53 protein-coding genes, 4 tRNA genes and 1 riboswitch (2 of these 58 only partly in view) are annotated in these 55,807 nt (G+C 71.8%); of the genes, 35 read left to right on the top strand and 22 right to left on the bottom strand.

Translation table 11 applies throughout. The annotated features are described in order from the left end of the window. The 9 genes in view from nuoF to nuoN are tightly spaced (at most 14 nt apart) and all read left to right on the top strand, a layout consistent with a single transcriptional unit that may run on beyond the window. Positions 1 to 1,124, top strand: partial view of an NADH-quinone oxidoreductase subunit NuoF gene (gene nuoF, locus A6035_RS02310; RefSeq protein ID WP_108846447.1) — the 3' portion only. 277 nt of this gene lie to the left of the window's left edge; the window shows 1,124 of its 1,401 coding nt (coding positions 278-1,401); the start codon falls outside the window, past its left edge; it ends in the stop codon at positions 1,122 to 1,124. After that, positions 1,121 to 3,805 carry an NADH-quinone oxidoreductase subunit G gene (locus A6035_RS02305; protein WP_108846446.1) on the top strand — a complete coding sequence of 895 codons (2,685 nt, stop codon included), beginning with the start codon at positions 1,121 to 1,123 and terminating at the stop codon, positions 3,803 to 3,805. The genes nuoF and A6035_RS02305 overlap by 4 nt, the downstream gene beginning before the upstream one ends. Further along, positions 3,802 to 5,151, top strand: a complete 1,350-nt coding sequence (nuoH, locus tag A6035_RS02300; protein ID WP_108846445.1) for an NADH-quinone oxidoreductase subunit NuoH — start codon at positions 3,802 to 3,804, stop codon at positions 5,149 to 5,151. The genes A6035_RS02305 and nuoH overlap by 4 nt, the downstream gene beginning before the upstream one ends. Next, positions 5,144 to 5,704, top strand: coding sequence for an NADH-quinone oxidoreductase subunit NuoI (gene nuoI, locus A6035_RS02295; protein ID WP_108846444.1), 561 nt, complete (start codon positions 5,144 to 5,146; stop codon positions 5,702 to 5,704). The genes nuoH and nuoI overlap by 8 nt, the downstream gene beginning before the upstream one ends. Beyond that, positions 5,701 to 6,513: an NADH-quinone oxidoreductase subunit J gene (locus A6035_RS02290; protein ID WP_108846443.1), complete on the top strand. Its 813-nt coding sequence runs from the start codon at positions 5,701 to 5,703 to the stop codon at positions 6,511 to 6,513. The genes nuoI and A6035_RS02290 overlap by 4 nt, the downstream gene beginning before the upstream one ends. Next, positions 6,510 to 6,809 (top strand): NADH-quinone oxidoreductase subunit NuoK, encoded by a 300-nt coding sequence (nuoK, locus tag A6035_RS02285; protein ID WP_108846442.1) that lies wholly within the window; start codon positions 6,510 to 6,512, stop codon positions 6,807 to 6,809. Before A6035_RS02290 ends, nuoK begins: the two co-directional genes overlap by 4 nt. Positions 6,810 to 6,823: 14 nt before the next feature. After that, positions 6,824 to 8,821, top strand: a complete 1,998-nt coding sequence (nuoL, locus tag A6035_RS02280) for an NADH-quinone oxidoreductase subunit L (RefSeq protein WP_108846441.1) — start codon at positions 6,824 to 6,826, stop codon at positions 8,819 to 8,821. Further along, a complete protein-coding gene (locus A6035_RS02275) occupies positions 8,818 to 10,380 on the top strand; it encodes an NADH-quinone oxidoreductase subunit M (RefSeq protein WP_108846440.1) in 1,563 nt (520 codons plus the stop codon). The genes nuoL and A6035_RS02275 overlap by 4 nt, the downstream gene beginning before the upstream one ends. Beyond that, entirely contained in the window at positions 10,377 to 12,113 is a 1,737-nt protein-coding gene (nuoN, locus tag A6035_RS02270) for an NADH-quinone oxidoreductase subunit NuoN (protein WP_108846439.1), read from the top strand. The genes A6035_RS02275 and nuoN overlap by 4 nt, the downstream gene beginning before the upstream one ends. A 126-nt stretch (positions 12,114 to 12,239) precedes the next feature. Here nuoN and A6035_RS02265 read toward each other — a convergent pair whose 3' ends face one another. Further along, positions 12,240 to 12,596 carry a 4a-hydroxytetrahydrobiopterin dehydratase gene (locus tag A6035_RS02265; protein WP_108846438.1) on the bottom strand — a complete coding sequence of 119 codons (357 nt, stop codon included), beginning with the start codon at positions 12,594 to 12,596 and terminating at the stop codon, positions 12,240 to 12,242. Between the two features lie 131 nt (positions 12,597 to 12,727). Between A6035_RS02265 and gluQRS the strand changes: the two genes are divergently transcribed. From gluQRS to A6035_RS02250, 3 genes are read left to right on the top strand one after another with little or no spacing between them, the layout of a single operon-like run. Then, positions 12,728 to 13,651, top strand: coding sequence for a tRNA glutamyl-Q(34) synthetase GluQRS (gluQRS, locus tag A6035_RS02260; RefSeq protein WP_108846437.1), 924 nt, complete (start codon positions 12,728 to 12,730; stop codon positions 13,649 to 13,651). A 53-nt stretch (positions 13,652 to 13,704) separates the two neighbouring features. After that, a complete protein-coding gene (locus A6035_RS02255; protein WP_108846436.1) occupies positions 13,705 to 14,568 on the top strand; it encodes a queuosine precursor transporter in 864 nt (287 codons plus the stop codon). Then, on the top strand, positions 14,565 to 14,930 hold the full coding sequence (locus tag A6035_RS02250; protein WP_108846435.1) for a CHY zinc finger protein: 366 nt from the start codon (positions 14,565 to 14,567) through the stop codon (positions 14,928 to 14,930). The genes A6035_RS02255 and A6035_RS02250 overlap by 4 nt, the downstream gene beginning before the upstream one ends. Here A6035_RS02250 and A6035_RS02245 read toward each other — a convergent pair. The 3 genes from A6035_RS02245 to A6035_RS18160 all read right to left on the bottom strand — a co-directional run bounded on the left by A6035_RS02245 (position 14,918) and on the right by A6035_RS18160 (position 17,023). Beyond that, positions 14,918 to 15,454, bottom strand: a complete 537-nt coding sequence (locus tag A6035_RS02245; RefSeq protein WP_108846434.1) for a hypothetical protein — start codon at positions 15,452 to 15,454, stop codon at positions 14,918 to 14,920. The two genes, A6035_RS02250 and A6035_RS02245, sit on opposite strands and share 13 nt — an antisense overlap. 148 nt (positions 15,455 to 15,602) lie before the next feature. Continuing rightward, entirely contained in the window at positions 15,603 to 16,886 is a 1,284-nt protein-coding gene (gene tgt, locus A6035_RS02240) for a tRNA guanosine(34) transglycosylase Tgt (RefSeq protein WP_200836339.1), read from the bottom strand. Then, positions 16,886 to 17,023: a hypothetical protein gene (locus tag A6035_RS18160; RefSeq protein ID WP_159149399.1), complete on the bottom strand. Its 138-nt coding sequence runs from the start codon at positions 17,021 to 17,023 to the stop codon at positions 16,886 to 16,888. Before A6035_RS18160 ends, tgt begins: the two co-directional genes overlap by 1 nt. Between A6035_RS18160 and A6035_RS02235 the strand changes: the two genes are divergently transcribed. Beyond that, a complete protein-coding gene (locus A6035_RS02235; protein ID WP_108846433.1) occupies positions 17,022 to 17,651 on the top strand; it encodes a TetR/AcrR family transcriptional regulator in 630 nt (209 codons plus the stop codon). The genes A6035_RS18160 and A6035_RS02235 overlap by 2 nt on opposite strands. Before the next feature lie 383 nt (positions 17,652 to 18,034). On the opposite strand, the gene A6035_RS02230 is transcribed toward A6035_RS02235, so the two are convergent. From A6035_RS02230 to A6035_RS02215, 4 genes are all read right to left on the bottom strand, one after another. Then, positions 18,035 to 18,125 (bottom strand) — tRNA-Ser (locus A6035_RS02230). Positions 18,126 to 18,227: 102 nt separating this feature from the next. Further along, positions 18,228 to 18,431 carry a CsbD family protein gene (locus tag A6035_RS02225; protein ID WP_108846432.1) on the bottom strand — a complete coding sequence of 68 codons (204 nt, stop codon included), beginning with the start codon at positions 18,429 to 18,431 and terminating at the stop codon, positions 18,228 to 18,230. A gap of 149 nt (positions 18,432 to 18,580) precedes the next feature. Next, entirely contained in the window at positions 18,581 to 19,042 is a 462-nt protein-coding gene (locus A6035_RS02220; RefSeq protein ID WP_108846431.1) for a nucleoside deaminase, read from the bottom strand. Then, the gene (locus A6035_RS02215) at positions 19,039 to 19,566 is read right to left on the bottom strand and encodes a tRNA adenosine deaminase-associated protein (RefSeq protein ID WP_108846430.1); all 528 of its coding nucleotides are present in this window, start codon (positions 19,564 to 19,566) and stop codon (positions 19,039 to 19,041) included. Before A6035_RS02215 ends, A6035_RS02220 begins: the two co-directional genes overlap by 4 nt. A gap of 36 nt (positions 19,567 to 19,602) precedes the next feature. Here A6035_RS02215 and A6035_RS02210 point away from each other — a divergent pair, with 36 nt between their 5' ends. Continuing rightward, positions 19,603 to 20,589 carry a prephenate dehydrogenase gene (locus A6035_RS02210; RefSeq protein WP_108846429.1) on the top strand — a complete coding sequence of 329 codons (987 nt, stop codon included), beginning with the start codon at positions 19,603 to 19,605 and terminating at the stop codon, positions 20,587 to 20,589. A 4-nt stretch (positions 20,590 to 20,593) separates the two neighbouring features. Here the strand turns inward: A6035_RS02210 and A6035_RS02205 are convergent, their stop codons facing one another. Continuing rightward, positions 20,594 to 21,145: a putative glycolipid-binding domain-containing protein gene (locus A6035_RS02205; protein WP_108846428.1), complete on the bottom strand. Its 552-nt coding sequence runs from the start codon at positions 21,143 to 21,145 to the stop codon at positions 20,594 to 20,596. A 115-nt stretch (positions 21,146 to 21,260) separates the two neighbouring features. Further along, entirely contained in the window at positions 21,261 to 22,571 is a 1,311-nt protein-coding gene (locus A6035_RS02200; RefSeq protein ID WP_208635555.1) for a cytochrome P450, read from the bottom strand. A 148-nt stretch (positions 22,572 to 22,719) separates the two neighbouring features. Between A6035_RS02200 and A6035_RS02195 the strand changes: the two genes are divergently transcribed. Both A6035_RS02195 and A6035_RS02190 read left to right on the top strand, forming a co-directional pair. Further along, the gene (locus A6035_RS02195) at positions 22,720 to 23,349 is read left to right on the top strand and encodes a hypothetical protein (RefSeq protein ID WP_108846426.1); all 630 of its coding nucleotides are present in this window, start codon (positions 22,720 to 22,722) and stop codon (positions 23,347 to 23,349) included. A 46-nt stretch (positions 23,350 to 23,395) separates the two neighbouring features. Then, positions 23,396 to 23,935 (top strand): PGPGW domain-containing protein, encoded by a 540-nt coding sequence (locus A6035_RS02190; RefSeq protein ID WP_108846425.1) that lies wholly within the window; start codon positions 23,396 to 23,398, stop codon positions 23,933 to 23,935. 10 nt (positions 23,936 to 23,945) lie between these two features. Here A6035_RS02190 and A6035_RS02185 read toward each other — a convergent pair whose 3' ends face one another. Beyond that, complete coding sequence (locus A6035_RS02185) at positions 23,946 to 26,399, bottom strand: glycoside hydrolase family 65 protein (protein WP_108846424.1); 2,454 nt, start codon at positions 26,397 to 26,399, stop codon at positions 23,946 to 23,948. A 183-nt stretch (positions 26,400 to 26,582) separates the two neighbouring features. Between A6035_RS02185 and A6035_RS02180 the strand changes: the two genes are divergently transcribed. Continuing rightward, positions 26,583 to 27,044: a hypothetical protein gene (locus A6035_RS02180; RefSeq protein ID WP_108846423.1), complete on the top strand. Its 462-nt coding sequence runs from the start codon at positions 26,583 to 26,585 to the stop codon at positions 27,042 to 27,044. Here the strand turns inward: A6035_RS02180 and A6035_RS02175 are convergent. The 3 genes from A6035_RS02175 to A6035_RS02165 all read right to left on the bottom strand — a co-directional run bounded on the left by A6035_RS02175 (position 26,999) and on the right by A6035_RS02165 (position 31,596). Next, a complete protein-coding gene (locus tag A6035_RS02175) occupies positions 26,999 to 28,927 on the bottom strand; it encodes a DUF2339 domain-containing protein (RefSeq protein ID WP_108846422.1) in 1,929 nt (642 codons plus the stop codon). The genes A6035_RS02180 and A6035_RS02175 overlap by 46 nt on opposite strands. A gap of 58 nt (positions 28,928 to 28,985) precedes the next feature. Then, entirely contained in the window at positions 28,986 to 29,906 is a 921-nt protein-coding gene (locus A6035_RS02170; RefSeq protein ID WP_108849024.1) for a DMT family transporter, read from the bottom strand. A gap of 136 nt (positions 29,907 to 30,042) precedes the next feature. Further along, positions 30,043 to 31,596, bottom strand: a complete 1,554-nt coding sequence (locus A6035_RS02165; RefSeq protein WP_244192510.1) for an HNH endonuclease signature motif containing protein — start codon at positions 31,594 to 31,596, stop codon at positions 30,043 to 30,045. Positions 31,597 to 31,871: 275 nt separating this feature from the next. Here A6035_RS02165 and A6035_RS02160 point away from each other — a divergent pair, with 275 nt between their 5' ends. Together A6035_RS02160 and A6035_RS02155 are read left to right on the top strand one after the other, a co-directional pair. After that, the gene (locus A6035_RS02160) at positions 31,872 to 32,216 is read left to right on the top strand and encodes a PadR family transcriptional regulator (protein ID WP_108846421.1); all 345 of its coding nucleotides are present in this window, start codon (positions 31,872 to 31,874) and stop codon (positions 32,214 to 32,216) included. Beyond that, positions 32,216 to 33,202 (top strand): HAAS signaling domain-containing protein, encoded by a 987-nt coding sequence (locus A6035_RS02155; protein WP_108849022.1) that lies wholly within the window; start codon positions 32,216 to 32,218, stop codon positions 33,200 to 33,202. Before A6035_RS02160 ends, A6035_RS02155 begins: the two co-directional genes overlap by 1 nt. Positions 33,203 to 33,268: 66 nt before the next feature. Here A6035_RS02155 and A6035_RS02150 read toward each other — a convergent pair whose 3' ends face one another. The 3 genes from A6035_RS02150 to A6035_RS02140 form a co-directional block, all read right to left on the bottom strand. Beyond that, positions 33,269 to 34,045, bottom strand: a complete 777-nt coding sequence (locus A6035_RS02150; RefSeq protein ID WP_108846420.1) for a hypothetical protein — start codon at positions 34,043 to 34,045, stop codon at positions 33,269 to 33,271. A 281-nt stretch (positions 34,046 to 34,326) separates the two neighbouring features. Further along, positions 34,327 to 34,399: transfer RNA gene (locus tag A6035_RS02145), tRNA-Arg, on the bottom strand. Between the two features lie 52 nt (positions 34,400 to 34,451). Continuing rightward, positions 34,452 to 34,543 (bottom strand) — tRNA-Ser (locus A6035_RS02140). Between the two features lie 104 nt (positions 34,544 to 34,647). Here A6035_RS02140 and A6035_RS02135 point away from each other — a divergent pair. The 13 genes from A6035_RS02135 (at position 34,648) to A6035_RS02075 (ending at position 48,114) form a co-directional block, all read left to right on the top strand. Next, on the top strand, positions 34,648 to 35,706 hold the full coding sequence (locus A6035_RS02135) for a pyridoxal phosphate-dependent aminotransferase (RefSeq protein WP_108846419.1): 1,059 nt from the start codon (positions 34,648 to 34,650) through the stop codon (positions 35,704 to 35,706). A 117-nt stretch (positions 35,707 to 35,823) separates the two neighbouring features. Continuing rightward, positions 35,824 to 37,569: a bifunctional metallophosphatase/5'-nucleotidase gene (locus A6035_RS02130; protein ID WP_235026605.1), complete on the top strand. Its 1,746-nt coding sequence runs from the start codon at positions 35,824 to 35,826 to the stop codon at positions 37,567 to 37,569. A gap of 151 nt (positions 37,570 to 37,720) precedes the next feature. After that, the gene (locus A6035_RS02125; protein WP_108846418.1) at positions 37,721 to 38,350 is read left to right on the top strand and encodes a TetR/AcrR family transcriptional regulator; all 630 of its coding nucleotides are present in this window, start codon (positions 37,721 to 37,723) and stop codon (positions 38,348 to 38,350) included. Continuing rightward, entirely contained in the window at positions 38,347 to 39,180 is an 834-nt protein-coding gene (locus tag A6035_RS02120; protein ID WP_108846417.1) for an ABC transporter permease, read from the top strand. Before A6035_RS02125 ends, A6035_RS02120 begins: the two co-directional genes overlap by 4 nt. Further along, a complete protein-coding gene (locus A6035_RS02115) occupies positions 39,180 to 40,097 on the top strand; it encodes an ABC transporter permease (RefSeq protein WP_108846416.1) in 918 nt (305 codons plus the stop codon). The genes A6035_RS02120 and A6035_RS02115 overlap by 1 nt, the downstream gene beginning before the upstream one ends. 10 nt (positions 40,098 to 40,107) lie before the next feature. Further along, positions 40,108 to 41,130 carry an MlaD family protein gene (locus A6035_RS02110; protein WP_108846415.1) on the top strand — a complete coding sequence of 341 codons (1,023 nt, stop codon included), beginning with the start codon at positions 40,108 to 40,110 and terminating at the stop codon, positions 41,128 to 41,130. Next, entirely contained in the window at positions 41,127 to 42,143 is a 1,017-nt protein-coding gene (locus A6035_RS02105) for an MlaD family protein (protein ID WP_108846414.1), read from the top strand. The genes A6035_RS02110 and A6035_RS02105 overlap by 4 nt, the downstream gene beginning before the upstream one ends. Beyond that, entirely contained in the window at positions 42,143 to 43,159 is a 1,017-nt protein-coding gene (locus tag A6035_RS02100; RefSeq protein ID WP_108846413.1) for an MlaD family protein, read from the top strand. Before A6035_RS02105 ends, A6035_RS02100 begins: the two co-directional genes overlap by 1 nt. A 2-nt stretch (positions 43,160 to 43,161) precedes the next feature. Then, entirely contained in the window at positions 43,162 to 44,262 is a 1,101-nt protein-coding gene (locus A6035_RS02095; protein ID WP_108846412.1) for an MlaD family protein, read from the top strand. Further along, positions 44,259 to 45,284 (top strand): MlaD family protein, encoded by a 1,026-nt coding sequence (locus A6035_RS02090; protein WP_108846411.1) that lies wholly within the window; start codon positions 44,259 to 44,261, stop codon positions 45,282 to 45,284. Before A6035_RS02095 ends, A6035_RS02090 begins: the two co-directional genes overlap by 4 nt. Then, entirely contained in the window at positions 45,281 to 46,231 is a 951-nt protein-coding gene (locus tag A6035_RS02085; RefSeq protein ID WP_108846410.1) for an MlaD family protein, read from the top strand. The genes A6035_RS02090 and A6035_RS02085 overlap by 4 nt, the downstream gene beginning before the upstream one ends. A 71-nt stretch (positions 46,232 to 46,302) precedes the next feature. After that, on the top strand, positions 46,303 to 46,971 hold the full coding sequence (locus tag A6035_RS02080) for a hypothetical protein (RefSeq protein ID WP_108846409.1): 669 nt from the start codon (positions 46,303 to 46,305) through the stop codon (positions 46,969 to 46,971). Positions 46,972 to 47,148: 177 nt separating this feature from the next. Further along, on the top strand, positions 47,149 to 48,114 hold the full coding sequence (locus A6035_RS02075) for an alpha/beta hydrolase family protein (RefSeq protein WP_412523610.1): 966 nt from the start codon (positions 47,149 to 47,151) through the stop codon (positions 48,112 to 48,114). 27 nt (positions 48,115 to 48,141) lie between these two features. Here A6035_RS02075 and A6035_RS02070 read toward each other — a convergent pair. Then, positions 48,142 to 48,227, bottom strand: a tRNA-Ser gene (locus A6035_RS02070). A 117-nt stretch (positions 48,228 to 48,344) separates the two neighbouring features. Between A6035_RS02070 and A6035_RS02065 the strand changes: the two genes are divergently transcribed. Then, positions 48,345 to 49,391, top strand: coding sequence for an NAD(P)H-quinone oxidoreductase (locus A6035_RS02065; RefSeq protein ID WP_108846407.1), 1,047 nt, complete (start codon positions 48,345 to 48,347; stop codon positions 49,389 to 49,391). 6 nt (positions 49,392 to 49,397) lie between these two features. Then, positions 49,398 to 49,496, top strand: a riboswitch (TPP riboswitch). Continuing rightward, on the top strand, positions 49,487 to 50,764 hold the full coding sequence (locus A6035_RS02060; protein WP_108846406.1) for an LLM class flavin-dependent oxidoreductase: 1,278 nt from the start codon (positions 49,487 to 49,489) through the stop codon (positions 50,762 to 50,764). Its footprint overlaps the riboswitch before it by 10 nt. 46 nt (positions 50,765 to 50,810) lie before the next feature. Here the strand turns inward: A6035_RS02060 and A6035_RS02055 are convergent, their stop codons facing one another. The 4 genes from A6035_RS02055 to A6035_RS02040 all read right to left on the bottom strand — a co-directional run bounded on the left by A6035_RS02055 (position 50,811) and on the right by A6035_RS02040 (position 54,878). Continuing rightward, a complete protein-coding gene (locus A6035_RS02055) occupies positions 50,811 to 51,362 on the bottom strand; it encodes a PadR family transcriptional regulator (RefSeq protein ID WP_108846405.1) in 552 nt (183 codons plus the stop codon). Positions 51,363 to 51,366: 4 nt separating this feature from the next. Continuing rightward, entirely contained in the window at positions 51,367 to 52,347 is a 981-nt protein-coding gene (locus A6035_RS02050) for an NAD(P)H-dependent flavin oxidoreductase (protein ID WP_108846404.1), read from the bottom strand. Between the two features lie 104 nt (positions 52,348 to 52,451). Then, complete coding sequence (locus tag A6035_RS02045; protein WP_108846403.1) at positions 52,452 to 53,810, bottom strand: polysaccharide pyruvyl transferase family protein; 1,359 nt, start codon at positions 53,808 to 53,810, stop codon at positions 52,452 to 52,454. A gap of 51 nt (positions 53,811 to 53,861) precedes the next feature. Next, positions 53,862 to 54,878 (bottom strand): NADP-dependent oxidoreductase, encoded by a 1,017-nt coding sequence (locus A6035_RS02040; protein WP_108846402.1) that lies wholly within the window; start codon positions 54,876 to 54,878, stop codon positions 53,862 to 53,864. Between the two features lie 66 nt (positions 54,879 to 54,944). Between A6035_RS02040 and wzm the strand changes: the two genes are divergently transcribed. Beyond that, on the top strand, positions 54,945 to 55,807 hold the 5' portion of the coding sequence (gene wzm, locus A6035_RS02035) for a galactan export ABC transporter permease subunit Wzm/RfbD (protein WP_108846401.1). Its footprint extends 25 nt past the window's final position; only the first 863 of its 888 coding nucleotides appear in the window; its start codon is at positions 54,945 to 54,947; the stop codon falls past the right edge of the window.

Below are 55,807 nucleotides of genomic sequence, written 5' to 3'. Positions count from 1 at the left end.
ACGAGTCCGAGCCCGGCACGTGCAAGGACATGCCGCTCATGCTGGCCACGCCGCACGTGCTGATCGAGGGCGTCATCATCGCCGCCTACGCGATCCGCGCCTCGCACGCGTTCATCTACCTTCGCGGCGAGGTCGTGCCCGTCCTGCGGCGCCTGCAGACCGCGGTCGCCGAGGCGTACGAGGCCGGATACCTCGGCCGCGACATCCTCGGCAGCGGGTTCGACCTCGAGCTGGTCGTCCACGCCGGCGCCGGGGCGTACATCTGCGGCGAGGAGACCGCCCTGCTCGACTCCCTCGAGGGCCGCCGCGGCCAGCCCCGGCTGCGGCCGCCGTTCCCCGCCGTCGCCGGGCTCTACGCCTGTCCGACGGTGGTGAACAACGTCGAGTCCCTCGCGAGCGTGCCGTCGATCCTGCAGCACGGACCCGAGTGGTTCCGCTCGATGGGCTCGGAGAAATCGCCCGGGTTCACCCTCTACTCGCTGTCCGGGCACGTCACCCGGCCCGGCCAGTACGAGGCCCCGCTCGGGGTCACCCTGCGTGAGCTGCTCGAGCTCGCCGGCGGGATCCGCGAAGGCCACACGCTCAAGTTCTGGACCCCCGGCGGCTCGTCGACACCACTGCTCACCGACGCCCAGCTCGACATGCCACTGGACTACGAGGGCTGCGCGGCCGAGGGCACGATGCTCGGCACCAAGGCGCTGCAGATCTTCGACGACACGACCTGCGTGGTGCGGGCGGTGCTGCGGTGGACCGAGTTCTACGCCCACGAGTCGTGCGGCAAGTGCACGCCGTGCCGCGAGGGCACGTTCTGGCTGCGGCAGATCATGACCCGGCTCGAGGACGGCACCGCCACCGCCGACGACCTGGACCGGCTGCTCGACATCTCGGACAACATCGTCGGCAAGTCATTCTGCGCCCTCGGTGACGCCGCCGCGGCCCCGATCGTGTCGTCGATCCGGCTCTTCCGCGACGAGTACCTCGCCCACAGCCCGGACGGGTGCCCCTTCGACCACAGCCGCTCCACCATCTTCGCGCGGACCGACCGCGCGGGTGCCGGCTCCCGGCGTCCGCCCGTACGACCCGCCGGCGGACCCTCATCGCGATCCGAGGAGGTGGCCCGATGACCTCGGCCACGTCAGGAGCCCCCCGCGACGCCCGCGGCCCGGCTCAGGACCCCGCCCACGACCGTGCCGATTCCGAGCGCGCGGACGACCTCGTCACCCTCACCGTCGACGGCCGCGAGGTCTCGGTGCCGCCGGACACGCTCATCATCCGCGCCGCCGAACGGATCGGCGTGCAGATCCCGCGCTTCTGCGATCACCCGCTGCTCGACCCGGCCGGCGCGTGCCGTCAGTGCATCGTCGAGGTCGAGGGCGCGCCCAAGCCGGTCACCTCGTGCACGACGCCGGTCACCCAGGACATGGCCGTGCGCACGCAGTTCACCTCGCCGGTCGCCGACAAGGCGCAGCGCGGCGTCATGGAGCTACTGCTCATCAACCACCCGCTCGACTGCCCGGTCTGCGACAAGGGCGGCGAGTGTCCGCTGCAGAACCAGGCCCTGATGAGCGGGCACGGCCGCTCTCGGTTCACCGAGGTCAAGCGCACGTTCCCCAAGCCGATCGCCATCTCCTCGCAGGTCCTGCTCGACCGCGAGCGCTGCGTCATGTGCGCCCGCTGCACGCGGTTCTCCGAGCAGATCGCCGGCGACCCGTTCATCGACCTGTTCGAGCGCGGCGCCCAGCAGCAGGTCGGCGTGTACGGCGACGAGCCGTTCGAGTCGTACTTCTCCGGCAACACCATGCAGATCTGTCCGGTCGGCGCGCTGACCGGGGCGCAGTACCGCTTCCGGGCGCGCCCGTTCGACCTCGTGTCCAGCCCCGCGGTGTGCGAGCACTGCGCGAGCGGTTGCGGTCAGCGCACCGACCACCGACGCGGAAAGGTCCTGCGGCGCCTCGCCGGCGACGACCCGCAGGTCAACGAGGAGTGGAACTGCGACAAGGGCCGCTGGGCGTTCACCTACGCCACCCAGCGGGACCGCATCACCACGCCGATGGTGCGCGGCGAGGGCGGTGGGCTCGTCCCCGTTCCGTGGTCCACCGCGCTGCGGGTGGCCGCGGAGCGGTTGGCGGCCGCGCGTGGGCGCACCGGGGTGCTCACCGGTGGGCGCCTGACCGCCGAGGACGCATATGCCTACGCCAAGTTCGCGCGCACGGTGCTGGGCACGAACGACGTCGACTTCCGCGCCCGCCACCACTCCGAGGAGGAGGCCGCGTTCCTCGCCGAACGGGTCGTGCGCCGTGGCCCGGGCGACTCCGCCGTCACCTACTCCGACCTCGAGACCGCGCCGGCGGTGCTGCTCGTGGGATTCGACCCGGAGGAGGAGTCGCCCATCGTCTTCCTCCGCCTGCGCCGGGCCGCCCGCGATCACGGGCTGAAGGTGTTCTCGATCGCGCCGTTCGCCTCGCCCGCCGTCCGCAAGACCCGCGCCGCACTGCTGCCGACCGTGCCCGGCGACGAGCCGGCGGTGCTGGAAGCCCTGGCCGGTGGATCGCGGGACGAGGCCGCCGATCCGACCTCCGGCGCCCTGCCCACCCTGCTGCGCGAGCCCGGGGCGGTGATCCTCGTGGGCGAACGCCTCGGCGCGATCCCCGGAGGTCTGTCGGCCGCCGCGGAACTCGCCGACGCCACCGGGGCGCGCCTGGCCTGGATCCCGCGGCGTGCGGGTGAGCGCGGGGCACTCGAGACCGGATGCCTTCCGGGGCTGCTGCCCGGCGGCTCGCCCGTTACCGACGACGCAGCCCGCCGCGCTCTCGCCGACCTCTGGCGCTGCGACGAACTGCCGACCGCCCCCGGCCGCTCCACCACTGAACAGCTGGCCGCGGCCGCCTCCGGGGAGCTCGCCGCCCTGCTCGTCGGCGGGGTCGAGGCCGCGGACCTGCCCGATCCGCGGGCGGCGCTCGACGCGATCGACGCTGCCGGCTTCGTCGTGAGTCTCGAGATGCGCCGCAGCGAGATCACCGACCGCGCCGACGTCGTCCTGCCCGTCGCGCCCGTCGCCGAGAAGGCCGGGATGTTCGTGAACTGGGAGGGTCGGACCCGCCCCTTCGCCGCGGCCCTGACCGGCACCGACTCGATGCCCGACCACCGCGTCCTCAACGCGCTGGCGGAGGAGACCGGGGCGTGGTTCGGGCTGCCGGACGTCGAGACCGTCCGCCGTGAGATGCAGGCCGTGGGTGAGACCCTCGTCCCGCAGACGCCGCCACAGACCCAGCCGCACGCCGAGATGGCGTCTCGCCCCCGCCCGCGTACGCATCCCAGCCCACAGCCGCACGCCGGGATGGCGTCTCGCACCCCCCGAAGTGCGCGCGAGACGCCATCGGGAGGAGCGGCTACAGAGGGAACGGCTGCAGAGGGAACGGCTGCGGCGGCGGGGCGGGCGCCCGAACCCGGCGTGGGGCAGGCCGTCCTGGCGACCTGGCGGATGCTGCTCGACGCCGGCCGCATGCAGGACGGGGAGCCGCACCTGGCCGGCACGGCCCGCCGCCCGGTCGCCCGGTTGTCGCCGACGACCGCCCGCGACCTCGGCGCGGGCGAGGGCGACCCGGTGACCGTCTCCACCGACCGCGGGGCGATCGCCCTGCCACTGGCGATCACCGAGATGCCCGACCGCGTGGTGTGGGTGCCGCAGAACTCACCGGGCTCGGCCGTCAACGCCACCCTCGGCGCGGCTGCAGGTGACCTCGTGTCCATCGCCGCCGGGGGGACCGCCGCCGGGAACACCGCCGCCGGGGAGGTGTCGCCATGACCGACCTCTCGGCCTTCGGCGCGGACCCGTGGTGGCTGGTGCTCGCCAAGGTCCTCGCGGTGTTCGTGTTCCTCGTGGTGACCGTGCTCGCGGCGATCTACCTCGAGCGCAAGATCCTCGCGTGGATGCAGATGCGCATCGGCCCCAACCGCGTCGGTCCGGGCGGCATCCTCCAGAGCCTGGCCGACGGCGTGAAGATCGCCCTCAAGGAGGGCCTCATCCCGGCGGGGGTCGACAAGCCGATCTACCTGCTCGCCCCGGTCATCGCGGTGATCCCGGCGTTCATGGCGTTCGCGGTGATCCCCTTCGGCCCCGTGGTCTCGGTGTTCGGCCACTCCACGCCGCTGCAGCTCACGGACCTGCACGTGGGGATCCTCTACGTCCTCGCGGTCACCTCGATCGGCGTGTACGGCATCGTCCTGGCCGGCTGGTCCTCCGGCTCGACGTACCCGCTGCTCGGCGGCCTGCGGTCCACGGCCCAGGTGATCAGCTACGAGATCGCCATGGCGCTGTCCTTCGTCGGCGTGTTCCTCTTCGCCGGCACCATGTCCACCTCGGGCATCGTGGCCGCGCAGTCGCAGGTCTGGTTCGTGTTCCTGTTGGCGCCGTCGTTCGTCATCTACGTCATCTCGATGGTCGGCGAGACCAACCGCGCCCCCTTCGACCTGCCCGAGGCCGAGGGCGAGCTCGTGGGTGGCTTCCACACCGAGTACTCGTCCCTACGCTTCGCGATGTTCATGCTGGCCGAGTACGTCAACATGACCACCGTCTCCGCGCTCGCGGCCACGCTGTTCCTCGGCGGCTGGCAGGCGCCGCTACCGTTCTCGCTCATCCCCGGCGCCGACTCCGGGTGGTGGGCGCTGCTGTGGTTCGTCGCCAAGGTATGGACGTTCATGTTCCTGTTCATCTGGCTGCGGGCCACCCTCCCGCGACTGCGCTACGACCAGTTCATGGCGTTCGGCTGGAAGGTGCTCATCCCCGTCTCCCTGGCCTGGGTCATGGCCGTGGCCACGATCCGGGTGGTCGTGGGTCCCGAGTCGGGCCTCCTCACGCCGGCCATGGTGATCGCGGGCCTGGTCGCGGTCGCGGTCATCGTCGTCGTCCACCGGATCCGCACCCGACGCGCCGGCCGCGCCACGCCCGCCAACGCCGGCCCCCACGGCGTGTCCGGCGCCAAGCCTTCCGGCGCCGCGCCCTTCGACCCCACCGCCGGCGGGTTCCCCGTCCCGCCGCTCCCGCACCAGCGCGCCGCGCTCGGCCGCGCCGGCACCCCCGCCGCACTCGGAGCCGCCGACGCCGAGCCGACCACCGACACCGCCCCGAGTCAGGAGGCCCGCCATGCCTAGGGTTCCCAGGTTCCTCGAGCCGCTCGCCGGGTTCGGGGTGACGTTCGCGACGATGTTCCGCAAGAAGCACACCGAGCAGTACCCGGAGGAGAAGGTCCCGACCGCGCCGCGCTACCACGGGCGTCACCAGCTCAACCGGTACGCCGACGGCCTGGAGAAGTGCATCGGCTGCGAGCTGTGCGCGTGGGCGTGCCCGGCCGACGCGATCTACGTCGAGGGCGCCGACAACACCGCCGAGGAGCGCTACTCCCCCGGCGAGCGGTACGGACGGATCTACCAGATCAATTACCTGCGCTGCATCGGCTGCGCCCTGTGCGTCGAGGCGTGCCCGACCCGCGCGCTGACCATGACAGGCGACTACGAGATGGCCGACGACAACCGCGCAGACCTCATCTACGAGAAGCAGGACCTGCTCGCGCCGATGCTCGCCGGGATGGTCCCCGCCCCGCACGACATGTTCCCCGGCGCCGACCACGCCGACTACTACCGCGGCGAGATCACCCACGCGGCGCCCGAGCAGGGCGAGCCGTACGACCCGGCGACGGGCTCATGATGGCCGCCGGGGAGTCGGTCCTGTTCTGGGTGCTGGCGACCGTCGCGGTGGCCGGGGCGCTGGGAGTGGTCGCGGCGACCCGGGCCGTCTACTCGGCGCTGTGCCTGGCGGCGACCATGGTCTCGCTGGCCGTGCTGTACATGGCGCAGGGCGCGGTGTTCCTCGGCGTCGGGCAGATCGTCGTCTACACCGGCGCCGTGATGATGCTGTTCCTGTTCGTGGTGATGCTCATCGGCGTGGAGTCCTCGGACTCGCTGGTCGAGCGGATCCGCGGGCACCGGGTGGCGGCGATACTCGCGGGCCTGGGGTTCGGAATCCTCCTCGCCACCGGCCTCGCGCGCGCCGAGCTGCCGCCGTTTGCGGGGTTCGCGGACGGCGCGTCCGAGGTGCCGGCGCTCGCCGAGCTGCTGTTCTCCCGGCATGTGTGGGCGTTCGAGCTCACCGGGGTGCTGCTCATCATCGCCACGCTCGGCGCGATGGTCCTGGCCCACCGCGAGCGCTTCACCGGCCACCGCACCCAGCGCCAACTCTCGGAGCAGCGGTTCCTCGACTGGCAGCGCGACGACTCCGCGCGCGTGACGCCACTGCCGAGCTCGGGCGTGTACGCGCGCCGCAACTCCGCCGACGTGCCCGCCCGGCTGCCCGACGGCTCCGACGCGCCGGACTCGGTGAGCGAGGTGCTGCGCCGCCACGCCCACGACGCCGCGGCGGCGGACGAGCTCGAGGCCGGGGACCGACGCGTGGGCGAGGCCGGGGACCGACGCGTGGCCGGCGAGGCGCGCGGCGCGGACGGGGGTGCGCGGCCGTGACCCCTGAGTACTACCTGTACCTCTCGGCCGTGCTGTTCACGATCGGCGCGGCCGGGTTCCTGCTGCGACGCAACGCGATCGTCGTGTTCATGTGCATCGAGCTCATGCTCAACGCCACCAACCTCGCGCTCGTGGCGTTCGCGCGAATGCACGGCGACGTCACGGGCCAGGTCTTCGCGTTCTTCATCATGGTCGTGGCCGCCGCGGAGGTCGTGATCGGCCTCGCGATCATCATGGCCATCTACCGCTCCCGCCGATCGGCGTCCGTAGATGACGCCAGCCTGCTCAGGTATTAGGGGGGACGACGACGATGACGACGACAGCAACCGCGGCCACCCTCGCCCCCGCCGCCACCGGGTCCGCGCTGTGGCTCATCCCCGCTCTTCCCCTGCTCGGGGCGGTGGTCCTGCTGGTGCTCGGTCGGCGGGCGGACGGTTGGGGCCACCTGCTCGGCTCGGCGACCGCGCTGGGCTCGTTCGCCGTGGCCGTGTGGCAGCTCGTCGAGATGGTGGGCCGTGGCCCCGGTGGCCGGGCGGCCGCGCAGACGCTGTTCACGTGGCTCTCGGTCGGCGACCTGCAGGTCGACTTCGGCCTGCGGCTGGACGAGCTGTCGATGGTGTTCGTCCTGCTCGTCACCGGCGTCGGCCTGCTCATCCACGTGTACTCGATCGGCTACATGGCCACCGACCCCGCGCGGCGCAAGTTCTTCGCCTACCTCAACCTGTTCCTCGCGGCGATGCTGCTGCTGGTGCTGGCCGACAACTTCCTCGGCCTCTACCTGGGCTGGGAGGGCGTGGGCCTGGTCTCGTACCTGCTCATCGGGTTCTGGCAGCGCAAGCCGTCCGCCGCGACCGCGGCCAAGAAGGCGTTCGTGGTCAACCGCGTCGGCGACATCGGGCTGGGCGTCGCGCTGATGGTCATGGTCACCCAGCTGGGGACCCTGTCGTACGAGGGCGTGTTCGCTGCGATCGAGGGCGAGGGCGGGGCTGGCCCGGCCGCGGCCGGCTCCGCCGGCGTCAGCTCCGGGCTGGTCACCGCGCTCGGGTTGCTGTTGCTGCTGGGCGCGTGCGCCAAGTCCGCGCAGGTGCCGTTGCAGTCCTGGCTCGGCGACGCCATGGAGGGCCCGACCCCGGTGTCGGCGCTCATCCACGCCGCGACCATGGTCACCGCGGGCGTTTACCTCATCACCCGCACGAACCCGGTCTTCGACGCCGCCCCCGCCGCCCGCGCAGCGGTCATCGCCGTCGGCGCGGTCACGCTCCTGTACGGCGCGGTGATCGGCTGCGCGAAGGACGACATCAAGAAGGTCCTCGCCGCCTCCACCATGAGCCAGGTCGGCTACATGGTGCTCGCCGCCGGGCTCGGGCCCGCCGGGTACGCGCTGGCGATCATGCACCTGCTCACCCACGGCTTCTTCAAGGCCGGGCTCTTCCTGGGCGCCGGCTCGGTGATGCACGGGATGGGCGACGAGGTGAACATGCGCCGCTACGGCGGACTGCGGGCGGTCATGCCGATCACCTTCGTCACCTTCGGCCTGGGCTATCTCGCGATCATCGGGGTCCCGCCGTTCGCCGGCTTCTACTCCAAGGAGGGCATCATCTCCGCGGCCTTCGACGCGGGCGCCGGTACCGCGGGCGCGGGGTCGGGCGCGACGGGATCGGTGCTCGGCTACCTGCTCGGCGGCATCGCGCTGCTCGGCGCGGCCCTGACCGCCTTCTACATGACCCGCGTGATGATCCTGACTTTCTTCGGCCCCCGCCGCTGGGCCGCGGACGCGCACCCGCACGAATCCCCGGCGACGATGACCGGACCCATGATCGCGATCGCCGTGGGCTCGGTGGCCGCGGGCGGACTGCTCGCGATCGGCGGCCGCCTGCAGGTGTGGCTCGCCCCGGTCGTCGGCGAACACTACCCCGAGCACGTCCTGCCGGTGTGGCTCGTCACCGCCGCATCCCTGGTCGCGGTCGCGGCGGGCGTGGCCGTCGCGGTCCGCCTCTACGCCCGTGCGGACGTGCCCGCCACCGCACCGGAGGGCTCGCCGCTCACCCGCGCCGCACGCCGCGACCTCTACGCCGACGCGCTCAACGAGGCCGTGTTCATGCGCCCCGGCCAAGCGCTGGTCGCCGGCACAGCGGTCGTCGACCGCCGGGTCGTGGCCGGCGCGGCGACGGGCCTCGCCGCCGCCATCGGGGAACTGTCCGCCCGGACGCGACTCCTGCAGTCCGGACTCACCCGGTCCTACGCGCTGTACATGCTGGTCGGCGCGGTCCTGGTGATCGCGGCCATGCTGGGCGGGGGCGTGCTGTGACCGGCCCCGGACTGCTCACCGCGCTGTGGCTCACGCCCCTGGTCGGCGCCCTCCTCGTCGTCGTCCTCCCCACAGGCGCGCGCCGCGCGGCGAGGCCCCTCGCACTGGCCACGTCCGTCGTCGTCCTGGCCGTGACCGTCGTGCTGGCGGTGCGGTTCGAGCCCGGCGGCGCGGCCCACCAGTTCGTCGAGTCTCGGCCGTGGATCCCCGCGTTCGGCGCGACGTACACGCTCGGCCTCGACGGCGTCGCGCTCGTGATGGTCCTACTCACCGCCGCGCTCATGCCGCTGCTGTTCCTCGCCGCGTGGCGGGACAACGACGGTGCGGGCGGGCGCCGCGGGCAGGCGTACCCCGCGCTGCTGCTCGCGACGCAGGGGCTCGCGCTGGTCGCGTTCACGAGCCTCGACGTGCTGCTGTTCTACGTCGCGTTCGAGGCGATGCTCATCCCGCTGTACTTCCTCATCGGCGGATTCGGCGGCACTGACTCCGGCGGCACGGACGCCGGCCGCACCGACCGGGCCCGCGCGGCCGTGCGGTTCCTCCTCTACAACCTTCTCGGCGGTCTGGTCATGCTCGCCGCGGTGATCACCCTTTACATCTACACAGACCGGGCCGGGCTCGGCCCGGACGGCCGCGGCACGTTCGACTACCGCCTCATCTCCGACGCCGTCGCCGACGGTCGCCTGCAGCTCCCGACCGGCGCGGCGCTGCTGATGTTCGCCGGGTTCACCCTCGCGTTCGCGATCAAGGCGCCCCTGTGGCCGTTCCACACGTGGCTGCCCGGCGCGGCCGTCGCCGCGACGCCCGCCTCCGCCGTGCTCATGATGGCGGTGGTCGACAAGGTCGGCACCTTCGCGATGCTGCGGTACAGCCTGCCGCTGTTCCCCGGAGCCGCCGACACCGCGACGCCCGTGATGGTGACGTTCGCGGTGATCAGCATCATCTACGGCGGGCTCATGGCGATCGCGCAGACCGACCTGCTGCGTCTCATCGCGTACGCGTCGATCTCGCACTTCGGGTTCATCGTGCTGGGAGTGTTCGCCGCGACGACCCAGTCGGCCGCCGGCGCCACGCTCTACATGGTCAATCACGGCCTCGCCACGGCCGCCCTGTTCCTCGTGGCCGGGTTCCTCGTGCGTCGGCACCGGATCCGCGAGATCGGCTACTACGGCGGCGTCCAACAGGTGGCGCCCGTGCTGGCCGGGGTGTTCCTCGTGGCCGGGCTCGCGACACTCTCCCTGCCGGGGCTCGCGCCGTTCATCAGCGAGTTCCTGGTGTTCGTCGGCACGTTCGAGGTGTATCCCGTCGCGGCGGTCCTGGCGACGGCGACGTTCGTGCTGGCCGCGATCTACATCCTGTGGACCTACCAGCGCGTCATGGGCGGGCCCGTCGCGACCGGGCTCGAGACCACGCCCGACCTGACGGTCCGCGAGCGCGTGGTCCTGGCCCCGCTCGTCGTGGCGCTGGTCGCGCTGGGCTTCTACCCGCAGCCGGCGCTGGACGTGATCGACCCGGCGGTCGCCCAGATCGTCACCCACGTGGACGGAGCCCCCCGATGACCCCGGACATCGCCTACTCCTCGCTCCTGCCGTTGCTCGTGGTGTTCGGCGCGGCGATCGTCTCCGTGCTGGTCGAGGCGTTCGCGCCCGCCCGGCACCGCTACCGCGTGCAGGTGGTGCTGTACCTCGGCGGGCTCGCCGCGGCACTGGTCTCGGTGGTCGCGCTCGCCGGGACGCGGACGGTGACGGCCGGTGGCGCCGTGGCCGTCGACGGGCCCGCCCTGTTCCTGCAGGGCGCGACGGTCCTCGTGGCGATCGGCGCCGGGTTGCTCATCGGCGAGCGGGCGCGGGACGGGGCGGAGGAGCGCGCCGCGGTGGCGGGGGCCGCGGTGGGCGGCGCCGCGGTGGCGGGGGCGGCGGTGGGCGGCGCCGCGGTGGGCGGCTCGACACGTCCGCGCCCGCCCGTGCTCGCCGGGTTCGCGCCGCAGGCCGCGCTGGCCCCGGGCGGCGACGCCGAGCGGGAGGCCGAGCGTGCCGGCGTCACCCAGACCGAGGTGTTCCCGCTCGCGCTGTTCGCCACCGGCGGGCTCATGCTCTTCCCGGCGGCCAACGACCTCATCACCCTGTTCATCGCGCTCGAGGTGCTGTCGCTGCCGCTGTACGTCCTGTGTGGCATGGCCCGCCGACGACGACTCCTCTCGCAGGAGGCCGCGGTCAAGTACTTCCTGCTGGGCGCATTCTCGTCGGCGTTCTTCGCCTACGGCGCGGCGCTGATCTACGGCTACGCCGGGACCGTCGACTTCGGCGGGATCGCGGCCGCGGTCGCAGCGGGAGGCGGCGGGGGCGGCGGCGGGGGCGGTGTCGGCGCGGGCGGCGACGCTGGCGGCGGCGTCCCGCTGGCGCTGATCGGCGTGGCCATGATGTCGGTGGGCCTGCTGTTCAAGGTCGGCGCGGTGCCGTTCCACACGTGGACACCGGACGTCTACCAGGGCGCGCCCACGTCGATCACCGCGTTCATGGCCGCGGGCACCAAACTCGCCGCGTTCGGGGCGATCCTCCGCTTCTTCCACGTCGCGGTGCCCGGCCTCGAGGCCGACTGGGCGCCGGTGCTGTGGGTGATCGCGGCGCTGACGATGATCGTCGGCACGGTCGTCGGCGTCACCCAGAACGACGTCAAGCGACTGCTGGCGTACTCGTCCGTCGCGCACGCGGGCTTCCTGCTCACCGGGGTGCTCGGCCCGACAGCCGTCGGGACGTCCGCCACGCTGTTCTACCTGGCCGCCTACGCCATCAGCACGGTCGGCGTGTTCGCCGTGGCGGGGCTCGTCCGCGACACCGACGGCGCCGAGATCACCGACCTGCGCGCCTGGGCCGGGCTCGGTCGCCGTCAGCCGCTGGTCGCGGGCGCGTTCGCCCTGCTGCTCCTGGCTCTGGCGGGCATCCCGCTGACGAGCGGGTTCATCGCCAAGTTCGCCGTGTTCTCCGCGGCGGTGGCCGGCGGCGCGGTGAGCCTCGTGGTGATCGGCGTGCTCACCAGCGCGATCGCGGCGTCGTTCTACATCCGGGTGATCGTGGTGATGTTCTTCCGCGACTCCAGCCCGCTCGACGGGGCGGGCAGCGCGGGCACCGGCGTGGCGGGCAGCGCGGGCACCGGCACCGGCGAGGTGGCGTTCGCCGCCCGGCCGCTCACACTCGCCGTGGTGGCTGTCGCGGCGATCGTGACGGTCCTCCTGGGGATCATGCCGCAACCGCTGCTCGACCTCGCCGAGGCGGCCGCCGCGTTCGCCGGGTAGACCCCGCTACGACCGGCCCCGGGCGCCGCCTCCGCGCCGAGCAGAGGAATTCGCCTGTATCGGTCGAGTGCGCGTGTGCGTTTTCCTCTTCTCGCCGGCCGTCCCCGGGCCCGTGAGCCTCGGCCCCTACTCCCCCAGTCCGAGCGGGGTCGCGTCGAACTCGCCGGACAGCGCTGAGATCGACCGCGCCAGCCGCAGGTCGCGCCGGGTGACGCCGTCCACGTCGTGGCTACGCAGGTCCAGGGTGACCTCGTCGTAGCTCCACAGCAGGTCGGGGTGGTGGTTCTGCGAGTTGGCGGCCTGGCCGATGGCGGCGACCAGGTCGATCGCGGCCTGCGGCGTCTCGCACACGGCGGTGTAGGTCAGCGATCCCTCGGACAGGGCCCAGCCGGGTAGGTCGGCGAGGCCCTCGGCGATCTGCTCCTCGGTGAGGCGGGTCTGGTCGTCGGCGTCGGGGCGGGCGTTGTCGGCGTCTGCGCTCATGCCTCCAGTCTGGCACCTCGCCGCGCGGCGGGCGCTCCTGGCGCGCGGCCCACCACGCCCCAGCGCGACTCGCGCCCCCCGCGCGCGCCACGCCCCCGCCCCACCACGACCACGCCACCTACCCTGTTGACGTGGAAACCCCCGCGAGCCTCCTCCCGCCCGGCGCCGGCCGCTACGCACCGAGCCCGTCCGGTGACCTGCACCTGGGCAACCTGCGCACGGCGGTGGCGGCGTGGATATTGGCGCGGGATTCGGGGCGGTCGTTCCGGATGCGGGTCGACGACCTCGACGCCGCGCGCGCCCGCCCCGGGGTGGCGGAGCGGCAACTGGCGGATCTGGCGGCGATCGGCCTCGACTGGGACGGCGAGATCATGTGGCAGTCCGCGCGCTCGCACGCCTACGCCGCGGCCGCCGACCAGCTGGCGGACCAGAGCCTGGTCTACGAGTGTTACTGCTCGCGCAGGGAGATCGCGGAGGCCCCGCGCGCGCCGCACTCCCCGCCGGGCGCCTACCCGGGTACGTGCCGGGACCTGCCGGAGGCCGAGCGTGAGCGTCGCCGTGCGGCGCTCGGTCCGGGCCGGGTGCCGGCGCTGCGGCTGCGCGCGACGGTCGACGAGCTGACGATCACCGACCTCGTCCACGGCTCGTACACGGGGATCGTCGACGATGTCGTGCTGCGCCGCGGCGACGGCGTGTGGGCGTACAACCTGGCGGTGGTCGTCGACGACGCCGAGCAGGGCGTGGACCAGGTCGTCCGCGGCGAGGACCTGCTCTCCTCGACTCCCCGCCAGGCGCATCTCGCGGATCTGCTCGGCCTCCCGCATCCGCAGTACGTCCACGTGCCGCTCGCGGTGAACGCCGCCGGTGAGCGGCTGGCGAAGCGGGACGGCGCGGTGACCCTGGCCGACCTGGCGGAGGAGGGGACGACGACGAGGGCCGCGATCGCCCGGATCGTGGCCTCGCTCGGTGGGCCGCAGGGCGCGGACTCGATCGAGGCGTTGCGTGGGGTGGTCACGGCCGAGTCCCTGCGATCCGGTGCCTGGGTGGTGGCCTGACCCGGCGGGCCGGATTCGTCGCGGGCGCGCGTCTGCCCGGATAATCGTCGCTCGTGACCATTTCATCGCAGACCCCTGAGCCCCGGGACCCGCACGGGACTGGGCGGCCGGACGGGATCACTCCCGAGCCGGCGCGCAGCACCCAGACCCCCGGCCCCGCCCGCACTCCGACCCCCGACCGCAACCAGCCCGCGTTCGCCACCGTCGGCAGCCCCTACTTCGGCTACCTCATCGCCCTGTTCGTCGGCGTGATGCTCATCAGCAACGTCACCGGGACCAAGGGCGTCCTCCTCTTCCCCGGCCTGTCCTTCCAGCTCGGGTTCCTGTCCGTCGACGGGCTCGTGACCGACGGCGCCTTCCTGCTCTTCCCGCTGGCCTACGTGCTCGGCGACGTGATCAGCGAGGTGTACGGCTTCCGCGCGATGCGCCAGGTCGTGCTGTCGGGGTTCGCGGTCCTCGCGCTGGCGGCCTTGAGTTTCACGGCCACCGTGTACCTGCCCGCCGCGCCGTTCTACGAGAACCAGGACGCCTTCGAGGCGGTCGCGGGCGTCGTCCCGCAGTTCTTCCTCGCGGGGCTCGCCGGGTACGTGGTGGGCGAGCTGCTCAACTCGTACGTCCTGGTGTGGATGAAGCGGCGCACCGGCGAGCGCAGTCTGTGGGCGAGGCTGCTCGGTTCGACCGTGGTCGGCCAGCTCGCCGACACGATGGTCTTCTGTACGATCGCCGCCCCGGCCCTGGGCATGGCGCTCTGGTCGGGTGACTACTGGAACTACGTCGTCATCGGATTCGTCTGGAAGACCCTCGTCGAGGCGGTGCTGCTGCCCGTGACGTACCTGGTCATCGCGTGGATCAAGAAGCGCGAGCCCAGCTACCAGGCCGCGCTCTCGCGGTCGGCCCTGTCACAATCGGCGGCATGACCCCGCCCGACCTCCCGACCGACGAGAACCCGCCCCACGGCAGCCCGCCCGCCGTGACGGTCCTCGGCGCGACCGTCGACGACCAGACCCGCTGCGTCCACTACGGGAGCCCGCTGGACATCGTCGCGATCCGCTTTCACTGCTGCGGCGAGTTCTACCCGTGTTTCCGCTGCCATGCCGACGCCGTCGACCACCCGGTCACGGCATGGCCGGCGGATCGGTTCGACACCCGCGCGATCCTGTGCGGGGTGTGCCGGTCGACGCTCTCCATCAGCGACTACCTGGAGGCCGACTTCTGCCCGTCGTGCGCGTCGCCGTTCAACCCGGGCTGCTCCCTGCACCACTCGATCTACTTCGAGTGAGGAATCCCGTCGGCCTCGTTCATCGCCGTGATGACCGTGCGCAGCACCCCGAGCTCCAGACGCGTGAGGTCCTCTCGCCGGGCGAGGTCGGCGTCGCGGCCGAGGGCGAGCGCGCGTTCGGCCGTCTCCGGGTCGGGAAGAGTCCTGACGGCATCGGCCAGGACCCCCGCCACGTCGCGGGGGATTCCGAGCATCACCGCGTCGGACACGATCGTCTCGACGATGTCCCTGTAGATCGCACCCGCCCGGGCGTCGAGCAGCGGAACCACGCGGGCGACGTCGTCGTAGAGCTGGTCGAGGTGGCCGTCGTCGTCCGGGTGTTCCTGATCCAGAGACGCGGTTTCGGCGACGTTGCAGAGGAAGTCGAACAGCATCTGATGGGCCGTGTAGGGGCCGGGCCAGAGTCCGAGGTGCTCGGCGAACGGTAGGGAGGCGGCGCGCGAGATCAGCTTCGCGGCCCGCTGCTCGTCCCCGTCGACCATTCTGGTCAACGCCTTGTCCAGCAGGTTGAACGCCGCGTCCATCGCCGCTTCGCTGACCTCCGCCAGCGCCCCGGTCTTGACGTCCGGATGGAACCCGTACGGCGTTCGTCTGCCAGGTCCTCGTCGAGCGTCAGCCTACGGTCGTCCGTCATGCATTCAGTCTTCCATCCGCGGCGGCTCGACGTCCGGGTCACCGCCCGGAGTAGTACCGCCCCAGGAACTGCTCCTTGTACGCCGCGTACTCGTCGGGCCCGGCCGCCATGGCCGCGCGCACCTCGTCGACGAGCCGCACCACAAAGGCGAGGTTGTGCAGTGTCAGCAGCGTGGAGCCGAGGAACTCCTTGGCCTTGAACAGGTGGTGCAGGTACGCGCGGCTGTACTCGCGCGAGACCTCGGACGGCCCCTCGGGGTCGAGCGGCGTGTGATCGTGCCGGAACTGCGCGCGGGTGATGTTGACCCGCCCGTCGAGCGTGTAGATCCCGCCGTGGCGCGCGAGCCGGGTGGGCGCGACGCAGTCGAACGTGTCGGCGCCGTTCTCCACGGCGGTGAAGATGTCGTCGGGTTCGCTGATGCCCAGCAGGTGCCGCGGCCGGTCCTCGGGCAGCTCCTCGGTGCACCAGCCCACGATCGTGCCGAGGTTCTCCTTCTCCAGCGCGCCGCCGATGCCGTAGCCGCCGAAACCGCGCCGACCCTGCTCTTCGGCCCGCTCGCTCATCTCCACGAGTCCGCGCACGGCCTGCCGTCGCAGGTCCTCGAACTGCGCGCCCTGCACGACGCCCCACAGCGACTGCCCCGGCCGGTGCGTCCGCTCGGTCGACAGCCGCTCGTGCTCGTCGAGGCAGCGCTGCGCCCACCGGCGGGTCCGCTCCACCGAGTTCTCCTGGTACCGGCGGGTGTTCATGAGGGTGGTGAGCTCGTCGAAGGCGAAGATGATGTCGGCCCCCAGCGAGTGCTGGATCCGCATCGACACCTCGGGCGAGAAGCGATGCCGCGAGCCGTCGAGGTGCGAGGTGAAGGTGACGCCGTCCTCGTCGACCTTCGCGAGCCGCCCCTGCCCCTTGTTGGTCGCCGAGTCGTCGGGGGCGGCCTTGGTGCCCGCGCTCATCTCGATGACCTTCTTGAATCCCACGCCCAGGCTCATCACCTGGAACCCGCCGGAGTCGGTGTAGGTGGGGCCGTCCCAGCGCATGAACTCGCCGACCCCGCCGGCCGCGTCGACGATCTCGTGCCCGGGCTGCAGATACAGGTGGTAGGCGTTGGCCAGCACGGCCTGGGCGCCGGTCGAGCGGACCTGATCGGGCGTGAGGGTCTTGACCGTCGCCTTGGTGCCCACGGGGATGAACGCCGGGGTGGCGATGTCGCCGTGGGGCGTGTGGATGACGCCGGTGCGCCCGCCGGCGGTGCCGTCGAGAACCATCCGCTCCCCCACGTCGAAGGTGGTGGGGCGGGTGTCGGGCGTGGCGCTGTCGGGCATCACTCCATCGTGGCATGTCGGTCCGTGATCGTGGACGTGACCCTAAGATGGAGCTGTGCGTCGGCCGGGGGGACGTGGGTGTCGGCGCCGGGGGGCGCGACGCGCGCGTCGATGAGTACGACGACGAGGTGTGCCATGACCGCAACAGGAGGACGACGGCTCTCCAAGCAGGAGCGCCGTTCGCAACTGGTCGTGTTGGGGATCCGGCTGCTGGAGACGGTGCCTTTCCACGCCCTGTCCCTGGACGACGTGGCGGAGCGGGCCGGAGTGTCCCGCAGCCTGCTGTTCCATTACTTCCCTACCAAGCTGGACTACCTCACGGCGGTCGTCCGGGCGGCGGCCGATCACGTGCTGTCGCTGACGGAGGTCCCGGAGGGCACGAGCGCGGAGGACTGCACCCGCGCGATCGTCACGGCGCTGGTCCGCTACATCCAGCGTCGGCGCGACAACTACGTGGCGGTCCTGCGCTCGGGCCGGGCGGTCGACCCCGCGTTGGAGCAGGTCGTCGACGGCATGCATCGCACGATCAGCCTGCGGATCCTCGACAGCATCGGGGTGGACGGGGCGGGCCCGATGGCGCTGGTGCTGACGCGCGCCTGGCTCGCGGGGGTCGAGGAGCTCGCGCTGCTGGGCGAGGAGTCCGGGCTGCCGCAGGCGGCGGTCATCGATTCGGCGCTGTCGACGCTCAACGCGGTCGTGTCGCTCCCGGACTTCATCGACGACGTCACCTGCACCGGCAACGGCACTGGCGCCAACCCCGCCTGACCCCGCCCGCAGCCTCGGTACGCCCGCGCACCCCGCACACCCAGCCCACCGCGAGCGCTCGCTCACGCGCTTCCCACCCGCACCCCGCCCACCCGCACCCGCATCCCTTTCCACAGCCGCCCCTCGGCATGGCGTCTCGCGCGTACCGCGGGGCGGGCCAGACGCCATGGCGAGGGGCGGGAGCAGTCGGCGCGGGCAGGCACAGGAGCGAGACGCCAGGGCCGGGAGCGGCTGTTGGGGGCGCGGCCGGGGGCGAGGCGCCATAGCGGGGAGCGAGACGCCAGCCGCGGGAGCGGACAGTCAGCGCGGGCCGGGCCCGGTCGGGCGCCCGAGCGGAAATGGCGAGAGCCCCGGACCTCTCTCGAGATCCGGGGCTCTCCCCGTGGCGGTGGCGGTGGGATTTGAACCCACGGTTGGGGGTTACCCAACACAGCATTTCGAGTGCTGCACCTTCGGCCGCTCGGACACGCCACCGCCGATCAGGCTACTGCACGAGGGCCCGCAGAGAAAAATCGGCGCTCCCCGCCCTCCCGGGCGACCGGGGCCCGCCCCGCCGGAGGCGGCGCGGGCACGCGCTCACTTGTCGTTGCCGGTGAGCTTGCCGGCGGCCTCGTTGGCCTTGTCCTTGAGCTTCTCGGCGCCCTGCTTCAGGCCCGCCTCGCCCTGGTCGGCCTGGCCCTCGGCCTGCAGATCACGGTCGCCCGTCGCGGCGCCCGCCGACTCCTTGGCGCGGCCACCCAGCTCCTCGGCCTTGTTCGAGAACTTGTCTCCCACTCCCATGTGGCACTCCTCTCGATCGCGGCGCCGGGGCCCGACGCCTCTCACGACCCACCGTACGGAGACCCGGCCGGGCCCTCCACCGCGCGCGGGTCACGATCGGATCACCGGGCGGGGCGGGCGAATTCAGCGCCGGGCGGGGCGGGCCGGCGTCAGCGCCGGGCGCGGAAGAAGCCCTCGAGAACAGCCGCGCACTCGTCCTCCAGCACGCCGCCGTACACCTCGGGCCGATGCACCAGTCGCCGGTCGCGCACGACGTCCCACAGCGAACCGCAGGCCCCTGTGCGCGGCTCCCACGCCCCGAACACGATCCGGCCCACCCGCGCCGCGACCGCCGCCCCCGCGCACATCGTGCAGGGCTCGAGCGTCACCACGAGGGTGCACTCCTCCAGCCGCCAGCCGTCGCCGAGCACCCGCGCGGCCTCGCGCAGCGCGAGCACCTCGGCGTGGGCGAACGGGTCGCCGTCGGTCTCCCTGCGATTGGTGGCGGCGGCCAGCTCGGAGCCGTCCGGCCCGAGGACCACAGCGCCGACGGGCACGTCCTCGGGCGGGGTCCCCGCGGCGACGGCCAGCGCTCGGCGTACGAGGGCCTCGTTCGCCCGGTGCGCCCTCACGAGTCGGGCAGGTGCCGCTCGAACTCGTCGCCGAACCCCATCCGCTCGGCCACGGACTGCAACTGCTCGTCGGCGTACAGATCCACCTCGGAGACGATGATCTCCAGCACCCCGGCCGGCAGGCCCATGTCCTCGAGGATCGCCATGTCGCCCTCGCCCCAGGGATCGGTGTCCTCGAGCTCCTCGTCGGTCATGTCGGGCACGTCCACGTTGAGCTCGTCGAGCACGTCGGCGGCGAGGTCGTAGTCCAGCGACGCCGTGGCGTCGGAGAGCATGAGCCGCATGCCGGACGGCCCCGGGCGCAGGATCACGAAGAACTCGTGGTCCACGTCCACCAGCCCGAACGACGGCCCCTCCGCCCGCAGCGCCCGGACCTGCCGCGCGGCGTCGTCGAGACTCGTCAGCGCGGCGTCGTCCAGCCGCATGACCTGCCACGACCCGCCGTCCTGCACCACCCCGAGCGCGATGCCGGTCACCGAGTCGTCGTCGGAGTCGCGGGCGTGTCGGTCAGAGCTGCTGGCCATGGGCTCAACCGTAGTCTGCTGTGAGAACCTTGTCAGGTGACGGTGACGGCGGACGTGTGTGTGCTCGGGGCGGGTCTGATCGGCGGTTCGCTGATGCGGGCCCTCGGCCCCGAACGGGCCTTCGGATGGAACCGTTCCGCCGCAGGCGCCGAGGCCGCCACCGCCGCAGGTTTCGCGGTCACCACCGACCTGCACGACACGCTCCGCCGGGCCCGGCAGGCCGATGCCCTCGTCGTCGTCGCCGTCCCCCTCCCCGCCCTCGACGCGGTCCTGGGCGCGGTGGCCGAGCACGCACCCGGCGTCGCCCTCACCGACGTCATCAGCGTCAAGGGGCCCGTCCTCGACGCGGTGCGGCGGCACGGTCTCGGGGCGCGGTTCGTGGGCGGACACCCCATGGCCGGCACCGCCCACTCCGGCTGGGCCGCCACCGACCCGGACCTGTTCCGCGGCGCCACGTGGCTCGTCGCCGCCGACGATGGAGCCGACCCCGACACCTGGGCGCGGGTCGCGCGGCTCGCGCTGGACAGCGGTGCGCGGATCCTTTCGGCGACGTCGGCCGAGCACGACGCGGCGGTCGCCCGAATCTCCCATCTCGGCCACGTCCTCGCCGAAGCCCTCGCACTGGCGGGCGGGCGCGGCGGGGATCTCGCGCTCGCGCTGGCGGCCGGGTCGTTCCGCGACGGCACCCGCGTCGCGGGGACGGCCCCCGACCTGGTGCGGGCCATCTGCGAGCCCAACCGGGACGCGCTGCTGGACGTGCTGGACGACTGCCTGGCCGACCTGCGGGACGCGCGGGCGTCGCTGGCCGAGCGGGGAACGCTGGGACCGCTCGTCGACGACGGGCACCGCGCGCGGCGCGCCTACGAGGAGGCGCGGGCCGGGACAGGCGGGGCCGGGGCGCCGGTGGAGATCACGCCGGGCGCCGCGGGGTGGCTCGAGGAGCTACGCGCGGCGGGGGCGGCGGGCCGGGAGGTCAGGCCCGGCGTCAGGCCCGGCGGCAGGCCGTTCAGGCCCGACAACTGAGTGTTCAGGCCCGTCGGCTGAGGCCCGGCACGTCGATGATCATGCCGTCGGTGTCGACGGTCGCGCTGGTCGAGGCGGTCGCCGTGATGCCGTGGACCTGCTCGTCGTCGCTGGACATCGTGACGGTGTCCTCGGTGACGTCGAGCGCCATGAAATCCACCGACAGCACGCGCGTCTCCGCCGACCCGGGCTGCGCGTGCAGCCCGAGGCGGCGGATCATGACGCTGGCGAAGAACAGGCTGTGGGTGACGTCCACGTCGACCACGCCGTCGCCGCCGACGCGGGACCGGGTACCGCTCGGATCGTCGAGGAGCCAGGAGCCCTCGTCGTCGCAGGCCAGGTCGATGGAACGCTCGTACTCCTCAGTGCTCACCGTCAGCCCGACCCGGCGCAGCGCACGATTCGAGCCGATCTCCGCGTCATACTCGACCGTGAATGCCGCGTGCTCGGGATGCGCGGCGGAGACGATCCGCCCACGGGCGCGCGCGGAATCACCTCTGGGGACGACTCTGACCTGCTCGATCACCCTGCCGGTCTCGGAGATCCACGTGTACATGCAGGGAGCCGAGGCGCGCGGCGCTTCGGGCTGCGAAGAGGGCGTCTGAGAAGCGTTCACACCGTCCACGGTAGGAAAATCTCCAGTGAAACGCACATCCGGCTCCTCTGCCACCTCAGCGCGGACGCAGGTCCACGCGCGCCCGGCGCCACGGGTACAGCGTCACGTTGCGCGATCGCGGCCACTCCCGCCCGCCACCGACCGGCTCCAGTCGGTACCTCTCGAGGAGTTGCCGCAGGATGACCTCGCCCTCCATCATCGCGAACGACGCGCCGATACACCGGCGCGCCCCGCCACCGAACGGCAGCCACTCCGTGGGCGTGGGCACCTCGCCCAGGAACCGCCCCGGGTCGAAGTCGCCGGGCGACGGATAGGTCCCCGGCGAGCGGTGGGCCAGGACGATCGACGGTGACACGGTCACGCCCCGCGGGTAGGTGCGCCCGCCGATGGTGGCCGGCTCCTGCAGCTCCCGCATGACCATGGGCACGACCGGGTGCAGTCGCAGGACCTCCTTGAGCACGGCGTCGAGGTACTCCGACCCGTCCCCGGCGATCTCGGCGACGCAGCGCTCCTGGACCCGCGGATGGCGGGCCAGCTCGAGCATCGACCACGCCATGGCGGTGGCCGTGGTCTCGTGCCCGGCCGCGACGAGGGTCATGAGCTGGTCACGCAGCTCCGCATCCGAGAGCCCCTGCGCGTCGGACGCCGAGGCGCGCACCAGCAGCGCGAGGAGGTCCCGCCGCTTCTCGAGCGCCGGGTCGCGCCGGGCGGCCTCGATCTCCTCGCCGAGGAACTCGTGGATGGTCTCGAGGTCGCGCACCTCGCGGCTCCACGGCCACAGCCGGCGCAGCGGCCCGATCCCCAGCCCGATCATCACGATCGGCCCCGCGTCGACCGCCCGCGCGACGATCGGCCGCATCCGGTCCAGCCGCGCGGAATCGGTCACGCCGAACACGACCCGCAGGATCACCTCGAGGGTGAGCTGGTTGAGCAGGACGTGGGCGCGGACGCGGCCCGATCGCGGCCACCGGGACAGCTGCTCGGCGGTGACCTCCTCGACGAGCTCGCGGTAGCCGGCGATCTCGCGCCGCCCGAAGGCCGGCGCCAACAGTCGCCGCGCGCGGGCGTGCTCGTCACCGTCCTGGAGCAGGAGCGAGTGGTCCCCCAGGAGGGGTCGGAGGAGGTCGTTGCCCTTACCGGCGTGGAAGACCGACGGCGAGCCGGCGAACACGTCCTTGACCTGCGCGGGCTCGGAGACCGCGACGACCTTCCGCCCCCGGGGCATGAGATCGAGCGTGAACGGCACCCCGTACCGGCGGGCCGCCGCGGGGAACACGGCCGCGGGGGCGGCGAGGGCGAGCACCGCCTGCAGGAGGCGGGGCGCCCGCGGGCCCGGCGGAAGCCTGTGTCCGGCATCACTGATCATGCGCCCACCGTACGAGCCGCCCGGGCCGACCGCAGCGGGTTCGCTCCCTCGATCCGCGCGGCCGTGCACCCCTGTGACACCCGCGGGTCGCCGGACGTTCACCGCGATCGCCACCTCGTCGTCGTCGATCGGGTTTAACCTGGGCCGCATGGCCCTGCTCCCGGTGGACACGGACTCGACGCCCGACGACATCGCCGCCCTCCTCGCCGTGGACGCCGCGGTCCGCGCGGCGGTCGGGTTCGAGCACGATCCGCCCACCGCCACGGCCCTGCACTGGGCCGGCGCAGAGGGCATGTGGATGGCCCTCCTGCGGCCCGGTGACGGACGCGCCCTGCTGGCCGGCTGGCACCACGAGTTCTCCCTCACCGAGGGCAGCGGGCGCGCCGGCGAGGCCGGCACCGACCTCGTGGGCGACGCACCCGGCTGGTGGCGCCGCGGCGTCGAACACGCCCGGTCCCGCGGGGCGTACCTGGGGTTCCTGTACGGCTGGGACGGGACGCGCTGGTGGCGGCTGGACCAGCCCGTCGACGACGGCTTCGACCCCGAACTGTTCCCCGTGACGCGGGCGGCGCTGCGCGACATCATCGACGACCTGGCCGATTCCACACTCCTCGACGACCCCGACCCGGACGCCGTCGAGGCGCTGCTGGACGCCGGAGCCGGGCTCACCGCCGCGCACCTCGCCGCGGTCCTCCACGCCCCCGACGGCTGGCCCGAGGTCGACCTCGAGGCCGGGGCCCGCGCCGCCGACGAGTACCGCTCCACGGTCCCCGCCTGACCCCCACAGCCCCTATGACGCGCCCGATTTCTGTCACGATGGTCCGGTGAGAAGACTCGGCTACGTCGCGGCGAGGCGCCTCGGCCTGGAGGTGCTCGGCTGGACGCTCGTCGCCCTGGGCGTCGCCGCGCTGTTCCTGCCCGGCCCCGGACTGCTCATGCTCTTCGCCGGGACCGTCGTGCTCTCCAGGCAGTACGAGTGGTTCGACCGGCGGCTCCTCACCGTCAAACGGCTCGCCATGGAGGGCGCCTCCCACGGGGTCCAGTCGTGGCCGAGGATCGCCGGCTCGCTGATCGGCGTGGCCTGGCTGATCGGGCTGGGGCTCTTCTGGGGCATCGGGTCGGCGGTGCCGGGATGGTGGCCGCTCTCGCCGGACTTGTGGCTGGTCGGCGGGTGGGGCACCGGCGGCACCCTCATCTTCTCGGGGCTAGTGGCGCTGGCGCTGCTCGTCTACGCCTTCCGGCGGTTCCGGGGCAGCCCGTACGACCACGAGGCCGAGGTGGTCCACGACCGTCAGCGGCGCGAGGAGCGACGCCGGGCGCGCGCGGCCCGCCGGCACGCCCGCGCCGAGGTCACGCCAGGCTGAGTCACGGCCGTCACGCCAGGCTGAACCGTTCCTCGCCGCCGACCGCGACCAGCCGTTCCCGGCCCGCCACGCGGACGCGCACCGGCGTCGCGTCGATCACGCCGTCGCGGTGCCGGATCACCACCTCGTCGCGCATCACCGTCACGGTGAGCGGCGAGCGCTGGTAGATCACCGTGAACGAGACGCCGTCGATCGCCCCCGGCAGATTCGGCTCCAGGTGGAGCATCCCGCCCTCGGCCCGCATGCCGGCGTAGAAGCGTTGCACGAGATCGACCGTGCCCGCCATGACGCCCATGTGGATGCCCTCCCGGGTGGTGCCGCCCTGGATGTCGCCCACGTCGCTGCGCAGCGCCACCGTGAACCGCTCCCACGAGGAGTCCGGGTCGAAGCGGGCCAGGACGCCGGCATGGGTGATGTACGACAGGGTCGACCCGTGCGAGGTCCGACGGTCGTAGTACTCGATCATGCGGCGGGCGGCGTCGTCGGGGAACTCGTAACCGAGCCGGGTGAAGATGCGGCGCAGCTCGTCGTCGCCGAACAGGAAAGACAGCATCACCGCGTCCGCCTGCTTGGCCAGCTTGTAGCGGTCCGGGGTGTCGCCCTCGGCCTTGAGGATCCGGTCGAGGCGCTGGATGTCCCCGTACTTCGCGCGGTAGGCGTCCCAGTCCAGTTCCTCGAGGTCGTCATAGCCCTCGAACTGGCTGATGATCCCGTCGTGGAACGGCACGAACATCCGGCGGCTGATGTCCTTCCACCGCTCGATCTCCTCGTCGCGGAGCTCGAGCCGAGCGCGGACGGCGTCGGCGCGCGGTGCGGGCAGCAGGTCGAGCAGGTGCGCGGCGATGTCGCAGATCCACGCCACGAAAACGTTGGTGTAGGCGTTGTTGCGCAGACCGCCCTCGGCCGCGCCCGGGTACTTCTCGTGGTACTCGTCCGGGCCCATCACGCCGTGGATCTCGTAGCGCTCCCGGTCGGACGAGTAGTGCGCGACGGAGGACCAGAACCGCGCGATGCCGAGCATCAGCTCCGCGCCCTGGGACTCGAGGAACATCGTGTCCTCGGTGGTGGTGATGTACTGCCAGACGTTGTAGAAGATCGCGGCGCTGACGTGCCGCTGGTTGTGTGACAGGTCGACGTCCCACTTCCCCGACATCGGGTTGAGGTGGACCTCCTGGGTCTCCTCGGTGCCGAGCGATCCGCTCTGCCACGGGAACATGAAGCCGGCGCGGCCGGCGGCCCGGGCGGCGGCGCGCGCCTCGGCCAGGCGTCGGTAGCGGTACATGAGCAGGCTGCGGGTGACGCCCGGCAACCGGTACGTGAGGAACGGCAGGACGAACAGTTCGTCCCAGAACACGTGGCCGCGGTAGGCCTCGCCGTTGATCCCGCGGGCGGGCACGCCGGCATCGAGATCGGCGGTGTTGGGCGAGCACGTCTGCAGGATGTGGCTGATGTGGACGCGCAGGAGGTGCTGGGCCTCGTCGTCGCCGAACACCTGCACGTCGCACGCCTGCCACAGGCGGTTCCACGACTCCCGGTGGTGCGCGAGGGCGGACTCGAACGACCGCGACCTGGCCACCGAGCGGTGCGCCCGCACGAGCGTGTCGCCCGTCGCGGGGTCGCGCGAGGTGAACAGGGCCACCGACTTCTCCACGGTCACCGGCACCCCGCGTTCGAGGTCGAGGTGCAGCGTCTGCTGGACGTGGTCGGGGGTGCGGAAGTCGCTGCGGGGCACCTCGACCGGCCGGCCGACGGCGAGGACGCGGGTGCGGGCGGCGACGCTGACGGTGACCTCGGACTGGCGGGTACGGGTCTTCAGCGCCATCACCTCCGATTCCGGGAACTCCGCCCCGACGGGGTGGAGGTGGACGCCCTCGAGGTCGCGATAGCGGGGCACGCCGTCGTTGGTGACGCGCCCGTCGATCGCACTGACGACCTCGGCGGGCCCGGACCAGTTGAGCGGGGTGAGGGTCCACTCGAGGTAGGCGTGGTGCATCGACGCCATGGAGGTGAACCGACGGCTGACCAGTTCGGTCTCGCGCCCCTCGCGGTCGCGGAAGCGCAGGTGCCGGGTGAGCACCGCGGCGCGGAGGTCGAGCCGGTGCCGGTAGTCGAGGATCTCCACGTCCGCGAGGCGCAGGACCTCCACGCCGCCGATGCGGAGTTTCAGCGGCAGCCAGTTCGGCAGGTTGACCAGGTCCTCGTTGTGGACCGGGACACCGCCGAGCAAAGTGGTCGCGCGGTTGTAGAGGCCGTGGGCGTAGGTGCCGGGGTAGTGGACGTCGTCGGCCTCCTCCCATTCGGCCGTGCCGCGGGTGGCCATGTACCCGTTGCCGGTGGAGGTGAGGGTCTCGCGCAGGCCCTCGTCCCGGGGGTCGACGCCGTCATAGGCGAGGGTGAACGCGGCGTCGGTGTCGCTGGCGGTGTCGCTGGCGGTGTCGATGGGCCCGGTGTGCGAGATGGTCACATCTGTGACACAACCACACGCGAGTCGTCGGCGGGCGTGGTCGGCGGGCCTGTTCTCGAGATCGTCATCCCGCCGAGACCCGCCGGCCACGCCGATGGGCTATGATCTAGGTCACAGTCGGGACGGTTCGGGCCGCGCCGCGAATCCCCTTGTCGACCGTCTCGTCGGACACGGGAGTTCACCATGACCGTTCAGCTCATCGAGATCACCGAGGACGTCGCCGACCGGATGCAGATCCTCACCACGCCGACGACCTGCCAGGTGGAGGACGCACGCATGATCATCGTCGACCTGCTCGGCTCGGCGCCATCGTGGCCGCTGGCCGTCCTGGTCGACCAGGTCTGCATGGCGTACGAGTGCCCGGACGGTGAGCGCCTCATGGTCGATCTGCGCGATCGGGAGGGGCTGGCGGACGACCTGCTCCGGGACGAGCCCGCGCTCAAGCGAGTGCGGTGGGTGCGCGCCACGCGGATGGCGTTGCGCGAGCTGACCGATGCGGGCGAGGTCGTGTGGAGCCAGCCGTCGGATGACCCCGACGAGGTCGACCACCCGGAGGTGCAGGTGCTGATGTCCGGCGCGGAGCCGCGGGCCTTCCACGTCTACGTGGGCGAGCCGCTTCCCGACGGGTCGGTCTCCTTGCGATAGCGCACGGCCACCGCGAGCATCACCGCGCCGACCGCGATGAACGACAGGACGCGGAACAGGCCCGGCAGCGTGGCGAGGTCCAGCAGGAGCAGCTTCGCCAGCGCGAGCGCGCCCAGAACGAACCCGAGCCGTCGGGCGTCGGCGATGCGGGGGCTCGCGGTGAGGACCAGCCACGCCGCGCAGCAGATCCACAGCACGGTCACCACGAGATGTGCGGCGAGGAATCCGGTGCGCGCCGCGCCGGTGAGGTCGCCGATCGTCACGCCGGCGGCGACGATCATCACCGAGAAGGTGGCCAGGGCGACGACCGCGCCGACCATCGTCACGCGCCCGGCCTCGCGGGGCAGCCGGCGTCGCGCCCACCAGGTCACGGCGGCCGCCAGTGCGGTGACGGCGAACGCGGAGACGACGTCCCAGTAGCTGAACCCGCGCACCGCGAGCCGCTCACTGAGCGCGAGGTGCGGTTCGTTGACGCCCAGGTACACGAGCAGGGCGAGCCCGGAGGCGGCGCCGGCCACCCAGTGCAGCCACCGGCGGTCCCCCAGCCCGGCCGCCGCGACGTACGCCAGCGCGCTGAGGGTGAGCGCGAACCCGGTCATCTCACGCCCGCCCAGCTCGACCCAGGTGAGCAGGAGCAGTGCGCTGCCGACGATGCCGGTCACCGCGGACAGGTGCGTGGCGGGTCGGTCGCGGTCGGTGCCGTCCATGCGGCCGGTGCGGTCAGCGCGGCCGGCGACGGCGGCGACGATCAGGTAGGCCGCGGCGAGGAGCAAGCCGTAGGGCCAGCCGGGCCGGAGGAGGTACGTGGCGGGTAGGAGGGCGAGGGGCAGTGCGGTGGGGACGACGACGAGGGCCGCGTTCTCGACGGCGGGGCTGCGGCGGAGTGTGTCGTACCAGGCGACCCCTGTTCCGACGGCGGCGAAGACGAGGGCGGTCGCGATGAGCGCCATCTGTTCGCCGCGGGAGTGGAGGGCGGCCTGCGACAGGTATCCGGCCAGCAGGACGCCGGGGAGGACGGACCACACGACGCGGACGGCCACCCCGAGGTCGGCGGCGAGGACGGCGGTGGCGATGCCGACGATCGCGACGAAGACCGGTAGCTCGACGTCCGTGGAGATGAGCGGGGCGAGCAGCATCGTGCCGGCGGACACGAGGCACCCCAGCAACCCCGAGGCCCACCGCTGCGCCAGCGCCATGCCGCCGAGGGCGAGTCCGCCGACGAACATGAACGCGGCCGGGACGGGGATCCACAGGTAGAGGGTGGTGGCCGCGATGATGTCGAGCATCGCCGCGGCGAGTCCGGTCCCGACGAGCGCGAGCGCGCCGGGGTTGACCGGGGTCTCGGCCGTCGGTTCGTGGCGCGTTTGTAGTCGTAGGCCCAGCACGATGAGGACCACCGCGAGCGCGGCGGCGGCGATCACCCGTGCGATCGGCGGGAAGAGCCCGGCCTGGATGGCGACCACCAGCAGGAAGGCGATACCGGCGAGCATGACCGCCCCGCCGATCGCCGCGATGACGGTGGCTGCGGTGATCCGCGGCGCCCGCCGGGGCCGCGCCTCGGCCGGCGGAGCCCACGGCTGCAGGTGCGGCGGCAGCGACTGCGGCGACTGCCGTGAATGCTCCGGTTCCGGCCGCCATGCGTGCTCCCGCGCCGGCTGCTGCCACGGCCGCCCGGGCGGCTGCCACGGCGACTCGGTCGCGGCCGGCTGCGAAGCTGCGTGCGGACGCGGCTGCGGGGCCGGCTGCGCGGCCTGGGCGGGCCCGGCGTGCCGACCGAGCGCGATCAGCCCGGCCCGGACCTCGGCGACCTCCGCGGTGATGCGTCCGAGGCGGGCGTCGAGGTCGGCGAGGGCGCGCTGCAGGTCAGGCTGCTCGGGGTTCACCCCCGAATCATCTCCCGCCCCGGCCGCGGCGTCCATATGTCACGCCCGGGCCCGCGCTCTACCGCCGCGCGCGCTGACCCGCGGGCGCCGGACGCGACCGCAGGACGAGGATCACGCCGACGGCACTGACGGCCATCCCCACCACCGCCGGGAGGGTGATCGGGACGCCGAACATGAGCCACACCCAGACCATCGTCGTGGGCGGGGTGAGGTACAGCAGGACGCTTGCCACGGTGGCGCCGCGGGTGCGCGTGACGAAGACGAAGAGGACGTAGCCGCACAGCGTCGACAGGAAGACCAGCCAGGCCACCGCCGCCCAGAAGTCGGTTTCCGCCTCGGGCGCCGCCTGACCGGTCAGCACCGCCGCAGCCATCAGCACCACACCCGCGACGACGGACTGCATGGTGATGGACTGCAGCAGCGACTCGGTGGGGCGCAGGCGCTGGGTGAGGACCGTGCCCGTGGCCAGGCTGAGCATGCCCGCGGCCGGGAACAGGTACGCCCACCAGGGTGCGGACCCCGCGTCCAGGCCGCCGGAGACGACCATCACGACGCCCGCCAGCCCGAGGGCCATACCGATCCACATGCCGGCCGTCGTGCGTTCGCCGAGCACGCGACCGGCGACGGTGGCCACGAGCAGCGGCTGGAGGGCGGCGATGAGCGCCGCGGTGCCGCCGTCGACGCCGCGCGCGACCCCCTCGAAGATCATGTACAGGAACACGGCCTGGCTGAACAGGCCGAGGACTGCCTGCCGGGTCCACGCCGCACGGTCGTTCAGTCGCACCCGCAGCACGAGGCAGACGCCCACCAGCAGAACGCCGAGGATCGAGAAACGCCAGGCCAACAGCTGGAGGGGGGTGCCGCCTGCGCGCGTGCCGAGCTCCGCGCCGACGTAGCCGGAGCTCCACATGAGCACCAGCGCCACCGACGCCAGATGGCCGCCGTTCCGGCGAAGCGCCTGACGCGCGGACTCGGGCATCGTCACACCTTATGGCCCAGCCGCCCTCGCCGTCGTCGACCCGATCCGCACCACCCCCTCGCGCGCCCACGCCGAATTCGCGCAGCAGCGGGCACTCGGCACCGGCGGTCGCCCGAAAGCGGCGCCCCGCGGTTTCTCAGGCGGGTCGGGTGTGGGGGCCGTATCTGGTGTGGCCTGGTGGGTTGATCAGGGTGCCGTCGGGTCCGATGATGCGGTCGGCGAAGGCCTCCCACTCGCGTTCTCGGATGGCGTCGCGGGCCCGCGCCAGGGGGCCTTTAGGTCTGGTGCGGTGCTCGTGCCCGGTGTCGGTGCAGATGATCAACTCACCCAGCGGCCCGGTGCGGTAGCTGTTGGTGCCGAACGTCTTCTCCCGGTGATGCTTGCGACACAGGCACACCAGGTTCCACTCGGTGGTCGGCCCACCCAGTTCCGGATCACGCGTGTTGAACGCGATCACATGATCCACGTCGCAGTCCTTCGCCGGCACCGAACACCCCGGATGCCGACAGGTGCCGTCGCGTAGCCGGATCCGCTCGGCCATCGCCGGGGTGATCACATACCGCAACGCGCGCTCCGGGTTGTCCAGCACTCCGGGGGCGGGGTCGATGAGCTCGAACCGCACACTGGCCTCATCGCCCTCGAGCAACTCCGTGCACAACCACTCGAAGCTGCTGTAGGTGCCGTGGACGAACTCCACCCGATTCGGCAGACCCCGCACCGCCGAGGCGATCACACTGATCCGAATCGGCACCCCCGCCCGCGCCGCGTTGCCCAGCGACGGACGCGGCAGATCCGCCCCCACCCGCACCTGGCCGAGCTCGATACCGCACTCCTCGGCCGGCGCCGCCGCAGCGTCGGCGGTGCCGGTGGCGGGATCGCCCGCGGATGCGCCGGTGGTGGCGGTATCGCAGGCGGCTGCGTCGGGCGGGTACACCGCCAGCGCGGCCAGGGCGTCCGCGCGCGACTGAGCCATCGGCCGGTCCAGCCCGTCCGCGGCCGCCACCGCGGCGTCGGTGTCGATACGACGGCGCAGCAACTCCGCATCGGCCGCGGTGAGCTTGGCCCACATCGTGGCCATCCCGTTGCGGCCGCCGCGGAACCGCACCTCGCGGGTCTCGGCCGCCGCCTCAGCCGCCTCCTGCGCCCCGGCCGGATCGCACCGCTCCACCGCGTCCTCGATCGCCGACTCCACCGCCGACCGGCTCGGCCGGTCCCCGCCCTCGAGATCGCCGGTGAAGCGGGCCAGCACCTCGTCCTCCACGTCCCCCACGATCGCATCCGGCACCTCGGCCAGACGACACGCGATATCGACCGCCAGATCCTCGGGCATCACCCCCCGCCCCACCACCGAACACAGCCGGGACAGACGGGTACGGATCTGCACCCCCGCGGTGACCAACCGGTCCGCATGCCAACACGTCAACTGACACGCCGCCACCAGATGATCACGCGCCCGCGCCGCCGGCGCCAACCGCGCATACCCCGGCCGACGCGACCCCTCCGGGCGCTGCTCGTCCTGCGCCAGCGCCGCGCGGGCGAACTGCTCGACCAGCACGTACGCGGCCTCCAACCGCGTCGCCCCGGCCCGATTCTGCGCCAGCGTCGCCGCGCGAGCCGCCTCACTGACCGCCGCCATGTCCAACGCGCCCAGACCCTCAGGGACCGCGAACAACGTCCTCGCCGTCGTCACCAACCCCACCCCCTCCGCCGAGCGCCACACCGAACGATGATCACCTATCTCGAACTACAGTTCGATCATACCTCCGCGCCCGCAAGCGCACAAGCGTTCGAACAAGACTGACCTCGCGCGCTGCGAGCAGCTCCACAGGCACTCGGGCGATGACCTCGCCGTCGCCCCCGCCACGCCCCCGAGGAGAGGTCACGGTCACGCACCCGGGCGACCCCGCGCGGCGGCCACAGCGTGCATCATTTACATAGTGTGTGCCACACACTATGGTGTGGCACATGGACAATGAGGCCGACGCGGTGCAGGGCACCCACCTCCAGGAGATCCGGCGGGGGTCCGTGGTGCTGGCGAGCCTGATCGCGTGCCGGACGCCGAAGTACGGATACGGACTGCTCACCACGCTGGCCGACGTCGGCATCGTCACCGAGGCCAACACCCTCTACCCGCTGCTGCGCCGCCTGGAGGGCCAGGGCCTGCTCACGTCGACCTGGCGCACCGACGACCCCCGGCCCCGCAAGTACTACGAGACCACCGCACTCGGCGCCGAGACCGCCGAGCGGCTGCACACCGAATGGCTGGCACTGGGCGCCGGCTACGACGATCTGCGGAAGGCGGATGCGTGATGCCCCGACTCACCGATCGCTACATCTTCGAGGTGGTCCGCCACCTCCCCGAAGGCCAGCGCGGCGACATCTCGGAGGAGATCGCCGCGACCATCGACGACATGATCGCCGCCGAACTCGACGCCGACACCGGCCCCGCCGGCCGGATCGACCCCACCGCCGCCGAGCACACGGTCCTGCGCCGCCTCGGCGACCCCGCGCAGCTCGCCCGCCGGTACTCGGGCGTGCGCCAGTACCTCGTCGGACCCGACGTCTACCCCGTCTGGTCCCGCGTACTGCGGTGGCTCGTGCCCGTCGTCGGCACGATCGCCGCGGTGGCCGGCGGCATCCTCTATGTCTCCACGACGCCCGTCCCCCAGCTCGGCGACCTTATCGCCCAGCTCGTCACCTCCGTGTCCGCCGCCCTCCTGTGGGCCTTCGCGGCGTGGACGCTCGTCGTGGTGATCATCGAGCGGACCACCCCGGAGGGCGCACGCAGCGCACTCTCGCGGACGCCGACCTGGGACCCGAACGACCTCGACCGCCCGGGCAGCGGAAGCGACACGCGTGCCGACGCGATCGTCTCGCTCGTGATGCTGGCACTACTGGCCGGCGTGCCGTTCATCCCGTCGACGTTCCTCTACATCGGCCACCTCAACGGGGGCGAGCCGCTGATCAACCCGGACATCCCGACCGGCTGGGTCGTGAGCTACCTGATCCTGATCGGCGTGCTCGCGCTCGTCCAGGTGTGGCGCCTGGCGCGGCCGGGGCGGTCACGCGGCCGCCTCGCCCTCGAGATGGCCACCGACATCGTGTTCGGCGTCTTCCTCACCGCACTCGTCCTGAGCCAGCAGACCGTGCTGCATCCGGACCTCGTCCCCGCGAACGGCGACGGCGGCCCGGCCACCGCAATCCGCTGGGCTCTCGTCGCGGCGATCTGGGTGATCGTGGTGTGGGACCAGGTCGAGACCCTACGCACGTTCCGGCGCCACTCCATGAACGAGTGACGCCGGAACGTGGAGCCGAGGGGCCTGACCGCCCCGGCCGGGTTCAGCCCTCGGCTGCGTGACCGGTCAGCTACCCGCACCCGCCGGCGCGGCGGCCGAGCCGCTGTCGGCGCCCTCGTCCTCGGCGCCGCCCGCGAGCGAGGCGGTGGCCGCGGCCCCCGCGCCCACGAGGCTGCCGCTGACGCTGCCCGACGTGACCGAACCCAGCGGCCCGAGGATGTCGTTCGCCTGGTCGGCCACGACCTGCCTGTCGATGCCGAAGTAGTTCACGAGCTGACCGATCCGGGGGCCGAAGATGCCGTCCCGGGCGCAGATGACGCCCGCCGCGGCGGACTCCTCGGGCACCGGCGCATCCCAGCTCACGGTCTCGCCGGCCGCAACCGGGAGACCGCCCGTGAAGCCGGTTCCAAAGGCGGTGGCCGTCCCCACCAGATCGAGTCCGGGCCCGCTCACCACCGCGGCCGGCTCACCACCCGGGGTCACCGTCAGAACGGAGACTCCCCCGGCGCCCTGGATCGTGGCGAGGACCGCGAGCGATCCCACGACGTCGTTCGGATCGATCTCGCGCGGATCGATGTCGTTCTCCTCGATCGTGCTGTACGGCGCGGTGAAGCCGATGCACTGCTGAGCCTCGGCCCCCTCGTTGGTATAGGTGACCGTCGGGCCGCCCTCCGCGTTCGGCGTCACCGAGACGGGTCCGTTGAGCGCGATGCTCGCGAGCTGGAGATCGTCGGCGATCTCCGAGGAGCCCTGGGCACCGGCGACGCCGGCTCCCGCCAGGATCGCGCCGCCGGCGAGTGTCGCGGCCGAGACCGTCGCCGCGATTTTCTTGAGGTGTGCCATCACTTCTCCTCCGAATGAGATACAGCCCCCGCGGTGTGACCTTCCCCACGGTGAGCGGGTGCAGCCCCAAAGTGACACGGCAACATCCGTCGCGCGACCGGTTATTTAGCCCCGTAACCAATTACTAATCTTGACCCGCCACAGGAGTACAAAACCGCACCTTGAGCACCAGAAAAGGCGGTTGCGGATGGCACCGGCACCCAGGCCGCGGCGGAACACGAACAATGAAAGACGAACGGCGAGAGCCCCCGTCCGACCAGACGGGGGCTCTCGCGACACTGTGCGCCCGAAGGGACTCGAACCCCTAACCTCTTGATCCGTAGTCAAGTGCTCTATCCATTGAGCTACGGGCGCATATTCATATTCTTCTGTCGTGCCAGACGTCCGGTCTCCCGGGCTTCCGGCATGGCGGAGGCGAGAGGATTTGAACCTCCGGTCCCCTTTTAGGAGGACAACTCATTAGCAGTGAGTCCCATTCGGCCGCTCTGGCACGCCTCCTGGAGGCTCTGCGAGCCAACGAGGAATTACAGTACACACACGTCCCGCCGGTTCGCAAAACGCCCGGACACCGGCCCGAGAACCGCTGGTCCTACTCTGTAGGCATGGCCCCCGACGTGCGCAGTGACCTCGACGCGATCCCCGCCTACGTGCCCGGTGCGTCCGCGCCCGGCGCCGTGAAGCTCGCGTCCAACGAGACCACCGCCGGCCCGCTGCCGAGCGTGGCCGCGGCGATCACCGACGCCGCGTCGGCGGCCAACCGGTACCCGGACATCACCTCCCGCACGCTCGTCGAGCGATTGGCGGACTTCCTGGGCGTGGGCGCCGAGAACGTCACCGCCGGCTGCGGCTCGGTGGCCCTGTGCCAGCAGCTGGTCCAGGCGGTGTGCGCCCCGGGCGACGAGGTGATCTTCGGCTGGCGCTCCTTCGAGGCGTACCCGATCATCGCCCGCATCGCCCACGCCGTGCCCGTGTCGATCCCGAACCGCGCCGACGGGTCGCTGGACCTCGACGCGGTCGCGGAAGCCGTCACCGACCGGACACGCCTGATCTTCGTCTGCACCCCCAACAACCCCACCGGCCCGGCGGTCGACCGCACCGAGCTGGTGGCGTTCCTCGACCGCATCCCCGAGCGGGTCACGGTGGCGCTGGACGAGGCGTATTACGAGTACGTACGCAGCGACGACCCGGTCGACGGGGTCGCCGAGGCGATGGCCCGGCCCAACGTCGTCTCCCTGCGCACGTTCTCCAAGGCATACGGGCTCGCCGGCCTGCGTGTCGGCTACCTCGTCGGACCCGTCGACCTGGTGGTGCCGGTGGCGAAGATGGTCGTGCCGTTCTCCGTGAGTTCGCTGGCCCAGTCCGCGGCGATCGCCTGCCTGGAGGCCGGGGACGAACTCCGCGCACGTACCGACGCGGTCGTCGCCGAGCGCTCGCGGGTGCGCGACGCACTGCTCGACATGGGCCACGCGGTCCCGGACACCCAGGCGAACTTCGTCTGGCTCCCGCTCGCGGGAGCCGCGTCCGACTTCGACGCCCACTGCCGCGACCACCGCGTCGTCACGCGGTGCTTCGCCGGCGACGGGGTGCGGGTGACGATCGGTGACCCGGACGAGAACGACCGGTTCCTCGCCGCCGCCCGCGAATTCGTGACCGGAATGTGATGCTTCCGGCGGGGTCCCGTGACCTCGCGGCGGCACGATGGTTCGGGTTTGGGAGCGGCGATCCGGTCGTCGCCCCGTCCCGCGAGATCCGCGGGTCTTGATCCCCCAGGAGTCGGTGTGCAGCTGCGAGGTCCCCGCCGTGAGGCGAGTCCCGCCGCCCCGGCCACGTCCGGATCCCGACGCCCCTCCCGCCGCGCACTGATCCCCCTCGCCCTCGCGCCCCTCGTGTCCACACTGGTCGCCGCACCGGGTGCCGACGCCCGGACCAGCGAGGCCGGGCGTCCGTGGAGCCCCGCAGCCGAGACCACGACCGTGCGCGTCCTCGGGATCGGCGAGTTCTCCGGCGCGCTCTCCCGCCCCGTCGGCTTCCAGGGCGAACTGCGGGACGGCTCGGGGAACGTCCGACCGGCCGGCGGCGGGCCCCACCTCGCCGCCACCATCGGCAAGCTCCGCACCCAGGCCGAGAACACGCTGTTGCTCGCCACGGGCGACTCGATCGGCGGCACCGCGCCCGAGGCCGCGCTCCTGGGCGACCGTCCGACCGTCGAGTTCTTCAACCGGCTCGGCGTGGACGGGGCCGGCATCGGCCGACGCGAGCTGGAGAAGAGCGCCGACCACATCCGCACACTGGTCAAGCCGGGCTGCCTCACGGAGGAGGACTGTCGGGTCGACCCGCCACTGCCGCCCTTCCGCGGTGCGGCCTTCCCGTTCCTGGCCTCCAACGTGATCCCGTCGCACGACGCGGCCCCGACGTTCCCGTTCGCCATTCACCGCGTCGGCGATGTCCGGGTGGGGGTCGTGGCGGTCACCGCGCCCTCCGAGTCCGTCCCGGAGACCACGACCCGCCTGACGGACCCCCTCCGGGCGATCGACGACACGGTGGAGTCGCTGCAGTTCCTCGGCGTCGAGACGATCGTCGCCCTGGTCCAGTCCGACACGGCCCACGGCAACCTCGCCCCCGGCTCCTGCCCCGAAGCCCTCACGGACCTCGAACTGGTCGAGGACCTCAACCCTGCCGTCGACGCCCTCATCGTGGGCGCCTCCGGTGGCCCGGCCACGTGCCGCGTCTTCGACTCCGAGAACGACGAGCGGATCGTCGTGGCGCCGGCGTCCCACGGTCGGTCGGTCACGGTCGTCGACCTCGCCGTCGACACCGCCACCGGCGACGTGGTGCGCCCCCAGACCTCGGCGTTCAACCAGACCGTCAACCTGGACATCGAGCCCGACACCGGGACCGAGGAACTCGTCCGCCAGGCACAGGCCGCCGCGGCGCCGAAGGCCCGCGAGGTCGTCGGCACCGCCGACGAGACGATCGACCGGGCCATGAATGCCGACGGGGAGTCCCCGCTGGCCGACCTCATCGCCGATGCGCAGCTCGCCGCCACCCGAGGCCGCGGCGCGCAGCTCGCCGTGTCCAACCCCGACTCGCTGCGCACCGACCTGCCGGCGGGCCCGCTCGACTACGCCACCCTGCACACCGTGCAGCCCTACGGCGACCGCCTGTACCTGGTCACCGTCACCGGCGAGGAGCTCCGCGCCGCCTTCAACCACTTCGCCGACGACATCGGCCGCAACGGCCCCGCCGTGTCGTCCAACGTGCGCTACACCGTCGACGCCGGGCGCCCCGCGGGCGACCGGGTGACGGAGATAGAGGTCGACGACGAGCCGATCGATCCGCGGCGGGAGTACACCGTCGTGGTGAACGAGTTCCTCTCCTCCCCGGAGTGGAACGGCTCGGTGCTGGCCGAACGCGGGGACCGCCGCGAGGTCGGCCTGACCGATCTCGACGCGTTGATCCGCTACGCGACCGACGCGGGCCCGCTGCGGGCACCCGAGCCCGGCCGCGTCCGCGTGATCGACTGACAGCAGAGGGCGCACACCCGACCGCGCAGACAAGCACTGAACCATCGCTCGGTTCGGCGCGCCAGGGAAGGTCTGGACAGCGCTCGGATCAAATATATGATGTGTGATGCATGGCACATGTGATCGAGATTGCTGATACCGTCCCTGACTCATGGGACTCACGACGCTGCGAGCTCTCCTCCTGGGGGCGGTCACCGGCACCCGCGAAGAGGCCGACGACACCGACATCGCGATCCTGCGCGCCACCCTGGTCTGCCTCGGGCGGCACGGGACGGAACGCATGTCCGTTGCGGACGTCGCCGGCGAGGCCGGCGTGGGTCGTGCCACCGTCTTCCGCCGCTTCGAGACCAAGGGGGAACTCGTGAGGAGAGCGTTCGCATGGGAGTTGGAGAACTTCCTCGACGAGCTCCGCCTCTCGGCCGCCACGACGGCCGACCCGACAGCGCGCGCCGCCGAGTGGTTCGTCCGGGCGATCAGGATCGTCCGGACCCATCCCGTGGCCAGGAGGATCGTCGCCGACGGCAACGCGCTCGACATCATCAACGACCGGCAGGTCGCCGAGATGCTGATCGCCTCGATCGAGGCCCAGCTGCGCTACACGGTCGACGACTCCCGCACGGACACCGACATCCGCACCGCGGCGGAGATCATCGCGCGGTTCTTCGTGAGCACCTGGCTCACGCCCGACCTCGGGCCGGCGGCGGGGTCCGACGAGGGCGTGCGACGCCTCGCCGCCTCGATGCTCGCGTTCCTGCTCGCCCCCGGCGCGGAGGTGCCATGAGCACCGCCACCCCCACCACCGACGAGCGACGCACCCCGCCCGCCGTGGTCACGCGCGCGGGCGACGCCATGCGCACCCACGGTCGCCTGCTGCGCCTGACGTTCCGGTCGACCGCCTACCTCGTCACCGACCTCCTCCGCGGCCGCCTGCCGCTGAAGGAGGTGCTGGTCCAGGCCTGGTTCTACTTCTCCGTCTCCGCGCTGCCCGCGGTGTTGGTCGCCCTGCCGCTCGGAGTGGTGATCGCGGTGCAGGTGGGCAGCATGACCGACAGCGTCGGCGCCAACTCGATGGCCGGCGCCGTCGGTGGAATGGGCGTGATGCAACAGATCGCCCCACTCGCCGCCGCCCTGCTCATCGGCGGTGCCGGCGGCTCCGCGATCGCCGCCGACCTGGCCTCCCGCACGATCCGCGACGAGATTGACGCCCTGCGCACCATGGGCATCGATCCGCACCAGCGCCTGGTCGCCCCGCGCATCCTCGCCATGCTGCTGGTCGCGCCCATGCTGTCGGTGCTCATCATCCTCATGAGCGTCATCGCGAGCTTCGCCGTCGCCTCGCTCGGCCAGGGCGTCGCCCCCGGCTCCTACTGGCTCTCGTTCGGCAGCTTCGCGTCCGTGACCGACCTGGTGGTGTGCCTGCTCAAGGCCGCCGTGTTCGGGTTCCTCGTCGCGGTGATCGCCAGCCAGCGCGGACTCGAGGCCCGCGGAGGCCCGAAGGGCGTCGCGGACGCCGTCAACGCAGCGGTGGTGCTCGGGATCCTCGCCTGCATGATCGCCAACCTCTTCATCACCCAGGTGGTCCTGATGTTCGTCCCGATGAGGTTCCTGTGATGAGCCACCGACAGACCGAGCACCGACCGAGCGGGCACCGGCCGACCGAGCACGTCGCCTACGCCGTCCCCGCGCCGCACCGACCGGGACTGCTCCGCGCCCGCCGGACCGTCGACCGGGCCTGGACGCCCGTCGAGACGCTGGGCGGCTACCTGCAGTTCGTCCTGCTGTCCTTCCTCGGCGTCGGGCACGCGCTCCGCCGGCACCGCCGCCACACCATGGCGGTGTTCACCGATCTGACCTGGGGCAACGGCAGGGCCGTCATCGTCGGCGGTGGTGTCGCGCCGGTCCTGGCCATCCTCGGCGCGGTCGCGGGCACGATGATCGGCATCGTCGGCTTCAACGCGCTCGACATGCTCGGGATGGGCCCGCTCACCGGGGCGATGTCGGCGCTGGCCAACCCCCGCGAGCTCGCCCCGCTCATCGCGGCGATCGGCTTCGCCGCCCAGGCCGGCTGCCGGATCACCGCCGAGATCGGCTCGATGCGCATCTCCGAGGAGATCGACGCCCTCGAGGCGCAGGCCATCGACCCCATTTCCTACGTCGTGTCGAGCCGTCTCATCGCGTCCGTCATCGCGATCGTCCCCACGTACCTCATCGCGCTGGCCCTCTGCTACGCCTCGTCGCGCCTCACGATCTCCGTGGTCGCGGGATCGCCGGCGGCGTTCGACCACTACTTCGACATGTTCACCGAGCCGATCGACCTGCTCTACTCACTGGCCAAGGTCGTCGTCTTCGTCCTCGTCGTCGGGCTGGTCCACGCGTACCAGGGCTTCCACGCGACGGGCGGGCCCGAGGGCGTCGGCATCGCGTCCGGCCGGGCGATCCGCGCCAGCCTCGTCCTCATCGTGGTCACCGACATGATCCTCACGCTGGCCATGTGGGGGCTCGACTCGACCATCCAGTTCTCCGGGTGAGGGGGCCGACATGAGCAGTACGCAGCGCGAGAACACGCCACTGGGCCCCACCCGGGCCGGCCTGCGGATCCGGGGGATCGCGGTCCTCGTCGTCGTCGCCCTCATCGTCGTCGGCACGTGGCAGGCCACCCGCGCCGACCGCACCGGACAGTTCCAGTTCACCGTCACCGCCGACGGGCTCGGCGACGGTGTCACACAGGAGACCTCGGTGCGGCTCCGCGGCACCGACGTCGGCAACGTCGTCGACGTGGAACCGATCGGCCCCCGGCGCCAGCTCGTCACCCTCAGCGTCGACACCGACGACGCCGAACTCCTCTCCACCTCCCTCCAGACCCGGTTCGTCTCCTCCAACGTCTTCGGCTCCACCGCCTTCGAACTGATCCCCCAGCCCGGCGGCGGCCCCGTCACCCCCGGCGTGACCCTGCACCTCGGCGACGTCCCCGACCACACGGTGACCACCGTCCTCCGCGACTCCGGCCGCCTCATGCTGGACGTGGTGACCACCGACCTCTCCGAGGCCCTGAACAGCTCCGCCGACATGACCAACCAGATGGCGCCCCTGCTGGCCTCCGCGCTCCTCGTCCTGCGGAACGTGGCCCGCACGCAGAACCAGCCCCTGGCCGACGTGCTGCGCAAATCCGCCGACATCTCCGAGGGGATCGAGGCCGCGACCCCGTCCGCGCTGGGAGTGCTGGGTGACATCGCCTCGGTCGAGGAGCTCGACGACGAGGCGCGGACCCGCCAGGCCAGCGCCACCATCACCGAGGTCTCCAACCTCGTCCTGGCACTGTCGGGCAACCTCGCCAGCTCACTCCAGCCGCTCGACGGCACGGTCGACATGCTCCTCGACCTGCTCATCCCGCTCAACCACGCCCTGGCGGACGTCCGGCCCGACCACGTCTCCCGCGCCATCGACACCGCGGACGGCGTCCTGCACCGCGACGGGGACCGGGTCACCCTGGGCGTCGACGTGGTGCTGGAGTCCTTCCCCGCGTTCCAGGTACCGATGCAGGCCACCGGAGGTACTCCGTGACCACGACCCGTCAGGCCGCGATCAGGCTCGCTCTGGTGTTCCTCGCCGTGTTGGCCGTGATCGTCCTCATCGTCCAGGCCATCCAGCGTCCCGTCGACGGCTCCACCACCCGCTACCAGGCCGTCTTCGGCGACGTCTTCGGCCTCCGCGAGAACGCCGATGTCCGCCTGCGCGGCGTCCCGGTCGGCAAGATCACCGACATCTCCATCTCGGACGACTACGAGGCCGTGGTCGACCTGACCCTTCAGGACGACTACCGGCTGCGCGAATCCGACCGCCTGCTCGTGAAGATGCAGAACCTCACCGGCCAGCGCTACCTCGAACTCGAGCTCGGGGACGCGGGCGCCGCCGAGATCGACCCCGACCAGCCCGTCACCAACACCGTCGACTCCTTCGACATCACCACCGTGTTCAACGGGCTCAAGCCTCTGCTGCGCGAGACCGACCCGGCCGTCTACAACAGTCTCGCCACGAACGTCGCGGCGCTCGTCGAGGGCAGCGAGACCAGCCCCACCCCGGTCCTGCGCGACATCGCCACCCTGGCCACCTACGCCGAGGACCGGAGCCTGCTCATGAGCACGATCCTCGACAACCTCACCGCCCTCGACAGCCAGCTGCGGGGCCGCTCCGGGAACCTGCAGAACATGCTCGAGGTCTTCCACTCGATCTTCACCCCGCTCGTCACCCGGCTCGGCGAGTTCCTGCAGCTCGTCGAGCTGGGCGCGGTGGAATTCACCCAGATCGGCGAGACCGTCGACCTGCTCTCGCGCATCGGGCTGGGTGCGACCGACCGGCACGACGACTTCATCCGCCGCACCGACGAGAGCTACGCCGACCCCGCCCCGGTCATCGAGGCCTACCGCCGCCTGCCGGGGATCCTCGGCGGCATCAACGCCCTCATCCCCACGTCCGACCCCGAGCTGCAGTGCAGCAGCGGCGGGGTGCCGGTTCCGATCGAGGCCGAGGTCCTGCTCGAGGGCCGCCAGCTCGTCGTGTGCGAGGAGAAGCCCTGATGCGCACCAGAACCTTCGGGCGCCTGGACTTCGGTTCCGAGGACGCCGACCCGCGGGCCCAGATGTGGTGGGCCGTCGTGGGCGTCGTGGTGCTCGTGACGATCTTCGCGGTGGTCGCCGGGCTCTATCTGCGCCCGCCCGGCACGGACCGGTACATGCTCGAGATCCCCGAATCCGGCGGCCTCGCCGCCGGGGACGACGTCCGGATCGCCGGCGTCCCCGTGGGCAGGGTCGAGGCGCTCGAGCTCGACGACGACCACGTCGACGTGGAGTTCTCCGTCGACTCCGAGCACTTCATCGGCGACCGGACCGAGGTGTCGGTCCGCATGCTCAGCCCCGTCGGCGGCCTCTACGTGGCGCTGCTGCCGGCCGGCGACGACCCCCTGACCGGACCCATCCCCCTGGAGCGGGCACAGCTGCCGTTCCTCGTGGCCGACATGTTCGCCGAGGCAGACGCCGTGATCGCCGAACTGGACACCGCCGAGCTGCGCCGCGCGCTCGACGCCACCGCCCGCTCGCTCGACGGCTCCCCCGGCGCCCTCGAGACCACGGCGACCGACATCGAGGCGGTCATGGACGTGATGGCCCGTCAGAAGACCCAGGTGGAGGACCTGCTCTCCCTGTCCAACGAGTACCTGGGCACCGTCAACGCCAACCAGGACCTCGCGCTGGAGATCATCCGCGGCTACGCCGTCCTCGGACCCCAGCTGCTCGCCGCCGCCGACGACGTCAAGACGTTCGCCGACGGCCTGGCCGGTCTCTCCGGTCTGCTGTTCGACTTCCTGTCCGGCCCGTACGCCAGCAAGGTCGAGCCCATCATCCCGCACCTCAAGGAGGCCACCCGCTCGGCCGACGAGCTGAGGAAATCGACCGAGGAGATGCTCGACTCCGTGACCGGCACCGTCCGCGACCTCTCGGCGGTCGCCGGCCCCGAGGGGCGCGTGCTCATCGACCAGAGCGGGCTCACCCTCGACCGCCCCGAGGTCTGCCTGCCGCAACCAGGGATGAGGTGCTGACGATGGGAACGCTCGGACCCCGCGTGCTGCGCACCGCGCTCGCCCTCGCCGCCACCGGCGCGCTCGTGGCGACCGGCGCCGCCGTGCTCGACCCCACCCGCGGCGGGAACACCGTGTGCGCCTACTTCGACGCCAGCTACGGACTGTTCCCCGAGTCCCCCGTGACCATCCGCGGGATCCCCGTGGGCAAGGTCGACACCATCGACCCGGAGGGGGCCCGCGTCCGCGTCGAGATGACCATCGACGACCGCGACCTGCCCGCCGACACCGGGGCGGTGATCACCCACGCCTCCGTCCTCACCGACCGCCGGGTCGAGCTCGTCGACGCCGATCCCGCAGAAGGTCCCACGCTCGACGAGGGCACGTGCATCGACACCTCACGTACCCGCACCCCCGTCACCGTGTCCCAGGCACTCGGCTCCTTCTCAGAGCTGGTCCGGCAGATGACCGAGAAGGGGCCGGACGGTCAGGCTCCCCTTGAGACGACCCTCCGGCGGGCGGGAAGCGAGTTCGACTCGCTCGGCCCCACCCTCAACCGCGAGCTGCGCGACCTCGCCGAGCTGCTGTCCGGCTCGGACGAGTTCATGCTCAACCTGGGGTTGTTGCTGGACAACTCCGCCGAGCTGAGCACGGTGGTGACCACCAACTGGGACGACGTCAAGACGACCGCCCAGACCTTCGCGCCGGGTCTCGCCGGTATCGAGCAGATGCTGGTGGTGGCCAAAATCCTCGTCGAGAAACTGTCCCTGGCCGTGGAGCCCATGGACCGACTGTTCAACGAGCACATGGGGGAGGCGCTCAGCGCGCTCGAGACGACCATCCCGACGCTGACCATGGTCCGGGCGCGCGTCGAGGAGTCGGAGGAACTGTTCCAGGCGATCCCCGGGGTCATCCACCTCGCCGAGACCATGGTCGGTTCCCGACCGGGAGCCGTGGCCGTGGACTACGCGCCACCCCATGTACGCCTGTCGGTTCCCGACGCGCCCGCGGTCTGCGGTGCGCTCCGCACCGCGGGCCTCGGCGACTGCACGGCCGAGTCCCCGCACACCATCACCGCACCACTGCCCCAGCTCATGTTCTCGACACTCGGGGAGGCCCCATGACCGCGCCACGACGACGGCGTTTCGTCGGCCTGCTCGCGGCGCCGCTCGCCGCCCTCCTCGTCCTGGCGGGCTGCACGTTCGACCCGAGCGACCACGCCCTGCCGGGCAGCGGCGTCAGCGGCCCCACGTACCGGCTGGACCTGGAGTTCGCGTCGCTGCTCAGCCTCCCCGCGGGCGCGGACGTCCGCAGCGGCGGCATCAGCATCGGTTCGCTGGAGGGGATCACCCTGGAGCCCGAGCGCGCGATCGCCCACGTCGACATCCGCGACTCCGTCGAGTTCCCCCGCGGCACCCGCGCCGAGCTCCGCCAGTCCACGATCCTCGGCGACATCTACATCGCACTCATGCCCGCCGACGCGGGCGAGCCGCTCCGGGACGGCGACACCATCCCGCTGAGCCACACCGACCCCGGGCCGCAGATCGAGGCGATGCTCGACCGGATCGCCATGTTCGTCAACGGCGGCAGCCTCATGGAGCTGGAGAAGTCGATCGATCAGATCAACGAGGTCCTCCCCGAGGACCCCGCCGAGACCGCCGAGCTCGCCGGTCACATCTCGGAGGACCTGAGCGACGCGGCCTCCAACCTGGACCAGATCGACCGCATCGTCACCGCGACCGATGGTCTCTCCCGCCGCCTGGTGGAGACACGGGAGGAGATGGGGTTCATCTTCTCCGACACCGCGCGCTACCGACTCGAACGGGTCCCCTACTTCATGGATGCGGTGCTCAACATCGTGATCGACGTCAACACACTGGTCTCCGGCCTGGAGTGGCTCATCCCGCGGATGCCCCACATCAACCGCAACCTCGAGATCCTGGCGCCGCTGCTCCGCGAGCCGTCGCCGACCGCATACGAGATGAGGGGGAACCTCGGTGACATGACCGCCCTGGTCGAGGACAAGATCACGCCCTTCCTCCTGGGCCCCGGGGTCGACATCCGGTCCGTCTCGGTGGTCGGCGACCCCGGACAGCCCGCCAAGGACGGGCTGGTCCTGCTGCGCATGGTGGGGGCGATCCCATGACACGTATACCTCTGTGGCTCTCCACGCTCGGACTGTTCCTGGTGATGGTCGTCGGCAGCGCGTACCTCGCGCTGGCGGTCCTCAAGCTCGAGCCGACCGTCGAGCGCACGCACGCGACCGTCGACCTCCGCGACGCCGGCGGGCTACGCGTCGGGTCGGACGTGGTCTACCGCGGCGTGCCCGTCGGTCGCATCGACTCGGTCGACGGCGTCCCCGGCGCGGTCCGGCTCGGGATCTCCTACAACTCGGAGTACCGCATCCCGGTCGAGTCCCGGATGAGGGTCGAGAACCTGTCCACCCTCGGCGAGCCGGTCTTCTCCCTGCTGCCGGACACCACCGACGGCCCGTACATCGAGGACGGCGCGATCCTCACCGAGCAGGTCGTGTTGCCGACCTCCGTGCCCGAACTCCTGTCCTCCACCTCCGATCTACTGGACCAGACCGACGCCGACTCGGTCCGCAGCATGGTGGAGACGCTGTCCCATACCGTCGACGGGCTGGAGACGACCCTGCCCGAGGCCCAGCGCGGAGCGGAGCTGCTGCTGCTCACGCTCTCCCGGCATGAGGGCTCGTTGGACCGGGTGCTGCGCGATTTCGCCTCCGTCATGGGCGACGTGGACTGGGTCCGACCCACCCTCACCGAGGCCCCGCCGAAGCTCGACCAGTTCGGCGAGACCCTGGGCGTGTCCTATGACTATCTGTTCCAGGGGTCCGCCGTCCTCAAGGGTGACGAGATCCTGGGCTCGTGGCGCGACGAACAGGAACAGCTCTACCGCGTCCTCGGCGACCTCGCCCCCGAAGTGGGCGCGATCGGCCAGGCCCTCCGGCCCGTCACGGGAGCGGTGGGGCCGAGCATCGCGAACCTCGACATCGCGACCCTGCTCGAGAACGCGATCGCCACCGCGCCGGACGACGCCGTCCGTTTCACCGTCACCATGCCCCGATGACCCGGGCAGGACCCGGCGTCCGCGCCACAACAGACCACCGTCCTGACGATCCGCCCCGAGGAGCCCGCCACATGGCAGACACAGAGTCCACCACCGAGCCCACCACGACAGAGCCCACCACCGCCGCGCCCACCGCTACCGCCGACCGCACGGCGACGCCGTGGTGGCGATCGACGCGCGTCCTCGCCGTCGTTGCCGTCGCGGCGCTCGTGGCCGCAGCCGTCTTTGCCACCCTCTGGGCCACCGACGACTCGGACGCGCGGCTCGCGCAGCTGCAGGGGCGGCTCGACACCGAGGCGGCTGCCGAGGAGGTGGCCTCCGAGTACGCGATGGCGGTCTCCGCTGTCGACTACGAGGATCTCGACGGGTGGCGCGACGCTCTCTCCGAGGGCGTGAGCGATCAGCTCGCCCCCAAGCTCGAGGCCGCCGTCGATGTGGTGGGCCCCTGGCTGACGCGGATGGAGTACACCTCCACCGCGCGCCTGCTCGCGGCGGAGGTCTCGGAGACCGACGGGGACACGTTCGTCGTTCAGGTCTTCGTGGACATGACGTCCCGGAGCAAGCAGACCCCGGAGGGCGTCGCGGCGACGGCCACCTACACGCTCACCATGGACCGCGCCTCCGACTGGACGATCACCGACGTCGGCGGAGTCGGCGCGGGTCTGCCCGGAGCCGACGGTGCCGTGGCGGAGGACGAGGCCACGACGGGAGAGGACGAACCCCGGGCAGGCGGCCGCTGACCGCCCGTTGACCGGGCGCGGGGGAACTCGGGGACACCCGGGCCGCCGAAATGCTCCGCAAGTTTGTAAGATGGGTTTCACTCTCCGAACTTCCGGCCACACTTCCGCACTTCGCTGACGTGTCCACATGGAGAAAGAGGATTTTCAGCCTTATTGACTCCTGAGGAAGTGGGCACCATGTCAGGTCGAGACCTCGGCAGGTACAGACGCCCGGCCGTGCTCGGCGCGGCCCTGTCGGTCGGCTCGCTGTTCCTCGTGGGATGCATGACGACGAGCGCGGCCCCCACGGTCGAACCGACGTACGCGGGCCCCGTCCGGCTGGACGAGGTCACGGTGCAGCGCTTCGAGTACCCCACCCGCTACCCCGCTCCCGACCCGGAGCACAACTGGGCCGACCTCTACCTCCCGGCAGGTGACCAGAAGGTCGACTCCATCCCGCTGGCCGTGCTCATCCACGGCGGGGCCTGGCACAAGGAGATCGGGACGAGCTCGTTCGACCACCTGGCCCGCGAACTCGCCAGCCGCGGGATGGCGGTCTACAACATCGAGTACCGACACATCGGGTCGGGCGGCGGCTGGCCCATCACCTTCCGCGACGTGGCCGACGCGCTCGACCACGTCACCGAAGTCGACAAGAGGTTCCCGCAGATCACCACCGACGACGAGGTGGTGGTGGGCCACAGCACCGGCGCACAACTCGCCGTCTGGGCGGCGACCCGACACCAGCTCGAGGACGGGGAGGTGGGCTCCAAGCCGAGCTTCCGCCCCACCCGCGTCATCTCGATCGCGGGGCCGTTGGACATGGCCTACGGGGCCACCCACGGTGACGACAGGATCGTCGCCATGCTCGGTGGCACACCCGACGAGGTATCGGGCCGCTACACATCGGTGGATCCCATTCAGAACATCGACACGGGAACCCCGGTGATCGCCCTGCACGGCAGGCAGGACGTGACCGTGGCGCCGGAGAACTCGCAGCGCTACGTGGACGAGGTCAACCGTCGGGGCGGTCGGGCCAAGCTCGTCATGTTCGAGGACGAGGACCACACTTCGATCGTGTCGGGCAAGTCCCGCTCCTACACGCGGATCCTGGAGATCATCCGCTACGTCTCGGCGTCCGATCTGCGCGAGACCACCGCCTGACCCGGCCCCCGAGGGCCGGGCCCATTGCGGAAGTGGAGGGATTTGAACCCCCGGTGCTGTTCAGGCACGCTCGCTTTCAAGGCGAGTGCATTCGGCCGCTCTGCCACACTTCCTGCGCCGCCGACCACGACACGCGCGGCCACGCCGGTTCCACGTGGAACCGCCTGTACGACGTCGCCCATGCTAGTTCACCTCGCCCGCCGTCACCCAGTCCGGCTACGGTCGAGGGCATGAAGGCCATCGCGTACGACAACGGTCCCGACTCCCTGCATCTGACCGAGGTCGCCGACCCGGTCCCGGCCGCGGGTGAGGTGCTCATCGACGTGGCGGCGTCGGCCGTCAACCGCGCCGACCTCCTGCAGACCAAGGGGCACTACCCGCCGCCTCCCGGTGCCTCGGAGATCCTCGGCCTGGAGTGCTCCGGACGCATCTCGACGGTCGGCGAGGGCGTGGAGGGCCTGGCGGTCGGCGACGAGGTGTGCGCCCTGCTGGCCGGCGGCGGGTACGCCGAGAAGGTCGCCGTCCCGGCAGGCCAGGTCATGCCCCTTCCGGCGGGGGTCTCGCTGCACGAGGCGGCGTCGCTTCCCGAGGTGGCGTGCACGGTGTGGTCGAACCTGGCGATGACGGGTGGGCTCGGTCGGGGCATCCTCGCGGCGGACGCGCACTGGGGCCGGACCGAACTGGGGGCGCCGCGGGTGCTGATCCACGGTGGCGCGGGCGGCATCGGCTCCCATGCGATCCAGGTGTGCCGCGCGCTGGGGGCCCGGGTCGCCGCCACGGCCGGCGGGCCGGAGAAGGTGGCCATGTGCCGCGAGCTGGGCGCCGAGCTGGTGATCGACTACCGGGACGAGGATTTCGTCGAGCGGGTGAGGGAATGGACCGACGACGACGAGAGAGGCAGAGGCGTCGACCTGGTCCTCGACGTGATGGGCGCGAAGTACCTCGAGCCGAACATCGCGTCCCTGGCGCCGGACGGTCGCGTGGTCGTCATCGGACTCCAGGGCGGGGTGAAGGGCGAGCTCAACCTGGGCAGGTTGTTGCCCAAGAGGGCCGGCGTCCTCGCCACGAACCTCCGGGCGCGGCCGGTGGACGGCCCCGGCGGCAAGACGGGCATCTGCCGGGAGGTCGTGGATCACGTGTGGCCGATGGTCGCGGCCGGTGACGTCACCACGAGGGTCTTCCGTGAGATCCCCCTGGAGCGGGCAGCCGAGGCGCTGGCCCTGCTGGAGTCCGGGGAGTCGCACGGGAAGATCCTGCTGACCGTCGACGGGGTCTAGACTAGGGGTCACGACACGGGGTGCCGCCCACCGGGGGCGGCTGAGATGAGACCCGTTGAACCTGCTCCGGGTAGTGCCGGCGAAGGGATGTCCCCATGCTGCATGTCAATGCGTTCCTGTTCGGTTGCGGCCACCACTCCGCCGCGTGGCGCCAGCCCGGTTCCCCGGTGGAGCGACTCGGCGACATCGCGTACTGGGAGGAGCTGGCCCGGACGGCGGAGCGGGGCTGCCTCGACGCGGTGTTCTTCGCCGACGGCCACTCGGTGCTCGACCCGGGCAGCGGCTCGTGGTGGTTCCTCGAGCCATTGACCGCACTGTCGGCGATGGCGCGGGCGACCCGACACGTGGGACTGGTGAGCACCGTGTCCACCACGTTCTTCACGCCGTTCCACGCCGCCCGCATGCTGGCCTCGCTCGACCACATCAGCGGCGGACGGATCGGATGGAACGTGGTGACCTCCATGTTCGACGCGGAGGCGCGCAACCACGGGATGGCCTCACTGCCGGGGCACTCCGAGCGGTACGAGCGGGCCGAGGAGTTCGTGCAGACCGCCCTCGCCCTGTGGGATTCATGGGACGCCGACGCACTGGTCCTCGACCGCACCGGGTTGTGGGCGGATCCGGCGAAGGTGCGAGCGGTGCGCCACGCGGGCGAGCACTTCCTGGTGGACGGACCACTCACCGTGCCGCGGTCGCCGCAGGGCCGCCCGGTTCTGTTCCAGGCCGGATCGTCGGACCCGGGCCGGGACCTGGCGGCACGGCACGCCGAGGGGATCTACGCCGTCGCCTATGACGACGACGCCGCGACGGCGTACGCCTCGGACCTGAGGCGGAGGGCGGAGGCGGCGGGCAGGGACGCGGACTCGCTGGTCGTCATGCCCGGACTGGTGACGTATGTCGGGTCGACGGTGGCGGAAGCCCGTCAGAAGAAGGCGGAGCTCGACGCCCTGCTGCCGGTCGAGGAGTCGTTGGCCCAGCTGTCGCTGTTCACCGGGCAGGACTGCTCCGACTGGGAGCTCGACGCGCCTGTTCCGGAGCTGCCGCCGCTGGCCGAGTTCGCGGGGCCGCAGGGCCGCTACGAGACCATCCTCCGGATCGTCCGCAAGGACTCGCCCACCGTGCGCGAGCTGCTTGGTACCCTCGCGGCGGGCGGAGGGCACTGCACGATGCTCGGTACGCCCGAGTCGATCGCGGACGAGATCGAGCGCTGGTACCGGGCGGGCGCGGCCGACGGGTTCAACCTCATGCCTCCGAGCTACCCGGACGGCCTGGAGGATTTCGTGGATCTCGTGATCCCGGTCCTGCAGCGCCGCGGACTGTTCCGGACGAGCTACGACGGGGCGTCAACCCTCCGGGAGCTACTCGCCCAGTGAGGGGCGTCGGCTCGGAGGGCGGGAGACGGACGACCCCGGAGACCGTTCACCGCGCCGGCAGCCGGTCCAGCGCCTCCAACGTCTCGTCGCACCACGTCAGCCAGACCCGCTCCTCCTCGATGCCCAGCGTGAGGACGCGGTGCTGGAGGACGCCGCGCAGGTCCGACGGGTCGACGGCGGAGAAGTCGCGCCTCTCGATCTCGAGGTTGCGCTCGAGGTTCTCCCGTCGCCTGCCGCGGTGGTGCTCGAGGGCGCGGCGGACCTCGTCGGTCCGGCCCGTGGCGGCGGCGGCCCGGACGCGGACCGCGAGGGTCGACCGCGTCACGTCCGGGGCGTCGTCCTCGCCGATCCACTCGACCAGCGATCGGCGGCCGTCGTCGGTGACCGCGAACCGCCTGGGTTGTCCGCGCCGGGGCGGGCTGTCCTGTGGCAGTTCCCGGATCAGACCGGCCGAGGCCAGCCGGTCGAGTTCGCGGTAGATCTGCTGGTGGGTGGCGGGCCAGAAGTACCCGATCGACCTGTCGAAGCGTCGGGCGAGTTCGATCCCGCTGCCCTTCCGCTCGGTGAGCGAGGTGAGGATCGCGAACTTCAGCGACATCGGCTCAGCGCAGCGCGGCGACGCCGGCGGTGAGGGCGTCCAGCGCCTCGTCGTATTCGCCCCGCAGGCGATCGACCAGGTCGCGGACGGTGCCGGTGGAGCGGACGGCGCCCACGCCCTGCCCGGCTCCCCAGATGTCGCGCCACGCCTTGGAGTCGTTCGCCCCGCCCGAGCCGAAGTCCATGGCCGACGGGTCCGACTCCGGCAGGTTGTCCGGGTCCAGCCCGGCGGCCTCGATGCTGCCCCGGAGATAGTTGCCGTGGATGCCGGTGAACAGGTTGCTGTAGACGATGTCGTCGGCGGAACTGTCGACGATCATCTGCTTGTACTCCGGCGTCGCCCGCGACTCCTCCGTCGCGAGGAACGCCGAACCGACGTAGGCGAGGTCCGCTCCTGCCGCCTGCGCGGCGAGGACGGACCGCCCGTGGGCGATGGCCCCGGACAGCAGCAGTGGGCCGTCGAACCACTCGCGGATCTCCCGGAGGAGCGCGAACGGGGACTGCGTGCCGGCGTGGCCTCCGGCCCCGGCGGCCACCGCGACCAGCCCGTCGGCGCCCTTCTCGATGGCCTTGCGGGCGAAGCGGTTGTTGATGACGTCGTGGAGGACGATCCCACCGTAGGAGTGGACGGCCTCGTTGACCTCCTCACGAGCGCCGAGTGAGGTGATGACGATGGGTACCTCGTGCTCGACGACCGTCGCCAGATCCTGTTCTAGCCGGTCGTTGGACCGGTGGACGATCTGGTTGACGGCGAACGGCGCCACGTACCGGTCCGGGTTCGCCGCGGCGTAGGCCGCGTTGCTCTCGGTGATCTGATCGAGCCACTCCCCCAGCAGCGACTGCGGCCGCGCGTTGAGCGCGGGGAACGCACCGATCACCCCGGCCTGGCACTGGGCGGCCACTAGTTCCGGACCCGAGTAGATGAACATCGGCGAGGCGAGAACCGGGACGGTGAGCGGGCCGGCGAGTACGGAGGGCAGAGCCATCGGCATTCCTTTCGGCGAGGTGGGGCGCGACGAGCGCCTGTCGCCGACCGTACGGCCAGCCCCCGCTTTGTGCAACTAGTTGCACAAAGCGCCGCCCGGCGGACTCAGCCGAGCGGGTAGAGCTCCTCTGCCAACGCCACCGCGGCGCGGACGTGCCCGGTGACCGCCTCGGGGTCGAATCCGCCGGCGGTCGGGAACGCCGGGACGCGCTCCTCGCCCACACCGACGGTGACCCACGGCGACCCGGCGTCGGCGAGCGAACCGTGCTTGACGTCGTAGTAGGCCGACCCCGTGCGCACGGCCACCCCGGAGGCGCCGCGGGCCGCGGCGAACACATGCGGATGGAACCGGGTCGTCAGCCAGACCTGCCCCGGCCTGGCGGGGAGCCCCTCGGCCCACACCTCCCGGAAGGACACGAAACGCGCGCGGTGCAGCTGGAGGGCGGCCAGTGCGCGGCCCACCTCGTCGTCGCCGTCAGATCCCGCGCCGCCACCGACGGCCGCCCTCGCCCGCGCGCACACCAGGTCCCACACCACGCGGTCCCCGCCGGGGATCGCCTCGACCACCGACATCCTCTCCCCCGGAACCCCCCAGTCGGCCAGCACGCGGGCGACGGTGTCGGCCACCGCGACCGGGTCGGCGAGGTCCGACTGCGCGCACAGCACCACGTCCCGGCAGGCGTCGGGATCGGTGGAGTAGACGGGGTGGTCGATGAGGAGCCGGCCGCCTGCGACGGCGTCGAGGTCGCCGGGCGCGGAGAGCGCGAGCCAGCCGTCGTCACCCACGTGCCGGACCGGGAGGTCGCTGTCCGCGAGCAGCTCGAGCGACCCGGCGTCGCGGACGGTGACCAACTCGTACCCGCGCAGCGCGTCGGCCAGCAGCGCGGGCTCGCCGCACGGCAGCAGCCCCTGACCGGTGGCCACCACGCGCGCCCCCGCGAGCCGACCGAGCTCTCCGGCCGCCGCGGCCACGCCCAGATGGTGCGGCCACTGGTCGTTGACGTAACCCCCGCCGATCAGGTGGATGACCGACGCGCTGCGCGCGAGGTCGATGCCCGAGGCGACCGCCGGGTCCGTGCCGAGCTCGGCGACCGCGCGGCGCGCGAACTCCACCGCCGCCGCGGCGCCGGCCTCGGCCCTCTGCGCGGCCAGCCGCCACAGGGTGTCGGTGAACAGCACGTCCGGATGCTCGGAGTGGTGCAGCACCGCCGCCTGACCCGGCGTGTGGCAGTCCACCACGACCGGCGTGCCGGGCAGCCGGTGGCGCAGGAACCGCAGCCATCCGGCCAGCAGCTGCTCGTCACCGTGGTTGGGGTTGCCCGCCGGCGCGACGAGGTAGACGGGCCCGTGGCCCTCGCGGGGCCGCCCCCACCGGGCGTCCGCGGCGGCGCGGACTGTGTCGAGACGGCGGCGGGCCCGTCTCCGGAGGCGGGTGGCGGGCGCGGCTCGACGGATCGGCGTCATGGCCACCAGCCTGCCCCACCGCCGGCCGGGCCCGGTGGGAGCCCCGGGATGTCAGATCTTGACGAGCATCTTGCCGGTGTTGGCGCCCTTCATCAGGTCGAGGAACGCGTCGACCGAGTTGTCGATCCCCTCGACCACCGTCTCGTCGAACTTCAGCTCGCCGGAGGCCACCCACGGGCCCACCTTCTCGGCGAACTCCTTGAAAAGGTGCATGTAGTTGTTCACCGTGAAGCCCTGCAGCGTCAGCCCGCGGGTGATGGCGTACCAGAGGTTGTCCGGGCCGGGCTTGCGCTCGGAGTCGTTGTACGAGCTGATCGCGCCGCACAGGGCCAGGCGGCCGCCGTCGTTCATGAGGTCGATCGCGGCCTCGAGGTGGTCTCCGCCCACATTGTCGAAGTAGACGTCGATCCCCTCGCCGTTCTCGCTGCCGAAGTGCTCGCGCAGGAGCTTCCGGACGGGGCCGTCCTTGTAGTTGAGCGCGGCGTCGAACCCGTAGCGCTCGATGCAGGTGGCCACCTTCTCCGGGCTGCCGGCCGAGCCGACGACCTTCGAGGCGCCCATGAGCTTGGCGATCTGCCCCACCGCCGAGCCGACCGACCCGGCCGCGCCGGAGACGAACACGCTCTCGCCGGCCTGGAACCGGCCGATGTGCAGTAGCCCCACGTAGGCGGTGAGGCCCGTGGTGCCGAGGACGCCGAGGTAGGCCGAGACCGGCACCCCGTCCATCTCCTGCACCACGCGGAACTGCCGGGCGTCACCCTGGGCGACGTCGCGCCACCCGTCGTTGTGCAGAACCACCGCGCCGACGGGGTGGTCGTCCGAGCGGGACTCGACGACCCGGCCCACGGCCGCGCCGGTCATGGTCTCGTCGAGCTCGAACGGCGGGATGTAGGAGCGTCCCTCGTTCATCCGACCCCGCATGTAGGGATCCACCGAGATGAACTCGTTGGTCACCCGGATCTCGCCCTCGGCGAGCTCGGGGAGGTCGACGGTGACCGTGCGGAAATTTCCGTGGGTCGGCCATCCGGTGGGACGGCTCGCGAGCTGGATCTGCGTACTGGTCGTCATCTCTACTGTCTACGCGCCCTCGCGGCGGGGCTGCCACCGGCCGGACCTCTAGTACGCTGAGCCCTCGTGCAGGACCAGTCCCTCCCCGATCCGACCTCGGCGACGCTCCCCGACGAGCGCGTGCGGGGCGAGATCGTCAACGACTCCCACACCTTCCGCCGGGCCGTGGCCGACCTGCGCCAGGGGCTCGGCCAGCGCGAGCTGTGGCTGTCCCTGGGCTGGCAGGACATCAAGCAGCGCTACCGCCGCTCCACGCTGGGCCCGCTGTGGATCACCATCGCCACCGGCGTCATGGCCGTGGCGCTGGGCCTGCTGTACTCAATCCTCTTCCAGATCCCGCTCGCCGAGTTCCTCCCCCACGTCACGGTGGGCCTCATCATGTGGGGCTTCATCTCCGGCTGCATCAAGGAGGGCTCCGAGGTCTTCATCGCCAACGAGGGCCTGATCAAACAGCTGCCCAGCGCGCTGAGCGTGCACGTCTACCGGCTGGTCTGGCGGCAATTCCTGTTCCTGTGCCACAACCTGGTCATCTGGGTGCTGCTCATGGTGATCTTCCCGCGGCCGCTGGGCTGGGAGCTGCTGCTGTCCGTCCTGGGCCTGGCGGTGCTCATGGTCAACGGCGTGTGGGTGGCGATGCTGTTCGGCATCCTGGCCACGCGGTTCCGCGACATCGCGCCGCTGCTGGACTCGATGGTGCAGCTGCTGTTCTACATGACCCCCATCGTGTGGACCACGCAGACGCTGTACGAGCAGGGCGGCGACATCGCCGACCGCGCCCGCATCGCCGAGCTCAACCCGCTCTACCACTACCTGGAGATCGTGCGGGCGCCGATGATCGGTGAGCCCGTCGCCGCCTACCACTGGTGGATCGTCCTGGCCTGCACCGCAGTCGGTCTGGCGCTCGCCTTTGTGGCACTGCGCCGGTTCCG

It is taken from the genome of Dietzia lutea, from assembly GCF_003096075.1.
GTDB lineage: Bacteria > Actinomycetota > Actinomycetes > Mycobacteriales > Mycobacteriaceae > Dietzia > Dietzia lutea.
Note: the sequence above shows the minus strand (reverse complement) of the source record. Positions and strands in the feature narration are given on the sequence as shown.

What these genes read in the sequence shown, in the direction of transcription:
- A6035_RS02180 (WP_108846423.1), top strand. Translation starts at nt 26,583, where the DNA reads ATGACCGTTCAGCTCATCGAGATCACCGAGGACGTCGCCGACCGGATG.
- A6035_RS02055 (WP_108846405.1), bottom strand. Translation starts at nt 51,362, where the DNA reads ATGTCGCTGAAGTTCGCGATCCTCACCTCGCTCACCGAGCGGAAGGGC.
- A6035_RS02095 (WP_108846412.1), top strand. Translation starts at nt 43,162, where the DNA reads ATGGGAACGCTCGGACCCCGCGTGCTGCGCACCGCGCTCGCCCTCGCC.
- A6035_RS02050 (WP_108846404.1), bottom strand. Translation starts at nt 52,347, where the DNA reads ATGGCTCTGCCCTCCGTACTCGCCGGCCCGCTCACCGTCCCGGTTCTC.
- nuoL (WP_108846441.1), top strand. Translation starts at nt 6,824, where the DNA reads ATGACGACGACAGCAACCGCGGCCACCCTCGCCCCCGCCGCCACCGGG.
- nuoH (WP_108846445.1), top strand. Translation starts at nt 3,802, where the DNA reads ATGACCGACCTCTCGGCCTTCGGCGCGGACCCGTGGTGGCTGGTGCTC.
- nuoN (WP_108846439.1), top strand. Translation starts at nt 10,377, where the DNA reads ATGACCCCGGACATCGCCTACTCCTCGCTCCTGCCGTTGCTCGTGGTG.
- A6035_RS02135 (WP_108846419.1), top strand. Translation starts at nt 34,648, where the DNA reads ATGGCCCCCGACGTGCGCAGTGACCTCGACGCGATCCCCGCCTACGTG.
- A6035_RS02235 (WP_108846433.1), top strand. Translation starts at nt 17,022, where the DNA reads ATGACCGCAACAGGAGGACGACGGCTCTCCAAGCAGGAGCGCCGTTCG.
- A6035_RS02200 (WP_208635555.1), bottom strand. Translation starts at nt 22,571, where the DNA reads ATGATCAGTGATGCCGGACACAGGCTTCCGCCGGGCCCGCGGGCGCCC.
- A6035_RS02160 (WP_108846421.1), top strand. Translation starts at nt 31,872, where the DNA reads ATGGACAATGAGGCCGACGCGGTGCAGGGCACCCACCTCCAGGAGATC.
- A6035_RS02290 (WP_108846443.1), top strand. Translation starts at nt 5,701, where the DNA reads ATGATGGCCGCCGGGGAGTCGGTCCTGTTCTGGGTGCTGGCGACCGTC.
- A6035_RS02090 (WP_108846411.1), top strand. Translation starts at nt 44,259, where the DNA reads ATGACCGCGCCACGACGACGGCGTTTCGTCGGCCTGCTCGCGGCGCCG.
- A6035_RS02110 (WP_108846415.1), top strand. Translation starts at nt 40,108, where the DNA reads ATGAGCAGTACGCAGCGCGAGAACACGCCACTGGGCCCCACCCGGGCC.
- A6035_RS02245 (WP_108846434.1), bottom strand. Translation starts at nt 15,454, where the DNA reads ATGGACGCGGCGTTCAACCTGCTGGACAAGGCGTTGACCAGAATGGTC.
- A6035_RS02195 (WP_108846426.1), top strand. Translation starts at nt 22,720, where the DNA reads ATGGCCCTGCTCCCGGTGGACACGGACTCGACGCCCGACGACATCGCC.
- A6035_RS02150 (WP_108846420.1), bottom strand. Translation starts at nt 34,045, where the DNA reads ATGGCACACCTCAAGAAAATCGCGGCGACGGTCTCGGCCGCGACACTC.
- A6035_RS02085 (WP_108846410.1), top strand. Translation starts at nt 45,281, where the DNA reads ATGACACGTATACCTCTGTGGCTCTCCACGCTCGGACTGTTCCTGGTG.
- A6035_RS02305 (WP_108846446.1), top strand. Translation starts at nt 1,121, where the DNA reads ATGACCTCGGCCACGTCAGGAGCCCCCCGCGACGCCCGCGGCCCGGCT.
- A6035_RS02040 (WP_108846402.1), bottom strand. Translation starts at nt 54,878, where the DNA reads ATGACGACCAGTACGCAGATCCAGCTCGCGAGCCGTCCCACCGGATGG.
- tgt (WP_200836339.1), bottom strand. Translation starts at nt 16,886, where the DNA reads ATGCCCGACAGCGCCACGCCCGACACCCGCCCCACCACCTTCGACGTG.
- A6035_RS02065 (WP_108846407.1), top strand. Translation starts at nt 48,345, where the DNA reads ATGAAGGCCATCGCGTACGACAACGGTCCCGACTCCCTGCATCTGACC.
- A6035_RS02045 (WP_108846403.1), bottom strand. Translation starts at nt 53,810, where the DNA reads ATGACGCCGATCCGTCGAGCCGCGCCCGCCACCCGCCTCCGGAGACGG.
- A6035_RS02265 (WP_108846438.1), bottom strand. Translation starts at nt 12,596, where the DNA reads ATGAGCGCAGACGCCGACAACGCCCGCCCCGACGCCGACGACCAGACC.
- A6035_RS02100 (WP_108846413.1), top strand. Translation starts at nt 42,143, where the DNA reads ATGCGCACCAGAACCTTCGGGCGCCTGGACTTCGGTTCCGAGGACGCC.
- A6035_RS02250 (WP_108846435.1), top strand. Translation starts at nt 14,565, where the DNA reads ATGACCCCGCCCGACCTCCCGACCGACGAGAACCCGCCCCACGGCAGC.
- A6035_RS02075 (WP_412523610.1), top strand. Translation starts at nt 47,149, where the DNA reads ATGTCAGGTCGAGACCTCGGCAGGTACAGACGCCCGGCCGTGCTCGGC.
- A6035_RS02225 (WP_108846432.1), bottom strand. Translation starts at nt 18,431, where the DNA reads ATGGGAGTGGGAGACAAGTTCTCGAACAAGGCCGAGGAGCTGGGTGGC.
- A6035_RS02115 (WP_108846416.1), top strand. Translation starts at nt 39,180, where the DNA reads ATGAGCCACCGACAGACCGAGCACCGACCGAGCGGGCACCGGCCGACC.
- A6035_RS02125 (WP_108846418.1), top strand. Translation starts at nt 37,721, where the DNA reads ATGGGACTCACGACGCTGCGAGCTCTCCTCCTGGGGGCGGTCACCGGC.
- nuoI (WP_108846444.1), top strand. Translation starts at nt 5,144, where the DNA reads ATGCCTAGGGTTCCCAGGTTCCTCGAGCCGCTCGCCGGGTTCGGGGTG.
- A6035_RS02170 (WP_108849024.1), bottom strand. Translation starts at nt 29,906, where the DNA reads ATGCCCGAGTCCGCGCGTCAGGCGCTTCGCCGGAACGGCGGCCATCTG.
- A6035_RS02205 (WP_108846428.1), bottom strand. Translation starts at nt 21,145, where the DNA reads ATGTACACGTGGATCTCCGAGACCGGCAGGGTGATCGAGCAGGTCAGA.
- A6035_RS02080 (WP_108846409.1), top strand. Translation starts at nt 46,303, where the DNA reads ATGGCAGACACAGAGTCCACCACCGAGCCCACCACGACAGAGCCCACC.
- A6035_RS02120 (WP_108846417.1), top strand. Translation starts at nt 38,347, where the DNA reads ATGAGCACCGCCACCCCCACCACCGACGAGCGACGCACCCCGCCCGCC.
- A6035_RS02060 (WP_108846406.1), top strand. Translation starts at nt 49,487, where the DNA reads ATGCTGCATGTCAATGCGTTCCTGTTCGGTTGCGGCCACCACTCCGCC.
- A6035_RS02155 (WP_108849022.1), top strand. Translation starts at nt 32,216, where the DNA reads ATGCCCCGACTCACCGATCGCTACATCTTCGAGGTGGTCCGCCACCTC.
- A6035_RS18160 (WP_159149399.1), bottom strand. Translation starts at nt 17,023, where the DNA reads ATGGCACACCTCGTCGTCGTACTCATCGACGCGCGCGTCGCGCCCCCC.
- A6035_RS02215 (WP_108846430.1), bottom strand. Translation starts at nt 19,566, where the DNA reads ATGGCCAGCAGCTCTGACCGACACGCCCGCGACTCCGACGACGACTCG.